Origin of the sequence: Hydrogenophaga sp. (assembly GCF_018780385.1) — a bacterium.
Lineage (GTDB): Bacteria > Pseudomonadota > Gammaproteobacteria > Burkholderiales > Burkholderiaceae_C > Hydrogenophaga.
Genome location: NZ_JADMJO010000022.1, coordinates 89,999 through 147,669 on the forward strand (window position 1 = coordinate 89,999; position 57,671 = coordinate 147,669).

At 65.0% G+C, this 57,671-nt stretch carries 44 protein-coding genes and 2 pseudogenes (2 of these 46 running past the window's edge); 27 read left to right on the plus strand and 19 right to left on the minus strand.

Features of this window, described 5'->3' with window-relative positions; translation table 11 throughout:
- A protein-coding gene (locus IV113_RS10000; RefSeq protein WP_291083877.1) for an AMP nucleosidase crosses the window boundary here: on the plus strand, positions 1-928 show its 3' portion. The gene continues 575 nt to the left of window position 1, outside the view; 928 of the gene's 1,503 nt are visible here — the last part of the coding sequence; its start codon lies off the left edge, out of view; the stop codon is at positions 926-928.
- A gap of 25 nt (positions 929-953) precedes the next feature.
- On the opposite strand, the gene IV113_RS10005 is transcribed toward IV113_RS10000, so the two are convergent.
- The 3 genes from IV113_RS10005 to IV113_RS10015 all read right to left on the minus strand — a co-directional run bounded on the left by IV113_RS10005 (position 954) and on the right by IV113_RS10015 (position 2,901).
- Positions 954-1,658 (minus strand): anti-sigma factor, encoded by a 705-nt coding sequence (locus IV113_RS10005; RefSeq protein ID WP_291083880.1) that lies wholly within the window; start codon positions 1,656-1,658, stop codon positions 954-956.
- Positions 1,655-2,221 carry a sigma-70 family RNA polymerase sigma factor gene (locus IV113_RS10010; protein WP_291083883.1) on the minus strand — a complete coding sequence of 189 codons (567 nt, stop codon included), beginning with the start codon at positions 2,219-2,221 and terminating at the stop codon, positions 1,655-1,657. Before IV113_RS10010 ends, IV113_RS10005 begins: the two co-directional genes overlap by 4 nt.
- A 137-nt stretch (positions 2,222-2,358) precedes the next feature.
- Complete coding sequence (locus IV113_RS10015) at positions 2,359-2,901, minus strand: DUF3455 domain-containing protein (RefSeq protein ID WP_291083886.1); 543 nt, start codon at positions 2,899-2,901, stop codon at positions 2,359-2,361.
- A gap of 175 nt (positions 2,902-3,076) precedes the next feature.
- Between IV113_RS10015 and IV113_RS10020 the strand changes: the two genes are divergently transcribed.
- Positions 3,077-3,832: an ABC transporter ATP-binding protein gene (locus IV113_RS10020; protein WP_291083889.1), complete on the plus strand. Its 756-nt coding sequence runs from the start codon at positions 3,077-3,079 to the stop codon at positions 3,830-3,832.
- A gap of 11 nt (positions 3,833-3,843) precedes the next feature.
- Here IV113_RS10020 and purT read toward each other — a convergent pair whose 3' ends face one another.
- Together purT and asd are read right to left on the minus strand one after the other, a co-directional pair.
- Positions 3,844-5,046, minus strand: coding sequence for a formate-dependent phosphoribosylglycinamide formyltransferase (purT, locus tag IV113_RS10025; protein WP_291083892.1), 1,203 nt, complete (start codon positions 5,044-5,046; stop codon positions 3,844-3,846).
- A 25-nt stretch (positions 5,047-5,071) separates the two neighbouring features.
- Positions 5,072-5,923 (minus strand): archaetidylserine decarboxylase, encoded by an 852-nt coding sequence (gene asd / locus IV113_RS10030; protein WP_291083895.1) that lies wholly within the window; start codon positions 5,921-5,923, stop codon positions 5,072-5,074.
- 96 nt (positions 5,924-6,019) lie between these two features.
- On the opposite strand from asd, the gene IV113_RS10035 reads away from it, so the two are divergent.
- Both IV113_RS10035 and IV113_RS10040 read left to right on the plus strand, forming a co-directional pair.
- Positions 6,020-6,955: an ATP-binding cassette domain-containing protein gene (locus IV113_RS10035; RefSeq protein WP_291083898.1), complete on the plus strand. Its 936-nt coding sequence runs from the start codon at positions 6,020-6,022 to the stop codon at positions 6,953-6,955.
- Positions 6,956-7,007: 52 nt separating this feature from the next.
- Entirely contained in the window at positions 7,008-7,841 is an 834-nt protein-coding gene (locus IV113_RS10040) for an ABC transporter permease (RefSeq protein ID WP_291083901.1), read from the plus strand.
- Positions 7,842-7,931: 90 nt separating this feature from the next.
- Here IV113_RS10040 and IV113_RS10045 read toward each other — a convergent pair whose 3' ends face one another.
- The 4 genes from IV113_RS10045 to IV113_RS10060 form a co-directional block, all read right to left on the minus strand.
- Positions 7,932-8,186, minus strand: coding sequence for a hypothetical protein (locus tag IV113_RS10045; protein WP_056270503.1), 255 nt, complete (start codon positions 8,184-8,186; stop codon positions 7,932-7,934).
- A gap of 163 nt (positions 8,187-8,349) precedes the next feature.
- Positions 8,350-9,474 carry a YbdK family carboxylate-amine ligase gene (locus IV113_RS10050; RefSeq protein ID WP_291083909.1) on the minus strand — a complete coding sequence of 375 codons (1,125 nt, stop codon included), beginning with the start codon at positions 9,472-9,474 and terminating at the stop codon, positions 8,350-8,352.
- A gap of 8 nt (positions 9,475-9,482) precedes the next feature.
- The gene (locus tag IV113_RS10055; RefSeq protein WP_291083912.1) at positions 9,483-10,670 is read right to left on the minus strand and encodes a cation:proton antiporter; all 1,188 of its coding nucleotides are present in this window, start codon (positions 10,668-10,670) and stop codon (positions 9,483-9,485) included.
- A 155-nt stretch (positions 10,671-10,825) separates the two neighbouring features.
- Positions 10,826-11,737, minus strand: coding sequence for an SAM-dependent methyltransferase (locus IV113_RS10060; RefSeq protein ID WP_291083915.1), 912 nt, complete (start codon positions 11,735-11,737; stop codon positions 10,826-10,828).
- A 54-nt stretch (positions 11,738-11,791) separates the two neighbouring features.
- Here IV113_RS10060 and IV113_RS10065 point away from each other — a divergent pair, with 54 nt between their 5' ends.
- From IV113_RS10065 to IV113_RS10075, 3 genes are all read left to right on the plus strand, one after another.
- Positions 11,792-12,850 (plus strand): serine/threonine protein kinase, encoded by a 1,059-nt coding sequence (locus tag IV113_RS10065; RefSeq protein ID WP_291083918.1) that lies wholly within the window; start codon positions 11,792-11,794, stop codon positions 12,848-12,850.
- A gap of 206 nt (positions 12,851-13,056) precedes the next feature.
- Entirely contained in the window at positions 13,057-13,506 is a 450-nt protein-coding gene (locus IV113_RS10070) for a MarR family transcriptional regulator (protein ID WP_291083921.1), read from the plus strand.
- Positions 13,507-13,573: 67 nt separating this feature from the next.
- On the plus strand, positions 13,574-14,002 hold the full coding sequence (locus IV113_RS10075; RefSeq protein WP_291083924.1) for an organic hydroperoxide resistance protein: 429 nt from the start codon (positions 13,574-13,576) through the stop codon (positions 14,000-14,002).
- An 87-nt stretch (positions 14,003-14,089) separates the two neighbouring features.
- On the opposite strand, the pseudogene IV113_RS10080 reads toward IV113_RS10075, so the two are convergent.
- The 6 genes and pseudogenes from IV113_RS10080 to htpG all read right to left on the minus strand — a co-directional run.
- A pseudogene (locus IV113_RS10080) lies at positions 14,090-14,419 on the minus strand (hypothetical protein); the annotation flags it as partial.
- A gap of 94 nt (positions 14,420-14,513) precedes the next feature.
- Positions 14,514-15,470 (minus strand): response regulator, encoded by a 957-nt coding sequence (locus tag IV113_RS10085; protein ID WP_291083927.1) that lies wholly within the window; start codon positions 15,468-15,470, stop codon positions 14,514-14,516.
- Positions 15,470-16,675, minus strand: coding sequence for a hybrid sensor histidine kinase/response regulator (locus IV113_RS10090; protein ID WP_291083930.1), 1,206 nt, complete (start codon positions 16,673-16,675; stop codon positions 15,470-15,472). The genes IV113_RS10085 and IV113_RS10090 overlap by 1 nt, the downstream gene beginning before the upstream one ends.
- Positions 16,672-17,997 carry an ATP-binding protein gene (locus IV113_RS10095; protein WP_291084178.1) on the minus strand — a complete coding sequence of 442 codons (1,326 nt, stop codon included), beginning with the start codon at positions 17,995-17,997 and terminating at the stop codon, positions 16,672-16,674. Before IV113_RS10095 ends, IV113_RS10090 begins: the two co-directional genes overlap by 4 nt.
- Entirely contained in the window at positions 17,990-19,420 is a 1,431-nt protein-coding gene (locus IV113_RS10100; RefSeq protein ID WP_291083933.1) for a class I SAM-dependent methyltransferase, read from the minus strand. Before IV113_RS10100 ends, IV113_RS10095 begins: the two co-directional genes overlap by 8 nt.
- Positions 19,421-19,534: 114 nt before the next feature.
- Positions 19,535-21,397: a molecular chaperone HtpG gene (gene htpG / locus IV113_RS10105; protein WP_291083936.1), complete on the minus strand. Its 1,863-nt coding sequence runs from the start codon at positions 21,395-21,397 to the stop codon at positions 19,535-19,537.
- Positions 21,398-21,636: 239 nt separating this feature from the next.
- On the opposite strand from htpG, the gene IV113_RS10110 reads away from it, so the two are divergent.
- The 5 genes from IV113_RS10110 (at position 21,637) to IV113_RS10130 (ending at position 35,826) form a co-directional block, all read left to right on the plus strand.
- The gene (locus IV113_RS10110; RefSeq protein ID WP_291083939.1) at positions 21,637-23,814 is read left to right on the plus strand and encodes a peptidase domain-containing ABC transporter; all 2,178 of its coding nucleotides are present in this window, start codon (positions 21,637-21,639) and stop codon (positions 23,812-23,814) included.
- Positions 23,815-24,314: 500 nt separating this feature from the next.
- On the plus strand, positions 24,315-25,574 hold the full coding sequence (locus IV113_RS10115; RefSeq protein ID WP_291083942.1) for a hypothetical protein: 1,260 nt from the start codon (positions 24,315-24,317) through the stop codon (positions 25,572-25,574).
- 96 nt (positions 25,575-25,670) lie between these two features.
- Positions 25,671-26,216: a hypothetical protein gene (locus tag IV113_RS10120; protein WP_291083945.1), complete on the plus strand. Its 546-nt coding sequence runs from the start codon at positions 25,671-25,673 to the stop codon at positions 26,214-26,216.
- 809 nt (positions 26,217-27,025) lie between these two features.
- Entirely contained in the window at positions 27,026-34,372 is a 7,347-nt protein-coding gene (locus IV113_RS10125; protein WP_291083948.1) for a calcium-binding protein, read from the plus strand.
- Between the two features lie 83 nt (positions 34,373-34,455).
- A complete protein-coding gene (locus IV113_RS10130; RefSeq protein WP_291083951.1) occupies positions 34,456-35,826 on the plus strand; it encodes an HlyD family type I secretion periplasmic adaptor subunit in 1,371 nt (456 codons plus the stop codon).
- Positions 35,827-35,832: 6 nt separating this feature from the next.
- Here IV113_RS10130 and IV113_RS10135 read toward each other — a convergent pair whose 3' ends face one another.
- The 3 genes and pseudogenes from IV113_RS10135 to IV113_RS10145 all read right to left on the minus strand — a co-directional run bounded on the left by IV113_RS10135 (position 35,833) and on the right by IV113_RS10145 (position 39,208).
- A complete protein-coding gene (locus IV113_RS10135; RefSeq protein WP_291083954.1) occupies positions 35,833-37,104 on the minus strand; it encodes an alpha/beta hydrolase in 1,272 nt (423 codons plus the stop codon).
- A gap of 147 nt (positions 37,105-37,251) precedes the next feature.
- A pseudogene (locus IV113_RS10140) lies at positions 37,252-38,040 on the minus strand (pseudouridine synthase); the annotation flags it as partial.
- Positions 38,041-38,473: 433 nt separating this feature from the next.
- Positions 38,474-39,208 (minus strand): Crp/Fnr family transcriptional regulator, encoded by a 735-nt coding sequence (locus tag IV113_RS10145; RefSeq protein ID WP_291083957.1) that lies wholly within the window; start codon positions 39,206-39,208, stop codon positions 38,474-38,476.
- Positions 39,209-39,379: 171 nt separating this feature from the next.
- Between IV113_RS10145 and IV113_RS10150 the strand changes: the two genes are divergently transcribed.
- The 10 genes from IV113_RS10150 (at position 39,380) to IV113_RS10195 (ending at position 50,575) form a co-directional block, all read left to right on the plus strand.
- Entirely contained in the window at positions 39,380-41,326 is a 1,947-nt protein-coding gene (locus tag IV113_RS10150) for an AMP-binding protein (RefSeq protein ID WP_291083960.1), read from the plus strand.
- Positions 41,327-41,333: 7 nt separating this feature from the next.
- Positions 41,334-42,128 carry an ABC transporter ATP-binding protein gene (locus IV113_RS10155; RefSeq protein ID WP_291083963.1) on the plus strand — a complete coding sequence of 265 codons (795 nt, stop codon included), beginning with the start codon at positions 41,334-41,336 and terminating at the stop codon, positions 42,126-42,128.
- A gap of 105 nt (positions 42,129-42,233) precedes the next feature.
- On the plus strand, positions 42,234-43,163 hold the full coding sequence (locus IV113_RS10160; protein ID WP_291083967.1) for a branched-chain amino acid ABC transporter permease: 930 nt from the start codon (positions 42,234-42,236) through the stop codon (positions 43,161-43,163).
- Between the two features lie 24 nt (positions 43,164-43,187).
- Positions 43,188-44,264 (plus strand): branched-chain amino acid ABC transporter permease, encoded by a 1,077-nt coding sequence (locus tag IV113_RS10165; RefSeq protein ID WP_291083969.1) that lies wholly within the window; start codon positions 43,188-43,190, stop codon positions 44,262-44,264.
- 88 nt (positions 44,265-44,352) lie between these two features.
- On the plus strand, positions 44,353-45,690 hold the full coding sequence (locus IV113_RS10170) for an ABC transporter substrate-binding protein (RefSeq protein ID WP_291083971.1): 1,338 nt from the start codon (positions 44,353-44,355) through the stop codon (positions 45,688-45,690).
- Between the two features lie 89 nt (positions 45,691-45,779).
- The gene (locus tag IV113_RS10175; protein WP_291083974.1) at positions 45,780-46,601 is read left to right on the plus strand and encodes an ABC transporter ATP-binding protein; all 822 of its coding nucleotides are present in this window, start codon (positions 45,780-45,782) and stop codon (positions 46,599-46,601) included.
- 126 nt (positions 46,602-46,727) lie between these two features.
- Positions 46,728-47,981 (plus strand): AMP-binding protein, encoded by a 1,254-nt coding sequence (locus IV113_RS10180; RefSeq protein WP_291083999.1) that lies wholly within the window; start codon positions 46,728-46,730, stop codon positions 47,979-47,981.
- A 148-nt stretch (positions 47,982-48,129) separates the two neighbouring features.
- A complete protein-coding gene (locus IV113_RS10185) occupies positions 48,130-49,113 on the plus strand; it encodes a tripartite tricarboxylate transporter substrate-binding protein (RefSeq protein ID WP_291084002.1) in 984 nt (327 codons plus the stop codon).
- Positions 49,114-49,214: 101 nt separating this feature from the next.
- On the plus strand, positions 49,215-49,586 hold the full coding sequence (locus IV113_RS10190) for a hypothetical protein (protein WP_291084005.1): 372 nt from the start codon (positions 49,215-49,217) through the stop codon (positions 49,584-49,586).
- Positions 49,583-50,575 (plus strand): tripartite tricarboxylate transporter substrate binding protein, encoded by a 993-nt coding sequence (locus tag IV113_RS10195; RefSeq protein ID WP_291084008.1) that lies wholly within the window; start codon positions 49,583-49,585, stop codon positions 50,573-50,575. The genes IV113_RS10190 and IV113_RS10195 overlap by 4 nt, the downstream gene beginning before the upstream one ends.
- A gap of 228 nt (positions 50,576-50,803) precedes the next feature.
- Here IV113_RS10195 and IV113_RS10200 read toward each other — a convergent pair whose 3' ends face one another.
- Entirely contained in the window at positions 50,804-51,130 is a 327-nt protein-coding gene (locus IV113_RS10200) for a DUF1840 domain-containing protein (RefSeq protein ID WP_291084011.1), read from the minus strand.
- A gap of 120 nt (positions 51,131-51,250) precedes the next feature.
- Between IV113_RS10200 and IV113_RS10205 the strand changes: the two genes are divergently transcribed.
- The 5 genes from IV113_RS10205 to IV113_RS10225 all read left to right on the plus strand — a co-directional run.
- Complete coding sequence (locus tag IV113_RS10205) at positions 51,251-53,665, plus strand: bifunctional salicylyl-CoA 5-hydroxylase/oxidoreductase (RefSeq protein WP_291084014.1); 2,415 nt, start codon at positions 51,251-51,253, stop codon at positions 53,663-53,665.
- A gap of 110 nt (positions 53,666-53,775) precedes the next feature.
- Positions 53,776-54,255: a MarR family transcriptional regulator gene (locus IV113_RS10210; protein WP_291084181.1), complete on the plus strand. Its 480-nt coding sequence runs from the start codon at positions 53,776-53,778 to the stop codon at positions 54,253-54,255.
- A complete protein-coding gene (locus IV113_RS10215; RefSeq protein WP_291084017.1) occupies positions 54,252-55,106 on the plus strand; it encodes an enoyl-CoA hydratase family protein in 855 nt (284 codons plus the stop codon). The genes IV113_RS10210 and IV113_RS10215 overlap by 4 nt, the downstream gene beginning before the upstream one ends.
- Position 55,107: 1 nt before the next feature.
- Positions 55,108-56,307: an acyl-CoA dehydrogenase family protein gene (locus IV113_RS10220; RefSeq protein WP_291084020.1), complete on the plus strand. Its 1,200-nt coding sequence runs from the start codon at positions 55,108-55,110 to the stop codon at positions 56,305-56,307.
- 13 nt (positions 56,308-56,320) lie between these two features.
- Positions 56,321-57,671 carry the 5' portion of an AMP-binding protein gene (locus tag IV113_RS10225; protein ID WP_291084023.1) on the plus strand. It continues 305 nt past the right edge of the window, so 1,351 of the gene's 1,656 nt are visible here — the first part of the coding sequence; its start codon is at positions 56,321-56,323; its stop codon lies beyond the right edge, outside the window.

Consider the following 57,671-nt stretch of genomic DNA (forward strand, 5'->3'; position numbering starts at 1 on the left):
CTATTCGCTGCAGCGCCTGCGCCACTACACCGGCACCGCGCCCGAGTGGTTCCAGAACTTCGTGCTGTTCACCAACTACCAGTTCTACATCGACGAATTCATCAAACTCGGCCACGCCGAGATGGCCAAACCCGACAGCGAGTACATCGCCTTCGTGGAGCCCGGCAACGTGGTGATGCGGCGCACCGGCCTGGCTGCCGAGGCCATTGACGAACTCGGTCACCCACCGCCGCGCCTGCCGCAGATGCCGGCCTACCACCTCATGCGCGCCGACCGCAGTGGCATCACCATGGTCAACATCGGTGTCGGCCCGGCCAACGCCAAGACCATCACCGACCACATCGCCGTGCTGCGCCCGCACGCCTGGCTCATGCTCGGCCACTGCGCCGGCCTGCGCACCAGCCAGCAACTGGGCGACTACGTGCTGGCCCACGCCTACGTGCGCGAAGACCACGTGCTCGACGAAGAACTGCCGCTGTGGGTGCCGATTCCCGCGCTGGCCGAGATCCAGCTCGCGCTGGAGGTGGCCGTGGCCGACGTGACCGGTGTGGCGCCGGAAGATGTCAAACGCATCATGCGCACCGGTACCGTGGCCAGCACCGACAACCGCAACTGGGAACTGCTGCCCGACAACAAACCGCAACGGCGGTTCTCACAATCGCGCGCCGTGGCGCTCGACATGGAGTCCGCCACCATCGCCGCCAACGGCTTTCGCTTCCGCGTGCCCTACGGCACCCTGCTGTGCGTGAGCGACAAACCCCTGCACGGCGAGATCAAGCTGCCCGGCATGGCCAACCATTTCTACCGCGAGCGGGTGGACCAACACCTGCGCATCGGCATCCGCGCCATCGACATCCTGCGCGAAGGCGGGCCGGACCAGTTGCACAGCCGCAAGCTGCGGAGCTTTGCCGAAGTGGCATTTCAGTGATGCCAAGGTGGCAGCTTGGCCAGGCTCAAAGCTGAACCGACCGCCCGATGAACTGGATCGGCCCGGTGGGCCGTCCTGTGGGCGAGCCGTTGTAAGGCTCGACTGTGATCTCGAACAGCTGGTTGGCTTCGATCGGGGGCAGCTTGTCGAGCGGGATCTCGATCGGTTTGCCCGGCTCCACCAGGCCCAGCGACACCGGTGCGCTCCAGCTGTCGGCCTTGGTCCAGAACTGCAGTGATCGTTGCGCGGGCACCGGCTCGGGCGCTACGGGAATCAGCTTCAGGCGCTGCGGGCTGCTGGTCTGCACCAGCCAGCCGGGCGCCGTGCCCTGGGGCGCCACCAGCACCACCATGAACTGCGGTCGCGCGGGCGCGAACAGGCCCACGGTGGGCGCGATGGCCATCACGCTGGCGGCGGCAAAGCCGGTGGCGGCGGCAAAGCGCCAGAACACCACGCTGTTCCACCATGAGCTCAGACCGCCCGGCTTCATGGCAGGGGCCGCACGGGGCTTGGCGGGCAGGCTGTTTTCGATGCGCTGCCACAGCGCGGGTGAAGGCTCCACCGGTTCCACGAGTTGGGTCAGGGGTTGCAGTTTTTCTTCCCACTGCTGCACGGCCGTGCGCAGCATGGCGTCTCTGGGCAGGCGCTCTTCCACCTCGATGCGCTGGCCGGCGGACAGCGTGCCGAGCACGTAGTCGGCGGCGAGTTGTTGCACGGGATCAAGGCTCATGCCAGACACTCCTTGAGCGAGGCCATCCCACGGCGGATCCAGGCCTTCACCGAGCCCAGCGGGGCGCTCAGGCGTTCGGCGATCTCGGCGTGGGTGCAGCCGTCGAGGTAAGCGAGCAGCACGCAGTTGCGCTTGGCCACGTCCAGCCGTTCGAGGCATTGGTCGAGCTGGCCCAGCGTGGAACGCAGGGAAAAGGCGTCGAGCATGTCGGGTGCGGCCTGCGGTTCTGCGTCTTGCAGATCGTCGAGGCGTTCTTCGTCCACCGACACGGTGCGGGCGCTGGCGCGCACCGCGTTGAGTGCGCCGTGGCGCACGATGCTGCACATCCAGCCTCGGCCTTCACCGCGGTTGGGGTCAAAGGTGGAGGCGCGGTTCCAGATCGCCATGAAGGCGTCGTGCAACACGTCTTCGGCGGCGGCGCGATCGCGCACGATGCGCAGGGCCACGCCCATGAGGAAACGGTTTTCGCGTTCGTAGAGGCGCTGCAAAGCACCCTGATCGCCCCGGGCGCAGGCTGCCAGCGCGGCGTTGTGGTCGAAAGGCGTGGGGTCGTTGGAAAGCACGGGCGACGGTCGGACCAGCGGATCGATCGGACGCCGGGCACCCCTTTGCAGAGATACCCGGCGGGGTTGCCATCGATCGTACCCGAGGGCCCGAGGCACACTCGTGGCCGGCGCCGCATGACGCCAGCCAGCGGCCATCAGACCGCCTTGTAGAAGATGTAGTCGGCTTGGTACTTCACGATCTGCTTGCTGCCCACGTTGGTGGCAGCGCAGGCCATGGCAGGCGCCACACCACCCACAGTGGCCACGCGCTGCACGTAGGTCACACCGGTCATGGCGCCGCTGCCCATGGCGGGGTTGGCTTTCACCAGTTGCAGCGGGATGCTGCCGGCGGCGGCGGGTGCCACGGCCACTTGGGTTCCGGTGAACTTCGAGCCGTCGTTGCTCTGCCAGGTGGCGGGTGGGCCGTAGTAGGTGCCCACTTGTTTGCCGGCGCGGTCCATCAGCTTGGCGTCGGGACCGACGAACACCCATTCGAACTGGTCGGCCATGTTGGCCTTGGCGCGGCATTCGTAGGTGATGTCACCAGCGCCGACGGTCTCCATCACCACCTTGTGGCCCATGGGCACCTGCACAGCGGCGGGCAGCATGGCCTGGGAATACATCATGGGCGCGGGGCCGGTGGCGCAGGCGGTCAGGACGAGGGCGGCCGCGGCGGCCAGGGTGGACTTGATCATCATGGGTAACTCCAGATTGAGGTTGGGGGAACTCGAACAGCGCAAAACGGGTTGCAGCTGTAAGTACTACGCCCGGAGGCCGCATCTGGATGCACCGCGCCAAAAAAAACTTTCTTTACCTTGCATGCGTACGGTTGCGAACGGTGCGCGGCCTGAGCGGTGCGTAAGCTGTGACCGCATGAACATTGATCACCACAGCCCCACCCGCCAGCGCCCGCCCGTCCACGCGCACAGCGCGCGCCGGCCATTGATGTGTTTAACGGGCGCCAGCAAGCTGTACGACAAGGGGAGCAGCGCGCGCGAGGCACTCCGCTCGGTTAACCTGGAAATTCACAAGGGGGAGTTGATCGCCATCGCCGGGCCTCGCGGTTCGGGCAAATCCGCGCTCATGAAGATGCTCGGGTTGCTGGAGGCTCCCACCAGCGGCGGATACCACTTCCTGGGCGTACCCGAACAATCGTTGTCTGAAGAACAGCGGCTGTGGTTTCGGAGGCGGTTTTTCGGCTTCGTGCCACAGGCGTTCAACATGCTGCAAACCACGTCGCTGCAAGGCAACGTGGCACTGCCATTGATCTATCGTGGGCTATCAGCTGAATGCTGCCAGACAGCGGCGATGCGTGCGCTGTCGGTGGTGGGTCTGGAGGATTGCGGCCACAGAATGCCCGCCGAATTGGACAGCACGCAGCAGGGGAAGGCCGCTATTGCCCGTGCCCTGGTGTGCAACCCCAGCGTGCTGCTGGTGGACGCGGCCCGCCAAGCGTCGGAAAAGCCCTTGTGCCCCGAGATCGAAACCTTGCTGCGCAAGCTCAACACCGAACACGAGCTCACCGTGGTGGTGGTCACGCAGTCAGACAGTGCTGCCCGTTGGGCCGGGCGCGTCATTCAGGTGAATGGCGGCGCGGTGGAGCACGACACCTCAGGCCTGCTCCACTGAGTGGGAGCGGCTCAGGCCGTGCGCGGCTTCACCAGCGCGGCGGCCTGTTTGGCGCGCGCGCGGGCCAACTCCACGTCGGCATCGAATGCCAGCGCCACGCCCATGCGGCGCTTGGTGAAACTCTCGGGTTTGCCAAACAGGCGCAGTTCGGTCTGCGGCACGCGCAGCGCTTCGTCCACGCCGTCGAAGGCGATGCCGCTGGCGTCCACCCCACCGTAAATGACGGCACTCGCCCCCGGGCTCTTGAGCGCCGTGCTCACCGGCAGACCCAGGATGGCGCGGGCGTGCAGTTCAAACTCGTTCTGCCACTGCGTGATCATGGTCACCATGCCGGTGTCGTGCGGGCGCGGGCTGACTTCGCTGAACCACACCTGATCGCCCTTGACGAACAGCTCCACACCGTAGAGCCCCTGGCCGCCGAGGTCGTCGGTGACGGCCTGGGCGATGCGGCGCGACTCTGCCTGTGCGGTCGGCGTCATGGGATGCGGCTGCCAGCTTTCCACGTAGTCGCCGCTCACCTGCACATGGCCGATCGGGTCGCAGAAGTGGGTCTCGATTTCACCGTCGGCGCCCACGGCGCGCACGGTGAGCTGGGTGATCTCGTAGTCGAAGGCTATGAAGCCTTCGACGATGATGCGGCCCGGCCCGACACGGCCGCCCGACATGGCGTAGTCCCAGGCCTTCTTCACGTCGGCCGGGCCGTCGATCTTGCTCTGGCCCTTGCCGCTGCTGCTCATCACGGGTTTGACGATACAGGGATAACCAATCCCGGCATCGATGGCGGCCTGCAGTTCCTCCAGCGAATCACAGAACTGGTACGGGCTGGTCGGCAGGCCCAGTGTCTCGGCGGCGAGGCGGCGGATGCCCTCGCGGTCCATGGTCAGGCGCGCGGCGCGCGCGGTGGGGATCACGCGCACCACACCGGCGGCTTCCAGCTCCTGCAGAACGGGCGTGGCGATCGCCTCGATCTCGGGCACCACCAAGTGCGGACGCTCGGCCTCGATCAGCGCTTTCAGCTGCGCCGGGTCGCTCATGGTGATGGTGCGCGCATGGTGTGCCACCTGCTGGCCGGGCGCGTTTTCATAGCGGTCGACCGCGATGGTCTCCACGCCCAGGCGCTGCAGCGCGATCAGCACTTCCTTGCCGAGTTCGCCCGAGCCGAGCAGCATGACCTTGGTGGCCGAGGGAGACAAAGGGGTGCCGAGCGTGGTCATGTGAGGGCTCCAGGGAACAAGGAATTCAGAGGGCGTCGCCCATGGCCTCGCCCAGGCGCACGCTGTTGCCGGGCGCCCAGTCGGGGTTGAAGGCGATGGTGTCGCGCGGCCAGAGCAGCACCACGGTGGAGCCGAGCAGGAAGCGGCCCATTTCTTCGCCGCGCTGCAGGCGCACCGGGCTGTCGTCGTAAGACCATTCGCGCACCGTGCCCGGGCGCGGCGGGTTCACCACGCCGTGCCAGGTGGTGGCCATGCTGCCCACGATGGTCGCGCCCACCAGCACCTGCACGAAGGGCACAGTGGTCTGGCCCAGCTGCAGGTCAAACACGCAGACCACACGCTCGTTGCGCGCAAACAGGCCGGGCACGCCCTGCGCCGTGGCCGGGTTGACCGAGAACAGATCGCCGGGTACATGGACCATGCGGCGCAGCGTGGCCGCTGCCGGCATGTGGATGCGGTGGTAATCCTTGGGGCTCAGGTAGATGGTGGCGAAGGCGCCGTCGTCGAACTGCGCGGCCAGCGCGACATCACCACCGACCAGCGCACGCGTGCTGTAGGTGTGGCCCTTGGCCTGGTAAATCTGGTCGCGGGTGATGGCGCCGAACTGGCTGATCGCGCCGTCGACCGGGCAGACGAAAGCCGCGTCGGCCAGCGGGCGGGCACCGGGCTTGAGCGCGCGGGTGAAAAACTCGTTGAAGCTGGCGTACACCGTCGGATCCGGGTTCGCGGCCTCGGCCATGTTGACGCCGTATTTGCGGATGAAGCGGCGAACGATCCACTGCGTGACGCCGCCCCAGCGGCCATTGGCCACCCAGCGGGCGAACTCGGTGAGCGCGCGCTTCGGGAACACGTATTGCAGGGAAACGGAGAGGGACATGAACGTGGAGCAGAAGGAGCAAGACCCTGGCGGGCGGCCCCGCATTGTAGGGGTCGACCCCAACAGCAGCGGCCCGGGCGGGCACAATCCCGCACCATGACGCAAGCCCTGTTTGAATGCCACCATCTCGTCAAACGCTACGGCGAGAGCACCGTGGTGAACGACCTGAGTTTTTCCATCCACCCCGGCGAGTGCCTGGGTGTGATCGGGCCCAACGGCGCGGGCAAGACCACCACCATCCGCATGTGCCTGGGCCTGACCGCACCCGACGCCGGCAGCATCACCGCCTTTGGCCTGGAGATGCCGCGCGACGCCCTCGCCATCAAGGCGCAGCTGGGTGTGGTGAGTCAGATGGACACGCTGGATCCGGACTTCGACTGCGCCGAGAACCTGCTGGTCTATGGCCGCTACTTCGGTTTGCCGGTGGCCCAGGTGCGCGCGCGCATCCCGCAACTGCTGGAGTTCGCCGCGCTCTCGCACAAGGCGCAGGCCAAGCCGGGCGAACTCTCTGGCGGCATGAAGCGGCGCCTGTCGCTGGCGCGTGCGCTGGTGAACGACCCTCGCCTTCTGATGCTCGACGAGCCCACCACCGGGCTGGACCCGCAAGCGCGCCACCTGATGTGGGAGCGCCTGCAAATGCTGCTGCAGCAGGGCAAGAGCATTTTGCTGACCACCCACTTCATGGACGAGGCCGAGCGCCTGTGCTCGCGCCTGCTGGTGTTGGACCACGGTCGCAAGATCGCCGAAGGCCGCCCGCGTGAGCTGATTGCACAGCACCTGGAGCCCGACGTGGTGGAGGTGTACGGCCAGGGGGCATTGGCCCTTGCGCAGGCCGAAGAGCACGCCGCGATCCGCGAGCTCGCAGCGCGCGTGGAAGTCAGTGGCGAAACCGTGTTCTTCTACACCGCGCAGGCGATGCCGCTGCTGGCGGCACTGGGCGCGCATCCCCAGTTGCGCACGCTGCACCGACCGGCCAACCTGGAAGACCTGTTCCTGAAATTGACCGGGAGACAGATTCGAGAAGACGGTTGATGGCGAGGGCTTCGACAAGCTCAGCCCGAACGGATACCTTGGCGCACCCATCATGAACACGACAACTCCCCTGCCCCGCAAGCTTTCTCACTGGTCACCTCCGCAGGTGTCGATGCGCTGGTGGCCGGTGTTTCTGCGCAACCTGCTGGTCTGGCGCAAGCTGGCCATCCCCAGCCTGGTGGGCAACATCGCCGAGCCGCTGATGTGGCTGGTCGCCTTCGGCTACGGCATGGGCGCACTGGTCGGGCAGGTGAACGTGGACACGGCCAATGGCAACGTGGCGGTGCCCTACATCCTGTTTCTCGCCAGCGGCAGCATCTGCATGAGCGCCATGAACGCGGCCAGCTTCGAGGCCTTGTACTCGGCCTTCTCGCGCATGCACGTGCAGAAAACCTGGGACGGCATCATGAACGCGCCGGTGAGCCTGGACGACGTGGTGCTGGCTGAAATGTTGTGGGCGGGCTTCAAGGCCCTGTTTTCGGTGACGGCCATCATGGGGGTGATGCTCGCGCTGGGCATCAGCCATTCACCCAAGCTGCTGCTGGCCTGGCCAGTGCTGCTGGGGGTGGGCATCACGTTCTCGTGCATTGCCCTGGTGTTCAACGCCCTGGCCCAGGGCTACGACTTCTTCACTTACTACTTCACGCTGTTCCTGACGCCGATGATGTTTCTCTCGGGCGTCTTCTTTCCGCGGGAACAACTGCCGGTGGTGGTGCGCCATCTCTCCGACTGGCTGCCATTGACCAACGCGGTGGAACTGGTGCGACCACTCTTCATGGATCAGTGGCCTCAGCAGGCCTGGCTGCATGCGGGCGTGCTGCTGGTCTACACCGTGGCAGCGTTCTGGCTGGCCCTCGCGCTCACGCGCAAAAGGTTCGCCAAATAACTTGAGCCCCCACGCTCCGCCGCTTCGCGGGTCGCTGCCCCCCGAGGGGGCTGGCCTTGCTTGGGGCGGCCCTGCGCTGCGGCCGTCGCTTCAATGCACCATCTGAAGGGCGGGTTGGGCTTCGCAATACAACTCGGCACCGGAGTCCATGAACTCTTCGGCTTCGATCACGGCGTCAAAATCTCGAGCGGTGTCGAAGATCTTGGGAATCAGTGGCTTGTCCAGCGGGCGGCAGATGCGCTGACGCAGGCCGCGCAGGTTGGCGCTGGTCTCCATGGCGTGGATCACGGCTTCCGGATCGAGCATGAGGACGAAGGGGTTGAGGCGGCTGGACGTGATGGACATGGGGGGCTCCTGGGGGAATGCGGTGGTTGTTTCAAATCGGCTGTCGATGAAACAAACTGTATCTGGCCACCTTCAGGGCGTTAAGTCGGCGCAGCCCCATTCCCTCTGTAAGAAGTTCCCTGACACGGCGTCCGGAACACCTACAAGCCAGGCGTGCGCGAAGTCACGGGCCGGTGCGCAGCGCCTCCACGCTGGCGCGCACCACCGACTGCACGCTGCCACTCTCCCTGTACTGGTTGCGCAGGTAGGTGGCGTGGTTGCCCACACGCCCCGCCGTGCGCTCGATCTCGTCGAGCGCGGCCAGTGAATTCAGCGCCAGCCCGTGCGGTGCCAGAAGGCGCAGCGTGGTCAGGATGTCCTCGCGGATGCTGATCTGCTCGCGCGTCTTGGGGTTGACCATCATCCCGTCCAACCCGAAGCGGCAGGCCTGGAAGCGGTTGTAGGTGTAGACGAGGTAATCGTCTTCTTCGGGTGGCAGCTCGCGGCGCACCAGCAGGTGGCGGCACAGCGCCTGCAAATAGCACGCCAGGCCGGCCGCGCGCTCCACCGTGAGGGGCGTGTCGCACACACGCAGTTCGATCGTGCCGTACTCGGGCTTGGGCCGGATGTCCCAGTAAAAATCCTTCATGGACTTGACCACGCCGGTGCTCTCCATCTTGGTGAAGTAGACGTTGGCAAACTCGTCCCAGCTCAGTGTGAACGGCGCACGGCCGCTGAGCGGAAACGCGAACACCGAGTTCAGGCGCGCCGAGTCGAACAGCGTGTCCACGCCTTGCGAAAACGGCGACGAAGCCGAGAGCGCGATGAAGTGCGGCACGTAGCGGTTGAGCGAGTGCAGCAGGAACAGCGCCTCGTCGGGCGAGCTGCAGCCCACGTGCACGTGCTGGCCGAACACGGTGAACTGCTTGGCGAGGTAGCCGTACAGGCCCGAGAGCTCCTGGAAACGCGGCTTGGAGAAAATGCGCTGCTCGAACCAGCGCTGAAACGGGTGCGTGCCACCGCCCGCGATCTCGATGTTGAGCCGGTCGCCCGCGCTCACCAGCGTGTCGCGGATCTGCTGCAGCTGGGCCAGCAGCGGGCCGTGCTCACGCTGGATGTCGGTGGCGATCTCGATCATGCTCTGCGTCATCTCGGGCGTGACCACCCCCGGAAACGGCTTGCGCCGCAACAGCTCCAGCAAGTCGTTGGCGCTGCTGGAGAGATCGAGGTCGTAGGTGTTGACGAGCTGCAGTTCCAGCTCCACGCCCATGGTCAGCGAATCGGACGATTTGAATGTTTCCAACGGCATGGGAGCTCCTATTCCTTGGTCACGTGGGTTTCTTGCGCGGTCATGAGCGCGCGCTGCGTGACCACCGGCCCCAGCAGTTCCTGCACCACCATCATCCCGGCCATGGCCGCCAGCACTTGCACCGCTGGCGCGAAGCCGTACAGACGGGTCTGCTCGAGCAGCAGGATCGCAAACGCCGACATGGGTGTGAGCGCCAGTCCGGTGAGCAGACCCTTGCGCTCGGTGATGCCCGAGAGGCGCGCGGCCACCAGGTTGCAGCCCACCTTGGAGGCTGTGCGCACGGCGATCAGCAACAAGCCCATGAGCATGCCGGCGCCCACGTCGGCCCAGTTCAACAACGACGCGATGTAGACGAACAGGAACACCGAGGCCATATCGCCCGCAGTACCGAAGTCGCGCTGGGCGTTGGTGAGGTGCACCCGCCGCTCGCGCGCCACGATGCCGAAGGAGAGTGCCGCCAGCAGCGGCGAGAGCTTGAGGCCGTAAGCGGCGGTGGTGAGCAGCAACACCGACAGCGCGAACACCACCGTGACGCCGCGCTCGTGCGTGCTGCGCTGGCGCAACAGCCAGGGCACCGCCACACCCAGCAGCGCACCCACCGCCACCGAGGTGGCCACCACATACATGCTGCCGAAGGCGGCCAGCACCAGATCACCCGAGGTGTTCAGGTACCAGTAACCCACCACCAGCTTGAGCGCCACCACCGACAAGATGCAGTTGATGGCGCACAGGTGCAGCACGCGTTCGGTCACCTGTCCTGCGCTGCGCAGCTCGTTGGCCACGCGCACCACGCCCGCGGGTGAGGCCGAGATGGACAGAGCGGCAATGATGAGGCGGTGGTCCACCGGCAGGTCGAACCAGCCACTCACCCAATAGATGACGCCAAAGGTGACGAAGGATTCGACCACGCCGAGCGCCAGCATCCAGGGGTTGTGGCGGAACCAGCGCAGGTTGATGCGATAGCCGAGTTCGAACAGCACCAGCGACAGCGCCACGTTGGCCAGGAACGGCAGGCCGGGTACATCGGTGGTGAGGCCGGGCAGGTTGATCAAGCCGCCGAACAGGCCCACCGCCACGTAGCTGGTGACGCGCGGAATGTTCCAGCGTTCGAACAGCAGCTCGGCCAGGAACCAGGCCAGCAGCAGCACCAGAGGCCAGGCAACGGACTGCAAGAGAAAAGCAAAATCGGTGACCATGGGCAGGCTTCTCCAGGGATGGGGGTCTGTGAGAGGGTGACATTCAAGGTGAAAAAATACCCTGAGTGCCACCCGGCAAACCGGCATCAGCGTGGGGCTGACTTGTACACCGGGGAACAGGGCAAACGAGGGGGCCGAAGGGCCGCGGCGGAGGATCAGACCACCACAGCGGGCGGCTCAGATCCGGAGGACTCGACCGCGAACCGCGTCTTGAGTTCAGGCAGGCCCAACTCATTGAGCACCTGCGTCAATCGCTGCCGGGCCCGCGCGCGGGCTCCGTGTCGGTCGTCGGCCATTCTACGGGCCAGAATCAGTTCGTTCTTCATGGAATGCTCCCATCCCACGAGCTCGGTCACCGTCACGCTGTAACCGTTTGCTTCCAGTTGCAAACAGCGCAGCACATTGGTGATCTGGCTGCCGAACTCGCGCGTGTGCAGTGGGTGGCGCCAGAGCTCGGCCAGCGGCGAGCGTGCCAGGCTCAGCGCCTTGTGCTGGCGCAGCACGCCGGCCACCTCGGCCTGGCAGCAAGGCACCAGCACCATGTGACTCGCCTGCTTGGCCAGGCCGAAGGCAATCGCATCGTCGGTGGCGGTGTCGCACGCGTGCAGCGCGGTCACCACGTCGATGCGCGGTGGCAAGCCCGGGTGCGTGAGCGCCTCCTGCACCGTGGTGGCCAGAAAGTCCATGCGCTCGAAGCCCAGCTTGCTGGCCAGGGCTTGCGACTTGTCCACCAGCTCGGCGCGCGTCTCCACGCCGGTCACACGGCCCACCGGCCTGGCTTTGAAGAACAGGTCGTACAGGATGAAACCCAGATAAGACTTGCCCGCGCCATGGTCGGCCAGGGTCACGTCGCCGCGCGCGGCCAGCACCTCGGCCAGCAGCGGCTCGATGAACTGCACGAGGTGGTAGACCTGCTTGAGCTTGCGCCGCGTGTCCTGGTTGAGCTTGCCCTCGCGGGTGAGGATGTGCAGCTCCTGCAGCAAGGCCACCGACTGGCCTTCGCGCAGCTCGGGCAGTTGCTCCTGCAGCGTGGGCACCGGGCGAGGTGAAGATGTGTTTTTGGCCATGGACCGATGATAGGTCGCACCCGGTGCCACGGTCTGCAACGGTGACAATCACCCATGACATTGCCCATGACGCCCGACTCCGTTGCTCCCACCGACCATCCCTACCGCGCCTTGACACCCGACGTGGTGCAGGACGCACTGGCCAGCATCGGCCTGTGGGGCGACGGGCGCATGGCCGCGCTCAACAGCTTCGAAAACCGCGTGTACCAGATCCACCTGGAGTCGCCAGTGGACGGCGTGGACCAGGTGGTGGCCAAGTTCTACCGGCCCGGGCGCTGGAGCGACGAGCAGATCGCCGAGGAACACGCGTTTGCCATGGAGCTGGTGCAGGCCGAGATTCCCGCGGTACCGCCGCTCGTGGTGAACGGCGCCACCCTGCACCATTTCGGCGGCTTCGCGTTTGCGGTGAGCCCGCGTCGCGGTGGTCGGCGGCCCGAGCTCGACGACTTCGACGTGCTCGAATGGATCGGGCGCTTTCTGGCGCGCATCCACAGCGTGGGCGCGACCCAGCCGTTCCTGGTGCGCCCGGCGCTGGACGCCACCAACTTCGCCCGCGAGCCGCGCGACTGGTTGATGGAACACGCCGCCGTGGCACCCGAGGTGCGCACCGCCTGGGCCGCCGCACTCGAAGAAGCGCTGGCCCTTGTTGAAGCCCATCCGGTGCTCAAGGCTGGCGCGACGCTGGCAGAAGACGGCATCCGCCGCATCCGCCTGCACGGCGACTGCCACCCCGGCAACATCCTCTGGACACCGGAAGGCCAGCCAGGCGCAGGACCGCATTTCGTGGACCTGGACGACGCGCGCACCGGACCTGCTGTGCAAGACCTCTGGATGCTGCTCAGTGGCGATCGGCGCCAGCAGACGCAACAGCTCGGCGCGCTGGTCGACGGCTACGAACAGTTCCGCCCTTTCGACCGGCGCGAGCTCGCTTTGATCGAGCCACTGCGCACGCTGCGGCTGATCCACTACAGCGCCTGGGTCGCACGCCGCTGGGACGACCCGGCCTTCCCGATCAACTTCCCCTGGTTCGGCAGCCGCGACTACTGGCAGGGCCAGGTCGACATGCTGGTGGAGCAGATCGAGGAAATGCAGGGTGCGCCTTTGATGGCTTGAGTTTTCTTGGGGGCTTCGTTCGGAGACCTCGCGCCAGGACGGTGGCGGTGCAGGCGATCCCGGGCAGACACCCGCGAGCAGGGCCGGAGAACGCGTACCCGCTCCAGCCGCCCTCCTGCACACAGCCGACCAAAAGACCCATCAACGATCATGGTTGCTCACAATTACATTGCACACAATCTAATTGCTCGTTACATTAACACCCCATGAACACCACGCGCCTCTCCAGCGACCAGGCCCTGCAGCTCGACCACCAGCTCTGCTTCGCGCTGTATTCGGCCTCGCTGACCATGACCAAGCTGTACAAGCCGCTGCTGGACGAGATCGGCCTGACCTACCCGCAGTACCTGGCCATGCTGGTGCTGTGGGAACACGACGGCGTGGCCGTCTCCGAACTTGGTGAACGCCTGCACCTCGACTCGGGCACCCTCACCCCGTTGCTCAAACGCCTGGAGGCCGCCGAGCTCGTGACCCGCCTGCGCGATGTGCAGGACGAGCGGCGCGTGCTGATCCGCCTGACTGCCGCCGGTCGCAAGCTCAAGGCCCGGGCCGCGCGCATTCCCGGCTGCGTGCTGCAGGCCACGCAGTGCGATGTGGCGGAAGTCCTTGCGCTCACCCGGCAGGTGCAGACCCTGCGCGATCGCCTCTCCGCCTGACCCCAGTTCCCTTTCCCCCGTTTCAACCACCGCTTCCCGCAAGCGATTCAACCCCAGGAGCCACACCATGCCCACTTCCCTCGACAAAGTCGTCTACACCGCCCGCGCCCACACCACCGGCGGCCGCGAAGGCACCTCACGCTCCGACGACGGCATGCTCGACGTCAAGCTCTCGCCTCCCAAAGCCATGGGCGGCTCGGGCGCAGCCACCAACCCCGAGCAGCTGTTCGCCGCTGGTTACTCCGCCTGTTTCATGGGCGCCATGAAACACGTGGCGGGCATGAAAAAACTGGTTGTGCCGGCCGACGCGTCGATCGACGCTGAAGTCGACATCGGCCCGATCCCCGCCGGTTTCGGCATCGCTGCCCGCCTGAACGTGAGCCTGCCCGGCATGGACCGCGCCGTGGCCCAAGACCTGGTGGACACCGCGCACCAGGTGTGCCCGTACTCCAATGCCACCCGCGGCAACATCAACGTGACCATCACGCTGGTCTGAGCGTCGGATCACGCAGCAAAAAGCCCGTCCGGCTCACGCCGGACGGGCTTTTTTGATGGAGGTCGCCCCCTGTCAGCGATACAGGTCGGGATCGTAGATGGTGGTGCTGGTGCCCACACCCACCCCGACGCGCGCATTGCTGTTGCCGATCCGGCTGCTCGTGCCCACGCCGGCACCGGCGCTCACCGCACCGCGCTGGTTCACCCCCACGCCCACACCCACCGGCCCCACGCCGGTGCTGACGCCGGCGTTCACGCCTCCGGAGCCCACGCCCACGCCGATGGAAAACGGGCCGACCGGAATGCCCACACCCACCCCCACAGAACAACCGGTGAGCAGGGCGCCAACAAAAAGCAAGGCGGCCAGGCGGGACGCGTGCCGGAGCCGCTGACGGGAAGAGTGGGCAAGGTTCGTCATGGGATTCCCCGAAGGTTCAAGAACAAGGGTACTTCAACCCTGCCTGAATGACCCACACCGTTCACCATGGTTCCGCGGTTCCGACGAACCGGTTTCAAACCGGGTTTTTCCCCAGCCGCTCCATCGCATCGGCGAGCCAGTCCTCGCGCAGCGCATCCGGCGCGGCGGGGCGCACCATCCAGCCGCCTTGCGCGGGTGTCACACGGGCATGGCCGCCCTGCCACAGCAACCAGGCCAGCCAGGCGCACTGGGGTGCGGTGGGCGTCTCGCCCGCGGGCGACACCAGCAGCGCGGTGAACACGGTGGCATTGGCCACCAACACCCCGTCACCACTGACCTCGCCACCGATCGAACGCGCCAGTGCCGACAGAGCGTCGCCCACCTCGCCCCGGGGGCCCAGCGCCTGCAAGGCATCGCGCAGGTGCGCCGCGATGGCCGCGCCTCGCTGGGCCTCGGCCTGCAGCAGATCGGCGTGGTCCCAGCGGTTCCAGTCCACCATGGGCTCGGCGCCACCCACCACCCGCGCCGCTTCGGCGTAGCGGTGGAGCGCCTGCTCATGGCCGTCGGCATACACCGCCGAACCCACCATGAGCAAGGCGGCCAGGCGATTGGCCAGCAGGCGGCTCTGCTGGGCCAGCAGCCTGTCGCGCATCAGGCTGTCGCGTTCGCTGCGCAGGACCGCCAGCTCCAGTGCGTTCTTCAGATCGGCGCGCAGACTTTCCAGCTCCCAGGGCTTGTTGATGTAGCGGTAAATCTCGCCGGTGTTGATCGCCTCGATGGCATCCCCCAGCTCCGAATAGGCGGTGGTCAACATGCGCACGATGCCGGGATAGTACTCGCGGGCATGGCGCAGCAGTTCGTTGCCACGCTCGCCGGGCATGCGCTGGTCGCACACCAGCACGGCCACGTCGGCACCGTGCGCGAGCAGCACCGCGCGGCCTTCTTCCACCGAGCCGGCGGTCAGCACCGGCGCCAACGGACTCACCAGACGCTCGAAATACTTCAGCGCCATGGCCTCGTCGTCCACATACAGAATTTTTGTTGGTGTCATCAGGTCTCCTCGACCGGGGTGTCGTCAGGCGACGGTGGGAAATAAAGGGTCACGGACGTGCCCTGGCCCAAGGTGGATTGCACGGCGATGTCACCGCCCAGGGTGGTCATCACGCGCTGGCAAAAGAGCAGACCCATGCCGCTGCCACCACTCTCGGCGCGGGTGGTCACGGGCTCCCGCGTGAGGCGATTGAGCACCTCGGGCGGGATGCCGGGGCCGTTGTCGGTCACGCGCAAAGCCGACTGCGGGCTCAGGCCAGGCAGCATGGCCACACGGACCAGTGCAATGCGCACTTCGGGGCGCTCCGGCGGCTGGGCGCGCAGGGCGATCAAGGCGTTCTTGACCAGGGTGCACAACACAAGGTAGAGCAGGTCGCGTCGACCGGGCAAGGTGAAATCGGGCGCCAGTTCTGCCGACAGCCAGTCGGCCTCGGCGGCTTCAAACGGGTACTCCTCCTGCACCGCACGCACGAGTTCGCTGGCGCGCAGGCTGGCCGAGGTATCGCCCCGGCTGGCATCGCGCGCGGTCTGCACGAAGGTGGACACCAGCGACTGCGCGTACTCTGCGCGCCGCTGCGCGGCCTCGATCATGAACAACACGTCGCCCGGCTTCTGCTGGGCGATGTAGGCCATGCCATCGGTGTTCCCGGGGCTGGCGCGGTGGTTCTCGCGCATGGCCGAGAGGTAGCCGCGCACCGTGGCCAGTGGCGAGGTGACCTCGTGGGCCAGAAAGCCCAAGGTCTCGCGCAAGGCCGACTCGCGCCGCGCGATGAGCAACTGGTCGCGCGTGCGGCGCACGCTGGACTCCAGCGCCTCGCGCAAGGCCTGGCGGGTGATCGCGTCGTCCAGGGGCTTCTCCAGGATCTTCTCCACATGGCCCTGGTTCACGGCCGACATGGCCACGTCCTTGTCGGCATAGGCGGACACCAGCAGGCGCGCCACGTGCGGATAGAGCCGCCGCACCTCGCTCAGCAATGCCACGCCGTCGCGCGTGGGCATCGCGTAGTCGGTGAGCAGCACCGCCACCTCGTGGCTGCGCTCAACGAGCAAGGCCAGCGCTTCGTCCACGCTGGCGGCGGTCAACACGGTGAATTCCGTGCCGTACAGGCGGGCAAACCATTTGCAGGCCTGCGGCTCGTCGTCCACCATCAGGATGGCGTGCGGTCCCTGGGGGCCTCGCACCGTACCGGGGTCTTGCATGTTCATGTGGGCCTCGGCAAATCAAAGGTGAATTCGGTCCAGGCGCCCAGCTCGCTCTCCACCGCCAGGGTGCCGCCGTGGCGCTGCACGATGCCGTAGCTCACGCTCAAGCCCAGTCCGAGGCCAGCGCCCACATCGCGCGTGGTGAAGAACGGCTCGAACACACGTCCCACGTTCTCGGGCGCGATGCCCGTCCCGTTGTCGCGCACCGAAACGAACAGGCGCAGCTCGCGCGCAACCACGGTCACCGCGATGCGTGGCTGTTCACGCCGCGCCGCCTGCAGGGCATGTGCGGCATTGCTCAGCAGGTTGATCAACACACCGATGATGGCGGGCTCGTCGCCCAGCACGTGCGTGTCCTGCGGCAACTCCACCGGCACGTCGATGCCCTTGAGCTCGTAGCCGGCCAGCCGCAGGGCCGAGCGCAACGCGTTGCCCAGCAGGAAGGGGCGCTGGGCGTCCTGACCCGGCTTCTGGTAGGCGAAGGTCTTGAGGTCGGAGACGATGTTCTGGATGCGCTGCATGCCCTCTCGCGCATCGCCCAGGCTCTCCTTGAGCATGGCGTCGCTCTCCACGCCCGGGCAGGTGAGACCCATGTCGATCGCCATCAGGCTGTAGTTCACCGGGTTGTTGAGCTCGTGCAGCAGGCCGGCCGAGAGCGTGCCGATGGCGGCCATCTTCTCGCGCTGGATCAGCTGGCCCTTGACTTCGGCCAACGTGGTGTTGATCTCGCGCAGCGAGGCGTTTTTTTCCGACACCTCGTGCTGAAGAGAGAACAAACGGATGCGAGCCTTCTCGTTGAACCAGGTGCAAACCGCGCTGGCGGCCGCAGAGAACAGGATGAACAGCGAGTTCGTCACCAACCGCGAGGAGTCCTCGCTGGCCTCGGGGTGCAGCACACAGGCCGCCACATACAGGCCCAGCGTGAGCGCTCCGAAGCCCACACCCTCAAAGAAGCTGATCGGCAGGATGATCCCCACCGCATAGAGCGCCAGATGCAGACCCACGAAATAGATCGACTGCGCGCCATCGGTGTCGAAGATCATGAAGGCGATCATGATCTGCGGCAGCAGCAGCCACAGCATGGTGAGGCCACGCACGTGTTTGCGTCCGAAAGGCGTGAACAGCACCCAGAACACACCCAGGGTGAGCACCGCCACCAGGACGCGCAGCAGCGAAAACTCCAGCAGCCGGTCCGGGTACGAAAAATAGTCGAGACCGAAGCCGGCCAGCACCAGCACGATGGAGGTGATGCTCCCCGCCTTGCTGTAGGTGAGCCGGAAGTCCGAGAGCTGCTGCTCGTAAGGCGAACTCGGCCGGCTAACCATTTTCAAGGGCCATCGCTTTCAGGCGCGCGTTGACCACCAGCTCCGCAAAGATGTTCACCCCGGTGGGATCGGTATAGAGCGTCACCGGTGCGTCGACCTCTTCCAGCACCACGCGCATCTGCGCCTCGTCGCGGTAGATCAGGTGCCACTCCAGCAGGTGCTCCATGCCAAAGCGCTCCGGGTTGTCCGAATGCACGTTGGTCACCAGCAGGTGGGCACCGGGGTTGCTGCGCGACATGAAGTAGCGGATCAGGCGCGTGCACACCTTGTCCGACAAATAGTCGAACAGGCCGGCGCAGTAGATGGTGTCGAAACCTTCGCCGTCCGAGGGGGCGGTGTCGCGCGTGGCGCGTTTCAGCAGTTCGTGCACCGACTCCTGCACATAGGTCACATCGACCTTCACCTTGTGCGTGGCCGCTGCCTCTTCGATCTTCTGCTGCGTGTACTTCAGCGTCTCCAGGCTGAAGTCGATCAGGGTGAACTTCAGGCGCGAGAGATCCACACCGCTGGCAATCAGCTTCTGGATTTCCACGCCGGGGCCGCAGCCCACATTGAGCACCCGGATGACGCGCTCCTGCGCGGCCGCGTTGTCCGCCGCCTTCTTCAGGAAATCCACCAGGATGTCGATGCGGTTGCGGTGCGCCACGGCCACCGCCGCCTTCAGAAACATCGCGTTGACCAGCTGGATGTAGGTGCTGCTGCCCTGTCGCGGGTCGCCCAGGATCTGGTTGACCATCTCGTAATCACCCGCGTAGCCGAGCGGCTTGGCGAAGGTGCGGTACACAAAGGGCGCGCGCAGCAACAGGGGGTGCAGCGCGGTCTGGGCATAGGCGCGGTGCAGCAGCGAGTCTTCGATGGGCAGTTGCGAGGCCTCGTCTTCCAGGCGCACGAGGAACTCCTTGCCCTTGATCATCAAGGGCTCGGCGATGGCCTCGAACACGTCGTCGGTCAGGCGCCCGCTGCTGTCGCGCGGGAGCGAGTCGACCATGTCGGCCTGGTCGATCCAGCGCGCGGTCTCCGCCAGGAAGGCCCGGAACTCGCTGATGGTGACCTGGTAACTCTGCTTGATTTTGAAGCGCGATTCCCAGTCGGCGACGAAGCGGCTCGCCTCGTCGCGCACCTGGCGCACATCGCCACGGATGGCGTTCAGATCGGACCACTCGTCAATCAGCGCCACCGACACCACCGCCATCAGACCGGTGTTGAGCAGGCTCACCACCACGGCCTTGCCCTTGTAGATGATGCGGTCGCCCGAGCGGATGGTCAGCTCGCTGAGCACCTCGCTGACCTGCACGATGGAGTACGGGTTGTAGATCTCCATCACCAGCGAACGGCGCTGCAGGCTGGTCAGGGTGCCGCGGGCACTCTCTCCCTGGCTGTTGCGAAAGGTGACGACGTGGTCGAATGGGCGCTGAAGGTACACGGTGTGAGTGTTTGAGTGCGTGGGGGAACAGGTGCATTGCCCTGTTCCCGAGGAAACCCCCCGGGGCACAGTGTAGTCAACCGCTTGCGTGACTTGCACGCCCCGTTATTTCAATCAGATCAACAGGGCATTCACGCGCTTGACATAAGCCGCCGGATCATCCGGCAGACCACCCTCGGCCAGCAGGGCCTGGTCAAACAGGATGTGGGCCAGGTCGTCGAAGTGTTCGCTGCTCTCCAGCTTCTTCACCAGGGCGTGTTCGGCGTTCACTTCCAGGATGGGTTTGACCTCGGGCGCGGGCTGGCCGGCCTGCTTGAGCATGCGGGCCAGCTGGGTCGACAGATCGCCGTCTTCCACCACCAGGCAGGCCGGTGAATCCACCAGGCGCGAGGTCACGCGCACGTCCTTGGCCTTGTCTTTCAGGCTTTCCTTCAGGCGCTCCAGCACCGGTTTGAACACCTCGGCCGCGGCCTCGGCGGCCTTCTTCTCTTCCTCGTCCTGCAGCGTGCCCAGGTCCACCGCGCCCTTGGCCACGCTTTGCAGCGGCACGCCGTCGAACTCGTTGAGGAAACTCAGTGCCCACTCGTCCACACGATCGGTCATGAGCAGCACCTCGATGCCCTTCTTGCGGAACACCTCCAGTTGTGGGCTGTTCTGGGCGGCGGCGCGGTTGTCGGCGGTGATGTAGTAGATCGCGGCCTGGCCTTCCTTCATGCGGGCCTTGTAGTCGGCCAATGACGTCAACTCGGTGCCTGCGGTGCTGGCAAAGCGAAGCAGCTTGGCGAGCTTGTCGCGGTTGGCAAAGTCTTCGCCAAGGCCTTCCTTGAGCACCGCGCCGAACTCGGCGTAGAAGCCGGTGTACTTCTCGACATCCTTGCTCATGTCATCCAGCATGGCCAGCACGCGGCGTGTGTTGCCCTCGCGGATCGCCTTCACGTCGCGACTCTCCTGCAGCAGTTCACGGCTCACGTTGAGCGGCAGGTCGGCCGAATCCACCACACCCTTGACCCAGCGCAGGTAGGCCGGCATGAGGGCCTCGGCCTCGTCCATGATGAAGACGCGTTTCACATACAGCTTGATGCCGGCCTTGCGGTCGCGGTTCCAGAGGTCTTGCGGCGCCTTGGCCGGGATGTAGAGCAGTTGCGTGTACTCGGTGCTGCCTTCCACGCGGTTGTGGCTCCAGGCCAGCGGGGCCTGGGTGTCGTAGCTCAGGTTCTTGTAAAACTCGGCGTACTGCTCGTCGCTGATGTCCTTCTTGCTGCGCGCCCACAGCGCGTTGGCCGAGTTCACCGCCTCCCATTCGTCCAGCTTCACGTGGGCGCTCTTCTCGGCATCCCACTCTTCCTTCTGCATCAGGATGGGCAGGCTGATGTGGTCGGAGTATTTGGCGATGATGGACTTGAGCTTCCAGCGATCGAGGTAGTCGCTCGCGTCATCGCGCAGGTGCAGCGTGACGCTGGTGCCGCGCGCGGCGCGCTCGATGGTCTCCACCTCGAATTCACCGGTGCCCGCGCTGACCCAGCGCACACCTTCCGATGCCGGCACGCCGGCACGGCGGCTTTCCACCGTGATCTTGTCGGCCACGATGAAGCCCGAATAGAAGCCCACGCCGAACTGGCCGATGAGCTGGGCGTCCTGCTTCTGGTCGCCACTGAGGTGGCTCATGAAGTCCTTGGTGCCGCTCTTGGCGATGGTGCCCAGGTGATCCACCGCTTCGGCCTGGCTCATGCCGATGCCGTTGTCGGTGATGGTGATCGTGCGGGCGTCGGTGTCGAAGGCCACGCGCACATCCAGGTTGGGCGCGTCTTCGAACAGAGCGGCGTTGTTCAGCCCTTCAAACCGCAGCTTGTCGCAGGCATCCGATGCGTTGGAAACCAGCTCGCGCAAAAAGATGTCGGGGTTGGAATACAGCGAATGGGTGACCAGGTGCAGCAGCTGTGCCACTTCGGCCTGGAACGACAGGGTTTGTTTGCTCATGGGAGTTCGTTGAAAAGAAGAGGAGGAAGCGCTCCCATGGCGGGAGCGTGTTCAAAGCGTGTGGAGCACGGAATTATGGGCGGGGTGGGTGATTTCAAGCCGCAGACCCTGCCGAGCCATTGAGCCAGCCCCCTTCAGCATCCTTCATTTACTGCCTTGGTGGTATTTCCCGCGTCCTCTCGCCCCCCTAGCCTCTTCGGGTCTTGCGCCCAGAACAAGCCACGAGGGAGGAAAACCATTTGTCATCGCACCACGATGTGGGGCTCACACACGCCCTGAGCACGGAAGAAGCCGTGTGGCTGCTGGGCAGCCTGGCGGGCCTGCACCGCAAGCCCTTTGATGCCGAACTGCTGATCAAGCGTTTCGCCCCGCCCTGGGACCTGCCCACGCTCATCGAGGCGCTGGCCGGCTTGGGACTCAAGGCACTACCGGTGCCCTGGCCCGACCCGGCGCACCCACCCCCACCCTTGCCCGCCGTGGCCTTTGCGCGCGGCACCGCGCCAGACACAGGCGGCCCACCCCTGCTGGTGGCCCGCCGCGGCGACGGGCAACTGGGCGTGTTCCGCCCGGGCGATCCCCCGGCTGAGCTGGATGATCTGCACACCCTGCGCGAAGCGGTGCAGCCCTGGCTGCTGCTCTGCGCCCCACAAGACCCCGCAGCCCCGGCCGGACCCGACGAAGACGGCGGCACGCAGGCCTCCAGCGCATCGGAGGGCGCCGCCGCTTCCAGCCAACGCCAGGGCTTTGGCTTCGCCTGGTTCATCCCCGAACTTTTGCGCCACCGCCAGCTGTGGCGCGACGTGCTGCTGGCCAGCCTGGCCATCCAGCTGGTGGGCCTGGCCACACCGCTGTTCACCCAGGTGATCATCGACAAGGTGATCGCTCACCACAGCGTGAGCACGCTGTGGGTGCTGGGTGTGGCGCTGGTGGTGTTCATGCTGTTCACCAGCGCCATGACCTGGCTGCGCCAATACCTGGTGCTGCACACCGGCAGCCGCATGGACGCCGTGCTGGGCGAGCAGGTGATGCGCCACCTGCTGCGCCTGCCCCTGCCCTACTTCGAAGCCCGCCCCACCGGCACCCTGGTGGCGCGGCTGCAGGGCGTGGAGACGCTGCGCGAGTTCGTCTCGGGCGCGGCCGTCACCCTGCTGCTGGACCTGCCGTTTCTCTTCATCTTTCTGGCGGTGATGTTCTGGTACAGCTGGGTGCTCTCGCTGGTGGCGGTGGGCCTGCTGCTGCTCATCGTGGGGGTGAGCCTGGTCATGGTGCCGGTGTTTCGCCAGCGGCTGGACCGCCAGTTTCTGCTGGGCGCACGCAACCAGGCGTTCTTGACCGAATACCTCTCGGGCATGGCCACGGTGAAGGCACTGCAGATGGAACCCGACGTGGACAAGCGCTACGGCACCTACCTGGCGCAGTACCTGCAGGCCGGTTTTGCCACGCGGCAGGTGGGCAATACCTACCAGGTGAGCGCGTCGGCGCTGGAGCAGACCATGACCCTGGCCATCCTGATCGTGGGCGCCTGGACCGTGATGCAGGACAGCAACTTCACCGTGGGCATGCTGGTGGCGTTCCAGATGTTCGCCAGCCGCCTGAGCCAGCCGCTGATGCGGCTGGTGGGCCTGTGGCAGGAGTTTCAGCAGGCCAGCATTGCCGTGAAACGCCTGGCCGACGTGCTGGACATGCCAACCGAACCGGTGAGCCTGGTGCCCCAGCGCGCGCCGGGCGGCACCGGCGCCATTGAAGTGCACGACCTGGGCTTTCGCTACAGCGAACGCCACCCCTGGCTGTACCAGGGCCTGAGCCTCACGCTGCCGCCCGGGCAACTTACCGTGCTCATGGGTCCCTCGGGCTGCGGCAAGAGCACCCTGGCCAAGCTGCTGCTGGGTTTTCATCTGCCCGAGCAAGGCCGCATCACCATCGACGGCCGCGACATCCGCCACCTGGCGGCCAACGAGCTGCGCGCGCACTTTGGCGTGGTGCCGCAAGAGACGGTGCTGTTCTCGGGCACGGTGCTCGACAACCTGCTGATGGCGCACCCCCACGCCCGCTTTGAAGACGCCGTGGCCGCCTGCCGCGCTGCCGAAATCCACGACGTCATCGAACAACTGCCCCAGGGCTACCAGACCGAGATCGGCGAACGGGGTACCGGTCTGTCAGGCGGGCAGCGCCAGCGCATCGCCATCGCCCGCGCCCTGCTCAAGCGGCCCAAGGTGCTGATTTTTGATGAAGCGGTGTCCAACCTCGATCAGGAAACGGCTGAGTTGTTTGCGCAAACGGTCAATCGGCTCAAGGGCAAGGCGACGATGGTTTTTATTACGCATCAGGTGCCGAGGGGGTTGGCGGTGGATGGGGTGGTGCGACTTGGAGACTCGATATGGCGCGAGACCAAAATCACCAATAGAGAACAACCTTGATCCATCGGAAACGGGAGCAATTGATAGCCTATTAGCCAAAAAAGAAAGGAGAAACAAGAGATTGAATTGGAAACCAGCACACCTCAACTTTGAACTCAATATTTTCAATATATGGAAAAGTTCCTAGTGTTTCTGGCACTCAGCTTTATATATTTAACCTTCCACATAAACGACCGGTTACTTCATTTGAACTCAGAAAATCGTTTATCTACATCTGTCTAGTCACAGCGATCATCTACACAATTACATAAGTGATTTTCATGAGAGGGAATACTCCTCTGCAATAATTCTGGACAAATGACATCCACCACAAGGCTGCATATGAAAACTATACTCTTTATAACCATATTTTTAGTGTTGTGGTTTCTATTTGGACTATTTTTACGACGTTATATTTATCGAAGGGAAATTAATGCACAGGATATGCGCGTAAGCGCAGTCTATCTTCTTTTAATTATTGCTGTAACTTTTGCAATCATTGAACAATTCTTGAATTAAAAATGAAAAAGACACTACAGGAACTCGCCATTAGCGGGGTAGATATACTTGCGCAGGGCTTCATCGGGATCGGAATCGACTGGCGACCGAAAGCGATTGTCACGGGATTCTTTTTTCAGGGGACTGACGCCCACGCCCCAACTCTTTATCAATACGACTCGCAAGGCTACATGCGGCCAGCGGAAGGTCGAAATCTGCCTATATCTGCGGAGGAAAAATCATGGATGGACGCATACAATCGACAACATACCATTACGATTCAAAACTGGAATAGCGCGCTCGACAAGTTCTTCTTGACCCCGCTTTACATGCCGGAGCATTTCCTCCCATTACTAACGTCCGGCAGTGATATCTGGCAATGCCTAAGGTTCATCGAACGTAAAACCCAAATCGCATCCACCATCCCTTCCCCCATCGTGCTCGACCTGGACGGCGATGGCGTGGAGACGATCTCCGAGGCCAACGGCGGCTGGTTCGACCACGCCGCCGATGGCCTCGCCGAACGCACCGGCTGGGCCGGCTCCGACGACGGACTGCTTGTGCGCGATCTGGATGGCAACGGCACCATCGATTCCGGCCGCGAACTCTTCGGCTCAGAAACCTTGCTGCCCAACGGCACCAAAGCCGCCAACGGCTTCGAGGCACTCAAAGCACTCGATGCCAACACCGATGGCGTGATTGACGCTCAGGATGTTGCCTTTGCCGAGTTGCGCATCTGGAAAGACACCAACGCCAACGGCCGCACCGATGCAGGCGAACTACTCACCCTGGCCGAGGCCGGTGTGAGCAGCATCAACGTGGCCTACGCGAACTCCAGCCACACCGACGCCCAGGGCAACGCACACCGGCAGGTGGGCAGCTACACGACCACCAGCGGTGAAACCCGCACCGCCACCGACATCTGGGTGCAGACCAATCCCACCCAGAGCCTGCCCACCGACTGGGTGATCGTGCCCGAGGACATTGCTGCCCTGCTCGATGCGCAGGGCTACGGATTGGTGCGCGATCTGCACCAGGCCATGGCGATGGATACCAGTGATCAACTGAAGGCCAAGGTCAGCGCTTTCACTCGGTTCAATCTTCGGCGCGACCGTTTTGCAATGATGCGCGCTCAGCTGACAGCCCATTCCCGCCTGTTGGACTTGCGCCATCAGATCGCTTTCACATGGGGTTTGGGGATGAAGGGCGTGGCTCCTCGCGCCTTTGGGCTGGAATGCAAGCGGCGCCCGACCTCAATTTCACATGCCAATGCCTTGCATTAAACGGCCGTCGTTCGTAACTGCAACATTGTCTGGCTGTACTGTTTAAAGATCGAGCAGCATACAGCTCCACTCTGTGCCTGCCTAGTATAGAAAATCATGAAGACCATCGCCGCACCCTTTAAGCGTCATCTACTAAAAATGACAGGCGCCACATTTCTTACCTCTTTATTAAATGGATGCAACATGACCGAAAAAACATGGATCGAAACAATGCTCTCTGAAATGGAAAATGCGTGGATTAGAGCTGACAACGCCCGGGAAGGTCACACTGGCCGCGATGAAGCGGTATCCATCGTTGCCCGGCAATACTTTCGCCCGGGCATGCCCAAGTCAGAAGCATTTAATCTGCTGCATGAACTGAAAAGTTTAGGTTTTGAAATACGCGAATATCGACATGAAGGAGTGAAAAATTGGCCAGAAGGGAAATTATTTGCGTGGGAGTCCGCACGACATCCCGATGCTGCGACGATAAAGAATTTGAAACTGAAATATCCAAAAGGCGAAAGTCGCTTTTCAAGCTGGAAAACATACGATATCAAGAATCTAATTGTCAAAAACAATGTTGCCATCGGATTTATTATAAAAGATGATTCCGAGGTCATTGATCGTGTAGAAGCCACTCTCTGGGCAGAATCAATTTAAGGGGGAAGAAAATGAAAGAAAAAATCGAGGTGGGATATGCTCCCGCCGCTTTTGTTGGTGAATTAGGGGTCTACCATAAATACATTCTATACACAGATAAAAATGGAAACATGTTCTTTGCTCGCGGAGGTCCTGGAAATTTTGGCCCTGGGGCTGCGGATGGGGGCCGTGATGAAGCTTCCGATTCCCCCTTTGGAAATATAAAAACGAGAGTTGGGGAGTATGTGGCAGATCGAGAAAGGAATCCCGATTGGGATCCTGCACGTGATCCAGCGAATACCGACCCAGGCTTACAGCCGCATCCTCGAGAAACAATCAGTGAAGGCGACGATCTATCTCAAGAATGGACAAAAATAAAAGGGATTGTTATAGAGATTGGAGAGAAAAAAATTCCCTACGACCCCAGATCGACGAACTCGAACTCAACAGTTGATGAAGCACTGCGCGAAGCAGGACTTCCCTCCCCAAAACTGGATGGCCCAAATGAATATTGGTCTCCTGGATCGGACTTCGATCTTCCCGGAGGAGATGCTCCTGGTTCTGCCGATGAACAGAAGTTTTTTGATGACTTTGATCGATGGATTCAAGAGAAAATTTCCGACAACTTTGACGAACTCTCAGAAGATTTCGGCTGGCTATGGGATTGGATGAAAGAACCCTCGCCAAACGATCAATTAGAAGATCAGAAACTGGTTGACGCGTTTCTTCGAGAAATTCTCCCCCTGACAATGTCGAGAAACGATATTTGGGAGCCTCTCGCATCCATCAAGCGCAAAACCCAAACCGCCTCCACCATCCCTTCCCCCATCGTGCTCGACTTGGACGGCGATGGCATCGAGACGATTTCAGTGGCCAACGGCGCTTGGTTCGACCACGCCGTCGATGGCTTCGCAGAATTGACCGCCTGGGCAGGCACCGACGACGGTCTGCTCGTGCACGACCTCGACGGCAACGGCAGCATCGATTCCGGCCGCGAACTCTTCGGCTCCGAGACCCTGCTGCCCAACGGCGCCAAAGCCGCCAACGGCTTCGAGGCACTCAAAGCACTCGATGCCAACACCGATGGCGTGATTGACGCTCAGGATGTTGCCTTTGCCGAGTTGCGCATCTGGAAAGACACCAACGCCAACGGCCGCACCGATGCAGGCGAACTACTCACCCTGGCCGAGGCCGGTGTGAGCAGCATCAACGTGGCCTACGCGAACTCCAGCCACACCGACGCCCAGGGCAACGCACACCGGCAGGTGGGCAGCTACACGACCACCAGCGGTGAAACCCGCACCGCCACCGACATCTGGGTGCAGACCAATCCCACCCAGAGCCTGCCCACCGACTGGGTGATCGTGCCCGAGGACATTGCTGCCCTGCCCGATGCGCAGGGCTACGGATTGGTGCGCGACCTGCACCAAGCCATGGCAATGGACGCCTCCGGCGAACTCAAGGGACTGGTGGAGGCGTTCACCCAGGCAACGACACCGCAGGACCGCGACCTGCTGGTGACCCGGCTCATCTACCACTGGACTGGCGTACAGGACGTGGATCCCTTCAGCCGCGCCTCGCGCTCCAGCTACGGAAACGTCATCGGCGACGCCCGCAAGCTCGAAGCCCTCGAAGCCTTCATGGGTGAAGAGTGGGTGGGCGTGTGGTGTTGGGGCACGCGCGATCCCAACCCTCACGGCCGGGCTGCTCCGGTGCTGCTCCAGGCCTGGGACGAACTCAAGGCGCTGGTGTACGGCCAGCTCATGGCACAGACCCATTTGCAGGGCCTGTTTCAGCAAATCACCTACCAATGGGACGAAGAAGTTGAAGCGGTGGTGGGCGATCTGACGGGTGTAGCCCATGCGCTGGCGCAGCGGATCGAAGCGGAGCGCGAGACAGGGCTCGATGCCCTGGGCGACTTCCTGTATTCGCTCAAGGGCATGGGCTTGCTCGGGAGCTTGAACGTTGAGGCTTTCAGGATGCAGCTCGGCGCATTGGGCAGCGACGTGGAGTCCACGATGGGCACCGCGCTGCAAGGCTGGGCGGGTGACAACACGCCCACAGAAGGCGCCGACGTGTTGCGCGGCACCGACTTTGACAACGTTATCGACGGGCGCGGCGGGAACGACCGCCTCGTGGCGCGCGGCGGCAACGACCTTCTCATCGGAGGTTTCGGCAACGACGTGCTGGATGGCGGCACCGGCAATGACGAGATGCGGGGCGGCGAGGGGGCAGATACCTACATCTATCGGCGCGGCGACGGACACGACACCATCGTCGATGACACCAGGATCGCGGGCGAGACCGACCGCATTGAACTCAAAGCCGGTCTGTCAGCTGACGATGTGCGCCTGCAGCGCGTGCGCACCGGCAGCGGCTGGCCCGTGCAGGACGACCTGCGTCTGATCGTTCGCGACACCGGCGAGACGATCACGGTGAAGAACCACTTTGGCGACGGCGAGCGCCATGCGATCGAAGAAATCGTCTTCGCTGACGGCACCGTGTGGGACGCCGAAGCCATCCGCTCCCAAGTGCTGCTGGGTGGGGCAGAAGACGAAGAGCTTCGGGGCTACGTCGGTCGGGACGACGTGATCGATGGCGGCGCCGGCAACGACCTACTGCGCGGAGGCGATGGCTCCGACACCTACCGGTATGGCCGGGGCGACGGGCACGACACCATCTCCGAGGACACCTGGACACCTGGAGAGACCGACCGCATTGAACTCAAGGCCGGTCTGTCAGCAGACGACGTGCGCCTGCAGCGCGTCCGCAACGTGAGCGTCTGGCTCACAACGGACGATCTGGTGCTCACCATCCGCGACACCGGTGAGACGCTGACGGTCAAAGGCCACTTCATCGAAGGCCAGCGCCATGCGGTGGAAGAAGTCGTCTTTGCCGATGGCACGGTGTGGGACGCGGAAGCCATCCGCAGCCGTGTGCTGCTGGGCGAAGCCGCTGCCGAGGTGTTGCGGGGCTTTGCCGACCGTGACGACGTGATCCAGGGTGGCGCGGGCAACGATCACTTGCAGGGCTTGTCGGGCAATGACACGCTCGACGGCGGCGCCGACAATGACGTGCTCGAAGGTGGGCGGGGTTCAGACACCTATCACTATCAGCTTGGTGAGGGCGTTGATGTGATCAATGAGCATCACGAACCCGATGCCACGGATGCGCTGACTCTCGGTGAAGGCATTTCCCCTGGCGATGTGACTCTGCGATGGAATCAGAGGGGCGACCTGCAGGTGCACCTGCCCGACGGCGGCCTTGTCACCGTGACGGGTCAGGCCAGCGGCAATGGCTGGACAGCGGGCACCGGCATTGAGTTCATCCGTTTTTCCGACGGCACCGAGTGGGACATCGATGAGATGTACCGCAGAACGGCGTTCGCCACCGACGGTGACGACGACTTGGTGCTGGGCGACCGAGACGACGTGGTGGATGGCGGCGCGGGCAACGACCAGCTCCACAACCTCGGGGGCAACGACACCTTCCTCTTTGGCGTTGGCGACGGGCACGACCTCATCCGGCCCACCGGTGGAGCGCTCCGGTTCAAGGAAGGCCTGGTCCAGGACGACGTGCGCTTCACCACCGAAGGCACCGACCTGGTCGCCACCCTGAAGAGCAGCGGCGACACCGTGAGACTGAAGAACTGGCACACCACCTGGAGCAGGATCGACCGCTTCGAATTTCACAACGGCACGGTCCTGGGTGTGGATGAGGTGCGCACCCTGTTGAACGCCGACGAGCAGGAGCAGGTGCTGTTTGGCTCACCGGGCGACGACGTGCTCACCACCTCCGGCGAAATCAGCCGTGTCTATGCGGGCGATGGCAACGATGTGCTGATGGGGCAGGCCAGCCAAAACGAGCTGAATGGCGAGGAGGGCGACGATGTGCTGCTGGGCGGTGATGGATCCGACCACCTGAGCGGGGGCGAAGGCGACGACACGCTGGACGGCGGGGCGGGCAGGGATGGCCTGGCAGGCGGAACCGGGCACAACACCTACCGCATGACGCGCGGCATGGGTCTGGACACGGTCATCGCCGAGCTGCACGCCAACGCCTGGGACACCGTGGAGCTCGCAGAAGGCATCACGCTGGCCGACGTGACCGTGGGGCTGGAGGCTGCAGAGTATTCGGGTGATCCGCAGCCGGGCGACACAGGCTTCCAGCGCATGGTGGTCGGCATCGGCGGCAACGACGCCCTGCTCATCGAACGGTTCGACCCGCTCACTTACTACAAGACAGACCTGGGACGGCTGTCGGTGCAGCGATTCGTGTTCGCCGATGGCACGGAGCTTTCCCTGTCCGACATCATGGCCCTGGCCGACCCCGGTGAGCTGGGCCTGCAGTTGATCGACCAGGACTCGCCCGCGCATCTGTGGGGCAGCGCCGGTGACGATGACATCGTCGACGAGACAGGCAACGCGGTGGCACGGCGCGTCGATGCTGGTGACAACAACGACCAGGTGGCGGTGAACTGGACCAACAACCACGTGGCGGGCGGAGCAGGTTCGGACCAACTCTTCTCCGGCAGTGGAGACGACATCGTGGCGGGAGGGGCCGGCGACGATCGCATCGACACCGAGGGCGAAGACGACGTGGTGGTGTTCAATCGGGGCGACGGCCACGACCACGTGACGTTCGGCGAGGGAATCGACACGCTGTCACTGGGAAGCATCGATCCTGCGTCGATCTCTTTCGTGTTGGGCCAGTACGGCGATCTGGTGGTGTTGGTGGACGGTGGCGAGAGTGGTTCGATCACCATCAGCGACTTCGAGTACTTCTCCGAAAAGCCCTCGTTTGTCGAACGCCTTCAGTTCATTGACGCGGCCGGTTCGGCTCGCGTGTTTGATTTCTCTGGATGGCTTGATCAGCACGGGCCGCACTTGCTGGCCGCCACGGCGGCAGCTCCCCTGCCTTTCAACGGCACGGGATTCGAGATGACGGGGTGGATCGCGCCAGCCGGTGGACTCGAAGCGGTAGCCTACGCGCAGACGGGCGATCTGTTTGTCAACGCAACGCTGGTCAACAACCACGCCAGCGACCTGAGCGATGTGTTGTACGGCACGGCAGCTGCCGAGAGCATCGACGCCGGTTTAGGCAATGACATCGTCATCGGATTGGAAGGCCACGATGTGCTGCACGGTCAATCGGGTAACGACGTTCTGGACGGGGGTGAAGGCGACGATGTCCTGCACGGCGGCGAGGGCGATGACGCCTTGCTCGGCAGCTGGGGGGCCGATGTGCTGCACGGCGGCGCCGGACGAGACCTGTTGAAAGGTGGCGCCGCAGGGGACACTTACCACTTCGCACGAGGTGATGGCCACGACACGATCCAAGACGGCCACAACGCATTGATGCAGTTATCCGGCTACTGGGAAAGACCACGGCGCAGTCCTCGACTGCCCGACGAAGCGCCCAACGTGCTGGTGTTCGGCGAAGGCCTCTCGCAGCAGGACTTGCGGCTGCGCGAGCAGGATGGTGACCTCGTGATCGAGTTCACTTCCAGCCCGGGCGATCGGTTGACCTTGAAGGATTTCGACCCCAGTCGTGCCACGCAGACCCGCTCCATCGACGTATTTCGCTTTGCCGATGGCACGGAGCTGATGGCCAGCGAGATCACCGTTGAAGGCTTCACGATTCAGGGAAGCGATGACGGTGCATGGCTCGAAGGCACACCGTTCGCCGACCAACTCATCGGTGGGGACGGTGACGATGTTCTGGAAGGCCAGGGAGGCGCGGACCGCCTCGCGGGCCGCATGGGCTCGGACACCTACTACGTGCGGGCCAGCACCACACCTGAGAAGCCCGCCCAGACCGTGATCGCCGAAGTCTGGCGCCCGCAAGACGTCAACGTGCTGGTCATCGACGGCGAGGTGAGCAGAGCTGACCTGTGGCTCGCGCTCGAAGGCGACGACCTGGTCTTGCGCATCGGCCAAGGCGGCGACAGCGTGCGCTTTGCCGGCTTTGATCCACGCGTGCCCGGCATGCCGGCGCCGGTGGAGCGCATTGAGTTGGCTGACACGGGCGAGGTGATTCGTTTCAACGACCTGTTGGCTCAGGGCGTTTACGACCCTGACGCACCGTTGCCAGACCTTCAGGTGAATGTGGGAGATGGCGCCGTCGATGTGGACGCCGCCAGCGCCGCGAACAGCTCGGGCACCCTGGCGTTTGGTGAAGGCATCGACGCGCAAGACATCCAGGGCAATCTGAGGTCCGAGGCAGATGGCAACGGGGGGCACTGGCTGGTGATTCACTACGGTGATGCCGGCGATGTGCTGCGCCTGGCCGGCTTCAATCCGTCGGACGTGCTGGGCGGTGATCATGCCGTGGACCGCTTCAGCTTCGCCGACGGCACAGCGTGGGACTACGCCACGCTCGTCTCGGAAGGTTTCGTGGTGGCAGGTGACGAACAGGCCAACGACCTGACCGGAACCAACCTCGCCGACCAACTCCACGGCGGCAGTGACAGCGACGTCCTGCGTGGCGGCGAAGGCGACGATTCGTACGTCTTCAACATCGGCGACGGTGTCGACACCATCGTGGACAGCGGCGCGACCGATTTCAACTTCATTCGCTTCGGCGCAGGCATCCGCCCGCAGGACATCCGCGAGGAGTGGGATGGCTCCACCTTGGTCGTGCACTACAGCGAGGGAGACGCGGTTCGGATCGCCGACTACCACGGCTCGGAGGGCAACCCGGTCGTCCTTGCCCTGGTGTTCGACGACGGCAGTGTGCTTTCGCTGACCGAGCGGATGAACCGGGCACCCGAGGTGGCGGCAGATTTGCAAGATGCCGCGGTCACGCAGGACGAAGACTTCCAGATGTTCCTTCCGGCCGATCTGTTCCACGATCCCGATGCGATGGACGAGCTTCGGCTGAGCATTCGCCTGGCCAATGGCGATGCGCTTCCGTCATGGCTGGCGTTCGATCCGGCACTGGGCTTGCTGCACGGGCGGCCCTCCGGCGGCGACGTTGGAACACTCTCTTTGCTGGTCGAGGCCAGGGACCATTTCGGCGCAACCGCAAGCCAGACGTTTGCGCTGGACGTACTCCCCGGCAACGAGAACCTGCCCCCGACCGTCAACCCCGACACCGCCACCCTGCCCGCCGACGCCACCGCACCCGTCAGCGGCAACGTGTTGCACAACGACACCGACCCCGACGGCGACGCGCTCAGCCTGCTGAGCAGCGGCGCGCAGCAGGGCATCTTCGGCGTGCTCACCTGGCACGCTGACGGCGCCTTCGCCTACGCGCTGAACAACACCTCCCCCGAACTCAAAGCCCTGGGCGCAGGCCAGAGCGCCACCGAGCACTTTGCCTACACCGCCACCGACAGCCACGCGCAGGCGCAGGGCGAGCTGGTGATCACGGTGAACGGTGTCAACGACGCGCCAGTGGTTCAACAGACCTTGAGCAACATGCTGGTGATCAAGAAGGAGACTGCCACCTGGCAGCTGCCGGCCGACGCCTTCGTCGACCCCGATCAGGGCGACAGCCTGAGTTATTCTGCAGCACTGGCCGATGGCGGTTCATTGCCCGCCTGGATGGTGTTCGACGCGGCCACGCGCAGCTTCGTTGCCGCGCCACCAGCCACCGCCGCAGCCAACCTGGCGGTGCAGGTCACGGCCACTGATGCGCACGGCGCCAGCGCATCGCAGGTGTTCCAGGTCAGGGTGGGCAATGCAGGCGACCAGCCCAAGGGCAACGAAGGCCTGGGCAACGGCGAGGACCCGCCCCCACCGGGGCACGACACCAACCAGAACGACGGCGCGCAGACCGGCTCTCTGCGCAGCAGCGACGAGCCGACCACCACGCAGACCACAACCGACGCCACCGGGCCGGCGCCCTCCCCGGCGCTGGTCGACTGGTCCGACTGGAACGCCCGCCAGGGCACATCGGCCACTCAGACAGAGTCGACGCCGGCGAACCCCGCGATCGAACGCCATTGGCAACAACTCCTCGCCACGCTGCAACGGCTGGACGCCGAGCGCAATGCCGGTGACTTGTGGAGCGACCCGGCCTGGGGCGCAGGCCATGGGCTGGCCGGCTTGAGCGCGGGCGGGTTGCAGGCGGGCGCCTCGGGTTCCAGCGCCGTGGGCCTGGGCGTGGGCTCGGGCACACACCTGGTCGGCTTCAACGGGCTGAAGGAAGGCGTGGCCAGCCTGGCCGCCTGATGAAGGCCACTGCGGCGACCCGGGCGCACCGTTCGGGCCGCCGCAGCTTTGCCTGCCTTGCGATCACACAACAAGAACAAGCCATGACAGAAACGCCCGCTGCCTCCAAATCCACATCCACCCACCCCACCCACCTCGCCTTCCACCCACCCCTGATCCGGCTGCAGCAGCAGGCCCCCTCGCCCATCGGCCGGCGCGTGCTGTGGTGCCTGCTGGCGTTGCTCGTGTTCCTGGTCGTCTGGGCCTCGCTGGGCCGGCTGGACATCGTGGCCGTGGCCGAAGGCAAGCTGGTGCCGCAGGACTACCTCAAGATCGTGCAGCCCTCCGAAGCCGGCATCGTCAGCGCCATCCTCGTGCGCGAAGGGCAAACCGTGCACCAGGACCAGGTGCTCATGCGCATGGACGCCCTGAGCGCCGAGGCCGATCTGAACGCCCTGGGCACCGAGCGCGGGCGCAAACGCCTGGCGCTGCGCCGCCTGGACGCCGAACTGGCCGAACAGGCCCTGCGCATCACCCCCGACGACCCACCACCCCTGGCGCAGGAAGCCACCGCACGACAGCAGGCCAACCAGGCGGCGCTGACCAGCGCCCTGGCCGAGGAGCGCAGCCGCATGCTCAAAGCGCAGCAGGAGCTGGCCGCCGCACAACAACAAAGCCAGCGGCTGCAGGCGGTGATGCCGCACTTCCAGGCCCAGGAAACGGCGTATGCCCAACTCGCCGACCAGGGCTTCACCGGCCAGCTCATGGTCAGCGACAAGCGCCGCGAACGCATCGAGAAGGAACAGGAACTTGCCACCCAGCAGCACGTGATTGCCTCGGCACGCGCGAGCACCGACCAGTCGGTGAAGAAGCTGGAGCAGATCCGGGCCGAACACCGCCAGCGCCTGCACAGCGAGCGCGCCGAAACACGATCGCAGCTCGAGCGGCTGGAGGCCGACTGGCAGAAACAACAACACCGCCACGCCCTCATGGAACTGCGCGCACCGCACGAGGGCATCGTGAAAGAGCTGGCCACCCACACCGTGGGCACGGTGGTGCAGCCCGGCACGGTGCTGGCCACGCTGGTGCCACAACAGGCGCCGCTGAAGGTGGAGGTGTGGGTGTCCAACGACGACATCGGCTTCGTCAGGCCGGGTCAGCCGGTCAAGCTCAAGTTCGCGGCCTATCCATTTCAGAAGTACGGCATGGCGCAAGGTGAGGTGCAATGGGTCAACGCCGATGCACAGACCGAAGAAGCCGCCCGCCAGAGCGCCGCCAACGGGAGCACCCCGACGCCTCGCTACAAGGCAACGGTCACGCTGCGTGAGGCCGACCTCGTGCGCGATGACAAGCGCCATGAGCTCACAGCGGGCATGCAGGCACAGGCTGAAATCCTGTTGGGCCAACGCACGGTGATGCAATACCTGCTTTCGCCCGTGCAGCGTGCGTGGCACGAGGCCGGACGCGAACGTTGAGGCTCCTCAGTCGACTTCCACGGCCACGGGCGCCAGCCACTGCACCAGCTGCTGCGCCACCACCGGGCTGGAGAGCAGCTCCAGGTGGCCGGTGCGGTAGACGGTGCGCTGGCTGTCTTTGGCAAACACCAGTCGGCGCGCGGCTTCATCGTGCTGGCCGAGCGCGCTGCGCAGGGGCACCAGACCATCGCCGGTGAGCCGGTCGGCCAGCAGGCCACGCTGGGGCGCGAGTGTGGCGGCCACGGTGAAGCAGGCCACGCCTTCGGGCAAGGGCAGTGGCGCGCGGTGGTCTTGGGCCGACTCGAATCGACCACGTCCCTGCCAGTCGACATCCACCACATGGCCGTGGCGCAGGTCGGTGATGCCGGCGCTGCGCAGCATGCCGAGCTGGGTGAACGGCAGGGTGAAGGGGGAGGCGGCGAGCAACACGTCGACCCCGTGACCGGCGCGCTCCAGCGGCGCGCCATGGTGCGGTGTGCCCAAAAAGATCAGGTGCTTGAGTTGCGCAGGCCAGTGGTGACCCATCTGTCGGCCATAGAACACGGCCGCGCGCGCCAGCAGCCCGCCCATGCTGTGGCCGAGCACGGTGATGGATTCGATCTTGGGCCATTGCGCCACCAGGCGCTCAAGCTGGCCGGCGAGCTCGCGGCCGTTGATGGAGGTGTGCAGGCCGCTGTTGTAGCGCACATAAACCGGTGTGCAGCCGATCGCCTGGGCCAAAAAGGCACCATGGTCGTGGCCACCGCGCAGCCACTGTGTGTCGTTCATGCACAGGCCGTGCACCAGCAGGAGCAGGTGGGCGGAGGCACCCGCCAGCCGCTCGCGCAGCTGTGTCGGGCGGTCCATCGGCAAGACCTGTGCGGCCAAGCGCAGCTCCATGCGCTGCACCAGCGGATTGGCCTGCTCCTGCAGGCGATCGCCCATCACACCGTTGAGCGCGGCCAGCACGGCTTCGCGACCGGGCGAAGGCTCGGGGTGGGTCGAGGGATCGTCCAATATGGGGAGCAGGGTTGAGAGGGCGCCGTCCAGCCCGTGACCGACCATCGCGGTGACGCCGCGGATGCCGCGGTAGATCTGACCCGTGAGGCCGCCGGTGCGGTCAAGCTCGGCGCCCGCCGACAAGCCCATCTTGCGGCGCACCGACTGGTGCACGCCCTCGGCAATGCCGATCACACCCGTGGTGGCCTGGGTGGCCAGCCGCACCGCGGCTTGCAGGTCACTGGGCCGCAGGTGGCGCAGCACGGCCAGACGGGTGGCGGAGGGTTTGGCGCGGGTCATGGGGCATTGTGGCGCCGGTGTCTGGGTTTTTGTGTGACGGGGATTGTTGCGGTCGGGGTTCGCGCTTGCTTTTTGGGTAGGGCGGACGGTACGGGTGCGCGTTCTCCGGCGCCGCCACCGTCCTGGCGCGAGGTCTCGGCAAGAAACTTAGAACTGCTCGTCGGCGCGCAAATACCGCCATTGCCCCACCGGCAGATTGCCCAGCACCACCTTGCCGATGCGCACGCGCTTGAGGCCCACCACATGCAGACCCACCTGCTCGCACATGCGGCGGATCTGGCGCTTCTTGCCTTCGACCAGCACGAAGCGCAACTGCTCCGGGTTCTGCCACTCCACCTGCGCGGGTTTGAGCGGCTGGTCGTCCAGGCTCAGGCCGTGGCGCAGCAGGGCCAGCTGTCTGGGAGGAAACACCGCTTGCACGTTCTCCGCGATCACACCCGCGCCCTGCGGGCCGTTGGGCGCGAACTGCACGCGCACCAGGTATTCCTTTTCCACACCACTGCTCTCGCCAATCAGCGTGCGCGCGACTCGCCCATCCTGCGTGAGCACGAGCAAGCCAGTGGAGTCGATGTCGAGCCGACCGGCCGGGGCCAGACCGCGCGTGTGCTCGGGTGCAAAGCGGCGGCCGTCGGCGGGCGTCTTGGCGTCGCCGCGCCACTGGCTTGGCGCACCGATCAGCGTGGCGGCGGCCTCGTGCCCGTCTTCAGGCTGTCCGCTCACGTAGCCCACCGGCTTGTTCAACAGAATCGTGACCTGCCCCGCCTGCTGGTGGCGCGCCTGGGGCAGCACCTCCACCTGGGCATCGGGCGCCACGGGCATGCCCATCACGGCGGGTTCGCCGTTGACCAGCACCCAGCCGCGCGCGATCCATTCATCGGCCTCGCGGCGCGAGCACAGGCCCAGGTCGGCCATGCGTTTGTTGAGGCGGACTTCACCGCGCACGTTGCCGACACGGGCAAGGTCTGGCCGGTGGGGCTGGGGCGGACGCGGTGCGGCGGACGGACCGCGCGGTGCTCGCTCGGCTGCCCCCGAGGGCGGATCGGCGCGGCGCGGCGCCGGGCGCTCGCTCCAGCCGCGGTCTTCGCCGCGCGGGGCGTTTGCGGGCCCTGAGCGTGGGCCGTCTGACCCATAGCGCGGGCGCTCGGTGCGCTCGGTGCGCTCGCCTTCGGGGCCGGCGCGCTTTGCGCCGTAGCCCGGTGACGGGTCACGCGGCGGCTTGGGTGCCGAGGCCGACACGGTCTTGGCGCGGGCCGGGCCGGGTGGGCGCACCGGCGCTCGGCGCGGCGCGCGGGGATCGGCGGGTGGTTTGTTGGCTGCGCCCGGATTGAGCTTGAGCGTGCGGGCGGGTTTGTCGGTCGTCATGGGTCGATCATCCTTCATCCAATTGCCCGGACCTGAGAGCGGCGAGATCGAGCACACGCAGGCCGCCGTATTCCACCCGGATCCAGCCCTTGGCCGCCAGCGTGGTCAGGGCTTCGTTGGTGCGTTGGCGCGACAGGCCCACCAGGTAGGCCAGCTCCTGCTGCGTGATGCGCAGAATGCCGCCCACGTTGGGCGAGAGCAGCGGGTGGAACAGCGCGGCCAGGTTGCGTGCCACGCGCAGGTCGGGACTGCCCAGGCGATCGATCTCGCGCGCGGCGATGAACTGCCCCAGGCGCTCGTTGAGCTGGTACATCACGAAACGGTTGAAGCCGATCGAGTGGTCGAGCAGCCAGTCAAACGTCTCCACCGGCAGACCGGCCACGCGGCTCTTGCGCAGCGCCTGGATGTTGTAGCGGTACTGCTCGTGCTTGAGCAACGTGCCCTCGCCAAACCAGCCACCGGGCGCCACACCGGTGAAGGTGACCACCGGACCTTGCGAATCGTCGTTGCTCATCTTGAGCAGGCCATCCACCAGACCAAACCAGTACGTCACCGGCCGGCCAAAGCGGCAGATGATGTCGCCCGTGTCGGCTTCACCCACCACCAGTGCATCCACGGCCCGCATCCGCTCGATCGGCGTCAAGCGCTCCAGCCAGGGAATTTCGGCCAGCTCCGCCTCGGTGGGCGCGCGCGCGCGATCGCGCAGATCGCTGCCGGAACGGTGGGGGGCGAAGGGGTTCATGGCGAGGTGAAAGGCGAAATCCCGTAGGGGAAAGTCCTAGGAGGGATGACCCGCAATTGTCGTCGTACCGACAACATGACGTCAAACGAAGTCATACGATCCGCTTCATCAATGAGTGTCCTTCGAGGGACATTCAAACGCCGGCGAACCGGATCGGCCCAGGAGACACACATGCAAACGACGTTCCCCCAGCTGCTGCTGGACCACGCCCAGCGCCGCCCCGCCGCGCCGGCGATGCGCGAGAAGGAATACGGCATCTGGCAGACCACGAGCTGGAGCAACATGGCCCGGCTGGTCGAGGCCCTGGCTTGCGGTTTGCACCAGGCCGGCCTGCAGCGCGGCGAACACATGGTCGTGATCGGTGCCAACCGCCCCCGGCTCTACGCCACCATGCTGGCCGCGCAGTCGCTCGGCGCGATCCCGATTCCGCTCTACCAGGACGCCGTGGGTGGTGAATGCGTCTTCCCGATCAACAACGCCGAGGTGCGCTTCTGCGTGGTGGAAGACCAGGAGCAAGTCGACAAGATGCTGGAGATCCGCGAGCAGTGCCCGCAGCTCTCTCACATCTACTACGACGACCCGCGCGGCCTGCGCAACTACGACCAGCCCGGCCTCGGTGGCATGGAAGCGCTGATCGCCGCCGGCCAGGCGCACGCCAAAGCCCACCCGCAGCTGTTCGGCGAACAGGTGGCCGCCTGCCGGCCCGACGACGTGGCCGCCATGTTCTTCACCAGCGGCACCACCGGCAATCCCAAGGGCGTGGTGCACACCCACCACACGCTGATCAACCGCGCCGACGTGGGCGCGCGCTTCGACAAACTCACCCCGGCCGACGAGGTGCTGGCCTACATGCCGCCGGCCTGGATCGGGCAGAACATCTTTTCCTACGCGCAGTGGCTGGTGGCCGGCTACGTGGTGAACTGCCCCGAATCCGGCGCCACAGTCACCATCGACCTGAAGGAAGTGGGCCCGACCTACTACTTCGCACCACCCCGCGTGTTTGAAGGCCTGCTCACCAGCGTGATGATCCGCATGGAAGACGCCGGCGCCTTGAAGCGCGGCATGTTCCATTACTTCATGGACGTGGCCCGTCGCGTGGGCCCTATCCGCATGGACGGCAAGTCCATCGGCCTCGTCGACGCCATCAAATACAAGCTGGGCGACTGGCTCGTCTACGGCCCGCTGAGGAACAACCTCGGCATGAGCCGCGTGCGCGTGGCCTACACCGCAGGCGAAGCCATCGGTCCCGACCTCTTTTCCTTCTACCGCTCCATCGGCATCAACCTCAAGCAGCTCTACGGCTCCACCGAGACCGCCGTCTTCGTCTGCCTGCAGCCCGATCACGAAGCCCGCGCCGACACCGTGGGCGTGCCCTGCGAGGGCGTGGAGATCAAGCTCTCGGACTCCGGCGAGATCCTGGTGAAGTCCCCCGGCCTCTTGAAGGGCTACTACAAGAACCCGACCGCCACGGCCGAGGTACTCACCGCAGACGGTTGGTACCACACGAGTGATGCCGGCTTCATCGACGCTTCCGGCCACCTGAAGATCATCGACCGTGTGAAAGACGTGGGCCGCATCCTGGGTGGGGATCACGACGGCGCCATGTTCGCGCCCAAGTACGTGGAGAACAAACTCAAGTTCTTCTCGTACATCAAGGAAGCCGTGGCGCTGGGCGACAAGCGCGACCGGGTGTGCGTGATGCTCAACATCGACTTCGAGGCGGTGGGCAACTGGGCCGAGCGGCGCAACCTCTCTTACGCCGGCTACACCGATCTCGCGCAAAAGCCCGAGGTGTACGAACTCATCCGCGACTGCGTGGAGAAGGTGAACGCCGACCTGAGCCGCGACGAATTGCTCGCGGGCAGTCAGATCAGCCGCTTCCTGGTGCTGCACAAGGAGCTGGACGCCGACGACGGTGAACTCACCCGCACGAACAAGGTGCGCCGCGGCTTCATCAGCGAACGTTATGCCGCGCTGGTGGACGCGCTCTACAGCGGGCGGACCGAGCAGTACATCGAAACCCAGGTGAAGTTTGAAGACGGGCGCAGCGGCTCGGTCAACGCCACGCTGAAGCTGGGTGACGCCAAGACCTTTGCCCCGGTGAAAGCCGCAGCCTGAACACCCCATGAGCAAAAAAATCGGCGACGTCATCCTCGACGTCCACAACATCAGCCTTCGCTTCGGTGGCGTCAAGGCGCTCACCGACATCAGTTTCAACGTGCGCGAACACGAGGTGCGCGCCATCATCGGGCCCAACGGCGCGGGCAAGAGCTCCATGCTCAACTGCATCAACGGCGTGTACCAGCCGCAGGAAGGCTCGATCAGCTTTCGGGGCCAGACCTTCAAGCACATGAACAGCCGCCAGGTGGCCGAGATGGGCATCGCGCGCACCTTCCAGAACCTCGCGCTGTTCAAGGGCATGAGCGTGATCGACAACATCATGACCGGGCGCAACCTGCGCATCAAAAGCAACATCTTTGCGCAGGCGTTCCGCAACCCCTTCGGCATTGGTGGGGCGCAGAAGGAAGAAGAAGCGCAGCGCGAGTTCGTCGAACACATCATCGACTTCCTGGAGATCCAGGCGCACCGCAAGACGCCGGTGGGGCAACTGCCCTACGGCCTGCAAAAGCGGGTGGACCTGGGCCGCGCCCTGGCCATGGAGCCGCAGGTGTTGCTGCTGGACGAACCCATGGCCGGCATGAACCTGGAGGAGAAGCAGGACATGAGCCGCTTCATCCTGGACGTGAACGACGAGTTCGGCACCACCATCGTGCTGATCGAGCACGACATGGGCGTGGTGATGGACATCTCCGACCGCGTGGTGGTGCTGGACTACGGCAAGAAGATCGGCGACGGCACACCCGAAGAGGTGCGCTCCAACGAAGAAGTCATCAGCGCCTACCTTGGAACTTCCCACTGAGATGAACCGAAACCCCGTTCGGGCTGAGCCTGTCGAAGCCCTCCACACCAACACCGCCAGAGCCCTTCGACAGGCTCAGGGCGAACGGCCGTAAAGGCACTTGATATGGCATTCTTTCTTGAAGCACTTCTCGGCGGCCTGATGGCCGGCATGCTGTATTCGTTGGTCGCGCTGGGCTTCGTGCTCATTTACAAGGCCTCGGGCGTCTTCAACTTCGCGCAAGGTGCCATGGTGCTGTTCGCAGCGCTGGCCATGGCGCGCTTCTCGGGCTGGGTGCCGGGCTGGCTCGGCATTGAAGACAAGTTCCTGGGCAACCTGATCGCCTTCGTCATGGCGGGTGCGCTCATGTTTGTATTGGCCTGGCTGATCGAGCGCCTGGTGCTGCGCCACCTGGTCAACCAGGAGGGTGTGACGCTCCTGATGGCCACGCTGGGCATCACCTACTTTCTCGACGGGCTGGGCCAGACCATCTTCGGCTCGGACATCTACCAGATCGACGTGGGCATGCCCAAGGACCCGGTCTTCCTGTTCGAAGGCACCTTTGAAGGCGGCGTGCTGGTCAACCTCGAAGACGTCTACGCCGCCTGTGTGGCCGCCCTGCTGGTGGCCGTGCTCTCGCTGTTCTTCCAGAAGACCTCCACCGGACGCGCGCTGCGCGCCGTGGCCGATGACCACCAGGCCGCTCAATCCATCGGCATTCCCTTGAACCGCATCTGGGTCATCGTCTGGTTCGTCGCCGGCATCACCGCGCTGGTGGCCGGGATCATCTGGGGCTCCAAGCTGGGTGTGCAGTTCTCGCTCACCACGGTGGCCCTGCGCGCCCTGCCCGTGATCATCCTGGGCGGCCTCACCTCGGTGCCCGGCGCCATCATCGGCGGCCTGATCATCGGCGTGGGCGAGAAGCTCTCCGAGGTGTATCTGGGCCCCTATGTGGGCGGGGGCATCGAGATCTGGTTTGCGTATGTGCTGGCGCTGGTGTTCCTGCTCTTCAGGCCGCAGGGCTTGTTCGGCGAAAAGATCATTGACCGCGTCTGAAACAGAACAAGAAGAAAGCCCACCATGTTCTATCGTGAAAACGGTCAATTCAAGACCTCCTACCGCGCCGACCAGCAGATCTTCCCGATCGCGCAGGACCGCTGGGTCATCCTGGCCTTCATCGCCTTTGCCTTCATCGGCGTGCCCATGCTGGTCGATGAATACATGTTCCGCGCCATCCTCATCCCCTTCCTGATCCTGGCGCTGGCCGCCCTGGGGGTGAACATCCTGGTGGGCTACTGCGGGCAGATCAGCCTGGGCTCGGGCGCCTTCATGGCCGTGGGTGCCTACATGGCCTACAACACCTACGTGCGCATCGACGGCATGCCCGTGATCATCGCCCTGCTCTCCGGGGGCTTCTTCGCCACGCTGGTGGGCATGTTCTTCGGCATCCCCAGCCTGCGTGTGAAAGGGCTCTATCTGGCCGTGGCCACGCTGGCCGCGCAGTTCTTCTGCGACTGGGCGTTCCTGCGCATCGGCTGGTTCACCAACAACACCGCCTCAGGCTCGGTCTCGATCTCCAACCTCGCCGTGCTGGGCTGGACCATCGACACCCCGATGGAGAAGTACCTCTTCTGTCTGGGCTTCCTGGTGGTCTTCGCCTTGCTGGCCAAGAACCTGGTGCGCTCGGCCATCGGGCGCGAGTGGATGGCCATCCGCGACATGGACGTGGCCGCCGCGGTGATCGGCATCCGCCCGATGTACGCCAAGCTCAGCGCCTTCGCGGTGAGCTCCTTCATCATCGGCGTGGCCGGGGGCCTGTGGGGCTTCGTGCACCTGGGCTCCTGGGAGCCCGCGGCCTTCTCCATCGACCGCAGCTTCCAGCTGCTCTTCATGGTGATCATCGGCGGCATGGGCTCCATCATGGGCAGCTTCTTTGGCGCGGCCTTCATCGTCGTGCTGCCCATCTTCCTCAACCAGTTCCTGCCCGCCCTGGGCTCCCTCTTCGGCGTGGAGATCTCCACCGCGGCCGTCTCCCACACCGAGTTCATGGTCTTCGGCGCGCTCATCGTCTGGTTCCTCATCGTCGAGCCCCACGGCCTGGCCAAGCTCTGGAGCATCGCCAAACAGAAGTTGCGGCTCTGGCCCTTTCCGCACTGAGTTCGGAACGGCGCGGGCCGTCCGACATCCAAGGGTCATGGTGTGTTGTGTTGATCTGTGTGTTTGATTCTTATTAGGAGACAACGAAATGAAGCTGCGAAAACTTGTGCTTTCCCTGTCCGTGGCCTGCGCCGGCCTGTCCTCCGCGCTGGTGGCGCCGAGCGCCATGGCGCAAGCCAAGGAACAGTTCTTCCCCGTGCTGGTGTACCGCACCGGCGCCTACGCACCCAACGGCGTGCCCTTCGCCAACGGCTACGTGGACTACCTCAAGCTGGTCAACGAGCGTGGCGGCATCAACGGTGTAAAGGTCTCGTTTGAGGAATGCGAAACCGGCTATGCAACCGACCGCGGCGTGGAGTGCTACGAGCGCCTCAAAGGCAAGAACGGTGGCGCCACGGTGTTCCAGCCGTTGTCCACCGGCATCACCTTCGCGCTGACGGAAAAGGCCCCCGGCGACAAGATCCCGCTGATCACCGCTGGCTATGGCCGCAGCGAATCGGCCGACGGCGGCGTGTTCAAGTGGAACTTCCCGCTCTCAGGCACCTACTGGGTGGCCGCCGACACGCTGATCCAGCACATCGCCAAAAAAGAAGGCGGCGTGGACAAGCTCAAGGGCAAGAAGATCACGCTGATCTACCACGACAGCCCGTTCGGCAAGGAACCCATTCCGCTGCTGCAGGAACGTGCGTCCATGCACGGCTTCACGCTCAGCCTGCTGCCCGTCACGCACCCTGGTGTGGAGCAGAAAGCCACCTGGCTGCAGATCCGCCAGAACCGTCCGGACTACGTGCTCAACTGGGGCTGGGGCGTGATGAACTCCACCGCCCTGAAGGAAGCCCAGGCCACCGGCTTCCCGCGCGAGAAGATGTACGGCGTGTGGTGGGCGGGAGCCGAGCCGGACGTGAAAGACGTGGGCATGGGTGCCAAGGGCTACAACGCCATCATGATGCAGCACGGTGCCGAACCCGAGGCGGCCGTGGTCAAGGAAATCCTGACCAAGGTGCACGGCAAGGGCCAGGGCACGGGACCGAAAGAGGAAGTCGGCCAGGTGCTGTACATGCGCGGCCTGCAGGCGGCCATGTTGGCGGTCGAAGGCGTGCGAGCCGCACAGGACCGCTACGGCAAGGGCAAGGTCATCACGGGTGAGCAGGCCCGCTGGGGTTACGAGAACCTGAACCTGACCCAGGCCAAGCTCGATGCGCTGGGCTTCAAGGGGGTGATGCGCCCGATCTCCACCAGCTGCCAAGACCACATGGGCGCTTCATGGGCCCGCGTGCACACCTGGAACGGCACCAAGTTCGAATGGACCTCCGACTGGCTGCAGGGCGACGAGCAGATCATCCGCCCGATGGTGAAGGCCGCGGCTGACAAGTACGCCGCCGAAAAGAAGCTCACACGCCGCACCGGCGCCGACTGCCAGAGCTGATGACTGGCTGAACCTGGCGGCTCGAAAGAGCCGCCAATTCAAAGACCTGCGCACAGCCGGTTTTTGAATTGGCCACACAGGACACTTCCATGACCACCCCAGAGAGCACCCCCAATATCGTCCTCAACGTCAACGGCATCGAGGTCATCTACAACCACGTGATCCTCGTGCTCAAGGGCGTCTCGCTCAACGTGCCCGAAGGCAAGATCGCGGCCGTTCTCGGGGGCAACGGCGCAGGCAAGACCACCACCTTGCGCGCCATCTCCAACCTCTTGAAGGCCGAGCGCGGCGAAGTCACCAAGGGCAGCATCGAGCTGCGCGGCGAGCGCATCGAGAACCTCAGCACCTCCGATCTGGTGCACCGCGGCGTGGTGCAGGTGATGGAAGGGCGGCACTGCTTCGCCCACCTGACCATCGAGGAAAACCTCATGACCGGCTCCTACACCCGCAAGGACAAGGGCGAGATCGCGCGCAACCTCGAAAAGGTCTACACCTACTTCCCGCGCCTGAAGACCCGGCGCACCAGCCAGGCCGCGTACACCTCGGGTGGCGAGCAGCAGATGTGCGCCATCGGCCGTGCCCTCATGACCAACCCCAGCGTGATGCTGCTCGACGAGCCCTCCATGGGCCTGGCGCCGCAGATCGTCGAAGAGGTGTTCGAGATCGTGAAAGACCTGAACCAGAAGGAGAAGGTCACCTTCCTGCTGGCGGAGCAGAACACCAACATGGCGCTGCAGTACGCCGACTACGGCTACATCATGGAGAGCGGGCGCATCGTGATGGACGGTCTGGCCAGCGATCTGCGCAACAACGAAGACGTGAAAGAGTTCTACCTCGGCATGGGCGGCGGCGAGCGCAAGAACTTCAAGGATGTGAAAAGCTACAAGCGCAGGAAAAGGTGGCTGGCCTGATGGCCCACCCCCGCGCCGCGCCGTCGGTGCGTCACCCCCCCGGGAGCGATGCCTGCGGCCCGGCGAAGCCGGTTCCGGCGTCATCCCCGAATCAACTTCCCCTCACTCCAACGCATCTGGATTGTCATGAACGAGTTTTTCGACGCTCTTGAAACGCGATCCTCCGATCAGCGCGGGGCTGAACAGATGGCGGCGCTGCCCTTGCAGGTCGCGCACGCACAACGCAACAGCCCGGCCTTTGCCGAGATCCTGCGCAGCATCGACGCAGCGGCCATCAACAGCCGTGCTGCGCTCGCCCGCCTGCCGGTCACGCGCAAGAGTGAACTGCTGGAGCGCCAGAAGGCTTCGCGCGCACAAGGTGGTGATGCCTTTGGCGGCTTTGCGGCATTGGTGCGTGGCCCGGCCATGTCGCGCGTGTTTGCGAGTCCCGGTCCGATCTACGAGCCCGAGGGCACGGGGCGCGACTACTGGCGCGCCGGTCGTGCGTTGTTCGCTGCTGGCTTTCGCGCTGGTGAGCTCGTTCACAACAGCTTCAGCTACCACATGACACCGGGTGCGTTCATCCTCGAATCGGGCGCACACGCCGTGGGTTGCACCGTGTTCCCTGCCGGCACCGGCCAGACCGAGCAGCAACTCGACGCCATGGTGGACCTCAAGCCCGCTGGCTACACCGGCACGCCGAGTTTCCTGCGCATCCTGCTGGAGAAAGCCCGGGATACCGGCGTCGACATCCGCAGCCTCACCAAGGCATCGGTCGGTGGTGAAGCCTGTCCGCCCAGCCTCACCGCCTGGTTCAAGGAACAGGGCCTGAGCGTGTACCAGACCTACGCCACGGCCGACCTGGGACTGGTGGCCTACGAGACGCAGGCCCGCCAGGGTCTGGTGCTCGACGAAGGGGTGATCGTCGAGATCGTTCGGCCCGGCACCGGCGACCCGGTGCCCGAAGGTGAAGTGGGTGAGCTCGTGGTGACCACGCTCAACACGGCTTACCCCCTGATCCGGTTCGGCACAGGCGATCTCTCCGCCATCCTGCCCGGCCAATGCCCCACGGGCCGCACCGCCCAACGCATCAAGGGCTGGATGGGCCGGGCCGACCAGACCACCAAGGTGCGGGGCATGTTCGTGCACGCCTCCCAGGTGGCCGACATCGCCCGGCGCTTTCCACAGGTGCACAAGGCGCGCCTGGTGATCAGCGGGGAGATGGCCAATGACCAGATGTGCCTGAAGGTCGAGGCCAGCGAGGCCGACGACACGCTGCGCGAGCTGATCGCGGTCGCGGTGCGCGATGTCACCAAACTGCGGGGCGATGTGCAGCTGGTGCCACCCGGCAGCCTGCCCAACGACGGCAAGGTGATCGAGGACGCGCGCAGCTACCAGTGATGCAGGAGGCCCGCTCGAACGCGACGTGACTCTGGCTGCAGCGCAGCAGAGGGTTTTCCCAGGCGGCCAGCTAAGTAATTTCCGCGATTTCCCGCTGTCACATGGGGGATACCATTTGAGCGTTCCCTAAACTCAGATGGAGATCTCCATGAAAAAACTGCTTGCTGTCGCTTTGGCGGCCACCGTTTCAGCCGGCGCATTTGCGCAGGCCTTCCCCGCGAAACCCATCACGTTCGTGGTGCCTTTCGCCGCCGGCGGCCCCACCGACCTGGTGGCTCGCCGTCTGGCCGAAGCCATGCGCAAGCCCCTGGGCGGCGCCAACATCGTGGTTGAAAACGCCGCCGGTGCTGGCGGCACCATCGCCGGCACCAAGGTGGCCCGTGCCAACCCCGACGGCTATACCCTGCTGGTCTGGCACATCGGCATGGCCGCCACCACCAGCCTGTACCGCAAACAGCAGTTCAAGCCGCTCGAAGACTTCGAGTACCTGGGCATGATCAACGATGTGCCCATGACCCTGCTGGGCACCAACAAGCTCAACGCCAACACCTACCGCGACTTCGAGGCCTACATCCGCGCCAACGGCGGCAAGCTCAATCTGGCCCACGCCGGCCTGGGATCGGCTTCGCACATCTGCGGCCTGATGTGGCAGTCGGCCGTGAAGCTCGACAAGTCCATGACCACCATCGCCTACCGCGGCACCGGCCCGGCCATGAACGACCTGATCGGCGGCCAGGTGGACGTGATGTGCGACCAGACCACCAACACCACCGCGCAGATCGAAGCCGGCCGCGTGAAGGCCTTCGCCGTGACGACCGCCAAACGACTGGACGGCCACAAGCTGCTCAAGGACTACCCGTCGCTGCAGGAAATGGGTCTCAAGGGTTTCAACCTGACCATCTGGCACGCCCTGTACGCGCCCAAGGGCACACCGGCCGACGTGACCAAGAAGCTCAACGACGCACTGCAGGTGGCCCTGAAGGACCCCGAGTTCATCAAGAGCCAGGAAGAACTGGGCGCCATCGTCGTGACCGACAACCGTGTCACCCCCGCAGGCCACAAGGCTTTCGTGGCCAACGAGATCACCAAGCTCAAGACCGCCATCGACGCTGCCGGCCAGTTCGCCGATTGACCTGTTGAACACCCCTGCGGCGCTCTGCGCCGTCCCCTCAAGGGGACGACACCTTGGGCCGGCGGAGCCGGACCCTTGGTGTCTCTGATCGGAGACACCTCGTGATCGCCATCCGCGTCATCGACTCCATCACCGAACTGCAGCCCGCTGATGCGGGCTGCATTGCTTTGAGCGGTTCGCACGGGGGTTTGAGTTCGGCGCGGTACGCGCTGGCGGTCCGGCCGCTGCTCTCGGTCTTCAACGACGCGGGTGTGGGTCTGGACGCTGCCGGCATCGCAGGCCTGGAATTTCTGCAAACCCAAAACCTCGCCGCCTGCGCGGTGTCGCACACGAGTGCGCGCATCGGGCAGGCAGCCAGTACATTGGCCCATGGTGTGGTCAGCCACGCCAACGCTGCGGCGCAGGCCCTGGGCATTCGCACCCAAGAGCGCCTGCAACCGCAAGTAGACAACCTGAGCCGGAGACAAACATGAATCTTTCCCGTCGCACCCTCGTCGCACTGGCCGTGGCCACCACCGCCCTCCCGGGTCTGGTGGCAGCCCAAGCCGCCTGGCCGAGCAAGCCGATCCGCATCGTGGTGCCCTTTGCACCGGGCGGCACCACCGACATCCTCGCGCGCACGCTGGCGCCCGAACTCACCAAGGCGCTCGGTCAACCGGTGGTGGTGGAAAACCGCGCCGGCGCCGGCGGCAACATTGGCGCTGAGCTGGTGGCCAAGGCACCCAACGACGGCTACACCCTGCTCATGGGCACGGTGGGCACGCACGGCATCAACAAATCACTCTATTCAAAACTGCCCTACGACCCGCAGAAAGACTTTGCACCCATCACGCTGGTGGCCGGCGTGCCCAACGTGATGGTGATGAACACCAAGCGCGCGCAGGAGCTGGGCATCAACAACGTGGCCGACTTCATCAAGTACGCCAAGTCCCGCCCCGGCAAACTCAACATGGCGTCCAGCGGCAACGGCACCTCGATCCACCTGGCGGGCGAACTGTTCAAGTCGCGCACAGGCATTTTCATGACGCACATCCCCTACCGCGGATCGGGTCCGGCCATGACCGACATGCTCGGCGGCGCCATGGACGTGATGTTCGACAACCTGCCCTCCGCCATGCCGCACATTCAGGCCGGCGGCTTGAAGGCCTTTGCCGTGACCAGCGCGGTGCGCTCCAGCGCGCTGCCCGACACGCCCACGGTGGCCGAAGCCGGCGCACTTGCCGGTTTTGAAGCGAGTTCGTGGTTCGGTCTGCTGGCACCCGCAGGCACCCCGCCCGAGGTGGTGAACCGCCTGCAACAGGAAACCGCGAAGGCGCTGGGCCTGCCCGCGGTGAAAGAGCGGCTCGTGGCACAAGGCGCCATTCCCAGCGGCAACACCCCGGCAGAGTTCGGCAAGCTGATCGAAGCCGAGATCGCGAAGTGGGCGCCGGTGGTGAAGGCCTCTGGCGCCAGAGTTGATTGACCCCCGCCGCGCTGCGCGCGACCCCCTGAAAGGGGGCGATGCCTACGGCCCGGCGGAGCCGGTTCCGTGGCATCTCTGGGTTCGGGCATTGCGCTCCGGAGCGTGTTCCCGCTTCCAGCGCCAACCAAGGCAGCCGGAGAGATCCGATCCGCCGCCGGGCCGCCCCAAGGCGGATCAGCCCCCTCGGGGGGCAGCGGACCTCGCGCAGCGGGGGAGCGTGGGGGCCGTTCAGACCCCCCAGACGATGTCGACTGCTGCTTTTTCGCAGCGCTGCATCATTTCGATGAATGGCGCACTGCGCATGCGCAGACTGACCTGATCGAACTCCGGCGGTACATCCCCTCGCGCAGAGGCTTCTTCACGAAGCCTCTTCTGTTCGGCTTCTTCAAGCACGATGGCATCGCGGATGGCCTGGACGGCGGCCGGCATCTGCTGATGCATCACGACCCCCGGCCCTGAGGGATCTTTGCCGAGAATTTCCAACAGGCGCTTGCCGTGCTGTTTCAGCATCACCAGGTCGCCGGTTTCGCGGGATTTGAATCGGTACACGGACATAGAGACCTCCTTGAGCTGCATTTCATTGTTGCACCAAAGTACTCCATGGGGGCACGGGTACAGGCAAGATTCGGGTAAACCCGATTGAAGCTGAATAATTCAAGTCTAAACTAATTAGACATGAACACTCCAGACTCGGCTCTTCAACGCATCCTGTGCATCGGTGGCGGCCCGGCTGGCCTGTATTTCGCCTTGCTGATGAAGCGGCGTGATCCTTCGCTCACCGTGACGGTGGTCGAACGCAACCGGCCGTTCGACACCTTCGGCTGGGGCGTGGTGCTGTCGGATCAGACGCTGGGCAATCTGCGCGCGGCCGATCCTGAATCGGCCACGCTCATTGGCGAAGCCTTCAACCACTGGGACGACATCGAGGTCTTCTACAAGGGTGGTCGCGTGCGTTCGGGCGGCCACGGGTTCTGCGGCATCGGGCGCAAGAAGCTGCTCAACATCCTGCAAGACCGTTGCCTCGCATTGGGTGTCAACCTGGTGTTCGAGACCGACGTGACCGACGACCAGGCGCTGGCCGCCCAGTACAACGCCGATCTGGTGATCGCCAGCGACGGCCTCAACAGCCGCATCCGCACCCGCTACGCCGACACCTTCCAGCCCGACATCGACACGCGCGAATGCCGCTTCGTGTGGCTCGGCACCAAGAAAACCTTCGACGCCTTCACCTTCGATTTCGTGCAGACCGAGCACGGCTGGTTTCAGGCGCACGCCTACAAGTTCGACGGCGAAACCTCGACCTTCATCGTGGAAACACCCGAGGCGGTATGGAAGGCGCACGGCATCGACCAGATGGAGCAGGCCGAAGGTGTGGCGTTCTGCGAGCGCCTCTTCGCCGATCGGCTGGAAGGTCATGTGCTCATCAGCAACGCGCAGCACCTGCGCGGCTCGGCCAACTGGATCCGCTTCCCGCGTGTGATCTGCAAGACCTGGGTACACCGGGTTGAGGTGGCCGGTCGCCAGATACCCATCGTGCTCATGGGCGACTCTGCCCACACCGCCCACTTCTCCATCGGCAGCGGCACCAAGCTCGCACTCGAAGACGCGATCGACCTGGCCAACGAATTCACGCGCCACGCCAACGCCGATGTGTCCGAGGTGTTGCAGGGCTACGAGGCACGGCGCAGCGTGGAGGTGCTCAAGATCCAGAACGCTGCGCGCAACTCGACCGAGTGGTTCGAGAACGTGGACCGCTACACCGGCATGGAGGTGGAGCAGTTCGCCTACTCGCTGCTCACGCGCAGCCAGCGCATCAGCCACGAGAATTTGCGCCTGCGCGATGCAACCTGGCTCGAAGGCTACGAGTCGTGGCTTGAAGCGCAGGCCGATCCGGCGCCGGGCCGCCCCAAGCCGGATCAGCCCCCTCGGGGGGCAGCGACCCGCGCAGCGGCGGAGCGTGGGGGCTCACATCCGACACCGCCCATGCTGCTGCCGCTCACCGTGCGCGGGCTCACGCTGAAGAACCGCATCGTCGTCTCGCCCATGGCCCAGTACAGCGCGGTGGACGGCGCGGTGGGCGACTACCACTTGGTGCACCTGGGCGCGCGTGCGCTCGGTGGCGCGGCACTGGTGATGGTGGAGATGACCAGCCCCACGCCCGAGGGCCGCATCACGCCTGGCTGCCCCGGTCTGTGGAACGACGCGCAGCAGGCCGCCTTCGAGCGCATCGTGCACTTCACCCACGGCAGCCACGCGCACATCGGCATCCAGTTGGGCCACAGCGGCCCGAAGGGCTCCACGCAGCTGGGGTGGGAGCGCATCGACGAACCGCTGGAGTCCGGCAACTGGCCTGTGATCTCGGCCAGCGCCGTGCCCTACGGTCCGCAGAACCAGACACCGCGCGCCATGACCCGTGACGACATGGACGTGCTCACCGCCGCCTTCGTCGAGTCCACCCAACGTGCCGCAGCCGCCGGCTTCGACTGGCTCGAACTGCACGCAGCGCACGGCTACCTGCTCTCGGCCTTCATCTGCCCGCTGACCAACCTGCGCACCGACGAGTACGGCGGCACGCTGGAGAACCGCTGCCGCTACCCCCTGGAGGTGTTCACCGCCATGCGCGCCGTGTGGCCACAGGACCGACCCATGAGCGTGCGCATCTCCGCGCACGACTGGGCGCCCGGCGGCAACACGCCGGACGACGCGGTCGAGATCGCGCGGATGTTCAAGGCCGCCGGTTGCGACGTGATCGACGTGTCCTCAGGCCAGACCACGCGTGCGGCCAAGCCCATCTACGGCCGCATGTACCAGACACCGTTTGCCGACCGCGTGCGCAACGAGGCCGGCATCCTGACGATGGCGGTGGGCGCGATCAGCGAAGCCGACCACGCCAACAGCATCATCGCCGCCGGCCGCGCCGACCTTTGCGCCGTGGCTCGACCCCACCTGGCCGACCCGGCCTGGACCTTGCACGAGGCCGCCAAGCTGCAGACCCGCGCCCTGCAATGGCCACGCCAATACGACAGCGGCCGTGACCAGCTGTACCGCGAAACCGCGCGTCAGCAAGCCTTGAAAGAGGCGCAGCCATGACCATCAACGGGGAAGGCAAGAACCCGAGCCAGCCGCCGGGCCGCCCCAAGGCAGGCTCAGCCCCCTCGGGGGGCAGCGGACCTCGCGCAGCGGGGGAGCGTGGGGGTCTTCTGGATCTGGAAGCGCGTGCCCACAGCGAACATGCGCACGAGTTGCGTTTGTGGCTGCGTCTGCTCACCTGCTCACAACTGATCGAAAAGCGCGTGCGCGCCGGCCTGCGCGAGCAGTTCGACACCACGCTGCCGCGCTTTGACCTCATGGCCCAGCTGGAGCGCAACCCGGAGGGTTTGAAGATGAAAGAGCTCTCGCACCGGCTCATGGTCACCGGCGGCAATGTCACCGGCATCACCGACCAGCTGGTCAACGAAGGCCTGGTGGAGCGGCTGGGTGTGGACGGCGATCGCCGCGCGTTTCGGGTGGCGCTCACCGACCTCGGCCGCGCCACCTTCACCGAGATGGCACGCCAGCACGAGGAGTGGATAGTGGACGCCTTCGAAGGCCTGAGCCCGCGCGATCTGGAGAGCCTGCACAAGCTGCTGGGCAAGGTGAAGGCGCATCAACTCGACATCAACCAACGCATCGACGAATGAAACACCCCATCCCCGACCACAACCCCATGCGAGGCCAATACACCGCGATGGCCGATGCACGCCCCAGCCACTTCGCGCTCAGCGTGAACGAGGGTGTGGCCACCGTCACGCTCAACCGGCCCGAGCGCAAGAACCCGCTGACCTTCGAGTCGTATGCCGAGCTGCGCGACTGGTTCCTCGCCCTGCAGAAAAGCACCGACATCAAAGCCGTGGTACTCACTGGCGCGGGCGACAACTTCTGCTCGGGCGGCGATGTGCACGAGATCATTGGCCCGCTCACGAAGATGACCATGCCCGAGCTGCTGGCCTTCACCCGCATGACCGGTGCGCTGGTGAGCGCCATGCGGGCCTGTCCGCAACCCATCGTGGCCGCACTCGACGGCGTGTGTGCCGGGGCTGGCGCCATGATGGCTTTGGCCTCGGACCTGCGGCTGGGCACGCCAGCGGCCACGGTGGCCTTCCTGTTCACGCGTGTGGGTCTGGCCGGTGCCGACATGGGTGCCTGCGCGCTGTTGCCTCGCATGATCGGCCAGGGCCGCGCGAGCGAACTGCTGTTCACCGGCCGCGCGATGACCTCGGCCGAAGGCCATGCCTGGGGTTTCTACAACGCGCTGCACGAGAGCGCCGCGCTGCTCCCCGCTGCGCACAAGCTCGCCGCGCAACTCGCACAGGGCCCCACCTTCGCGCACGGCATGACCAAGACCATGCTGCATCAGGAGTGGGCCATGACGCTGGACCAGGCGATCGAGGCCGAGGCGCAGGCGCAGGCGATCTGCATGCAGACGCAGGACTTCCGGCGCGCGTACGAAGCATTCGCGGCCAAGCAGCGCCCGGTCTTTGAAGGGGATTGACATGGTCGCCTTCGAACACCCGCACGGCATGCATCCACCGCAAGCGCAGTGGGAACTGCCCTTCTTCGACGCGCACCACCGCGAGATGGCGCCGCGCCTGGCCGACTGGGCCGCGCTGCAGCACGTTGACGAAGCCGACGACCGCGCCGCGTGCAAGGACTGGGTGGCGCGCCTGGGCGAAGCTGGCTGGCTGCGCTATTGCGTGCCGGCCGCGCACGGCGGCGCCCTGCCCGCACTCGATTCGCGTTCGCTGGTGATCCTGCGCGAGACGCTCGCTTTCCACTCCCCGCTGGCCGACTTTGCGTTTGCCATGCAGGGGCTGGGCAGCGGTGTCATCACGCTCGCCGGCACGCCCGCGCAACAAGCGAGCTACCTGAGCGCGGTGGCCAGTGGCCAGAAGATCGCGGCCTTCGCGCTCAGCGAGCCCGAGGCCGGCTCCGACGTGGCGGCCATGGCCACGATGGCGGTACCGACCACCAGCGGCTGGACGATCGACGGCACCAAGACCTGGATCAGCAACGGCGACCTGGCCGACTTCTACGTGGTGTTCGCCAAGACCGACCCCGGGGCGGGCGCGCGTGGCATCAGCGCCTTCATCGTCGACGCACAGCACCAGGGCCTGGACAGCAGCGAACACCTCCACGTGATGGCGCCGCACCCACTGGCCACGCTGCGGTTCAACGGCTGCGCCATCGGCAGCGACGCGATGGTCGGCTCCTTGCACGGAGGCTTCAAGCTCGCCATGCAGACACTGGACATCTTCCGCGCCTCGGTGGCTGCGGCCGCGCTCGGCATGGCGCGCCGTGCGTTCGCCGAAGCGGTGGCGCAGGCCAAGCACCGCAAGATGTTTGGCCAGACGCTGGCCGATTTCCAGCTCACGCAGGCGCGCCTGGGCGAGATGAGCGCACTCATCGACGCCGCCGCCCTGCTCACCTACCGCGCCGCCTGGCAGCGCGACTGCAGCGCCACCCAGGGCGCAGGCACGCCGGCCTACACCACGGCCGCGGCCACCGCCAAGCTCACCGCCACTGAGAACGCGCAGCGCGTGATCGACATGGCGCTGCAGATGTTCGGTGGGCGCGGCGTGCAGGTGGGCCAGAAGATCGAGAGCCTGTACCGCGACATCCGATCGCTGCGCATCTACGAAGGCGCGAGCGAAGTGCAACTGCTCATCCTCGGTAAAGCCGCGCTGCGCGCCTGAACACACCACCACCATGTCCACACGCCTCGTTCCCAGCGCGCAAGCCGACCACTTCGTGCACGACCACCTGCCCCCGCCCGAGCAGTGGCCCGAGCTGCGCTTCGACCGGCCCGAGTTGCAACTGCCCGCACAGGTCAACGCGGTGCAAGCGCTGTTCGAGCGGGCCATCGCCGCCGGCCATGCCGACCGCCCGCTGTTCCGCAGCGACGAGCGCACGCTGAGCTACGCACAGGCGCAGACCGAAGTGAACCGCATCGCCAACGCGCTCACGGTGGAGCTGGGTCTGGTGCCGGGCAATCGCGTGCTGCTGCGCGGCGGCAACTCGGTGGCCATGGCGCTGGCCTGGCTGGCCACGGTGCAGGCCGGGCTGGTCGCGGTGGCCACCATGCCGTTGCTGCGCGCCAAAGAGCTCGGCGCCATCATCGCCAAGGCACAGCCCGTGCTGGCGCTGTGCGACGTCAAGCTGCAGGACGAGCTCAAGACCGCGCTCGCCGCCGACCCCACCACCGCCGGCATGACGCTGCTGGTGTTCAACACCGATGGCGCGGAAGTGCCGCATTCGCTTGAAGCCATGGCGGGGCGCCAGTGCGTGCACAGTACACCCTGCCCTACGGCCGCCACCGACATCGCCCTGCTCGCTTTCACCTCGGGCACGACCGGCACGCCCAAGGCGGCGGTGCACACCCACCGCGACGTGCTCGCCGCCTGCGAAACCTGGCCGCGCCACGTGCTGCGCGCCACACCCGACGACATCGTCATGGGCTCGCCACCGCTGGCCTTCACCTTTGGCCTCGGGGGATTGCTGGTGTTTCCGATGTGGGCCGGCGCCTCGGTGTACTTCCCGTCCATTCCGTACACGCCCGAGGCCATGGTGCAACTCATCGGCCGCGTGGGCGCCACCATCTGCTACACCGCGCCCACCTTCTACCGCCAGATGGCCGCGTTCGCGCAGCGGCACGGAATCGGCCAACTGCGCATCAGCGTGAGCGCGGGCGAAGGCCTGCCCGACGCCACGCGCCAGCTCTGGAAGGAAGCCACCGGGCTGGAGATGCTCGACGGCATTGGCGCCACCGAGATGTTCCACATCTTCATCTCCTCACCGCCCGAGTCGGTGCGCCGCGGCGCGATCGGCCAGGTGGTGCCGGGCTACGAAGCACGCGTGGTGAACGACGCCGGTGAGCCGCTGTCCGTCGGTGAAGTCGGCAAGCTCGCGGTGATCGGCCCCACCGGTTGCCGCTACCTGGGCGATGCGCGTCAGGCGCAGTACGTCAAGGACGGCTGGAACCATCCCGGCGACGCCTTCCGCATGGACGCCGATGGCTACTTCTTCTACCAGGCGCGCACCGACGACATGATCATCACCG

Bases quoted from the DNA above. Each gene is read 5' to 3' on its own strand.
- IV113_RS10205 (WP_291084014.1), top strand. From the start codon at position 51,251: ATGAACACTCCAGACTCGGCTCTTCAACGCATCCTGTGCATCGGTGGC.
- IV113_RS10070 (WP_291083921.1), top strand. From the start codon at position 13,057: ATGAACACCACGCGCCTCTCCAGCGACCAGGCCCTGCAGCTCGACCAC.
- IV113_RS10065 (WP_291083918.1), top strand. From the start codon at position 11,792: ATGACATTGCCCATGACGCCCGACTCCGTTGCTCCCACCGACCATCCC.
- IV113_RS10120 (WP_291083945.1), top strand. From the start codon at position 25,671: ATGAAGACCATCGCCGCACCCTTTAAGCGTCATCTACTAAAAATGACA.
- IV113_RS10055 (WP_291083912.1), bottom strand. From the start codon at position 10,670: ATGGTCACCGATTTTGCTTTTCTCTTGCAGTCCGTTGCCTGGCCTCTG.
- IV113_RS10085 (WP_291083927.1), bottom strand. From the start codon at position 15,470: ATGACACCAACAAAAATTCTGTATGTGGACGACGAGGCCATGGCGCTG.
- purT (WP_291083892.1), bottom strand. From the start codon at position 5,046: ATGACCACGCTCGGCACCCCTTTGTCTCCCTCGGCCACCAAGGTCATG.
- IV113_RS10060 (WP_291083915.1), bottom strand. From the start codon at position 11,737: ATGGCCAAAAACACATCTTCACCTCGCCCGGTGCCCACGCTGCAGGAG.
- IV113_RS10115 (WP_291083942.1), top strand. From the start codon at position 24,315: ATGAAAAAGACACTACAGGAACTCGCCATTAGCGGGGTAGATATACTT.
- IV113_RS10075 (WP_291083924.1), top strand. From the start codon at position 13,574: ATGCCCACTTCCCTCGACAAAGTCGTCTACACCGCCCGCGCCCACACC.
- IV113_RS10155 (WP_291083963.1), top strand. From the start codon at position 41,334: ATGAGCAAAAAAATCGGCGACGTCATCCTCGACGTCCACAACATCAGC.
- IV113_RS10195 (WP_291084008.1), top strand. From the start codon at position 49,583: ATGAATCTTTCCCGTCGCACCCTCGTCGCACTGGCCGTGGCCACCACC.
- IV113_RS10215 (WP_291084017.1), top strand. From the start codon at position 54,252: ATGAAACACCCCATCCCCGACCACAACCCCATGCGAGGCCAATACACC.
- IV113_RS10050 (WP_291083909.1), bottom strand. From the start codon at position 9,474: ATGCCGTTGGAAACATTCAAATCGTCCGATTCGCTGACCATGGGCGTG.
- IV113_RS10130 (WP_291083951.1), top strand. From the start codon at position 34,456: ATGACAGAAACGCCCGCTGCCTCCAAATCCACATCCACCCACCCCACC.
- IV113_RS10170 (WP_291083971.1), top strand. From the start codon at position 44,353: ATGAAGCTGCGAAAACTTGTGCTTTCCCTGTCCGTGGCCTGCGCCGGC.
- IV113_RS10135 (WP_291083954.1), bottom strand. From the start codon at position 37,104: ATGACCCGCGCCAAACCCTCCGCCACCCGTCTGGCCGTGCTGCGCCAC.
- asd (WP_291083895.1), bottom strand. From the start codon at position 5,923: ATGTCCCTCTCCGTTTCCCTGCAATACGTGTTCCCGAAGCGCGCGCTC.
- IV113_RS10160 (WP_291083967.1), top strand. From the start codon at position 42,234: ATGGCATTCTTTCTTGAAGCACTTCTCGGCGGCCTGATGGCCGGCATG.
- IV113_RS10015 (WP_291083886.1), bottom strand. From the start codon at position 2,901: ATGATGATCAAGTCCACCCTGGCCGCCGCGGCCGCCCTCGTCCTGACC.
- IV113_RS10165 (WP_291083969.1), top strand. From the start codon at position 43,188: ATGTTCTATCGTGAAAACGGTCAATTCAAGACCTCCTACCGCGCCGAC.
- IV113_RS10040 (WP_291083901.1), top strand. From the start codon at position 7,008: ATGAACACGACAACTCCCCTGCCCCGCAAGCTTTCTCACTGGTCACCT.
- IV113_RS10005 (WP_291083880.1), bottom strand. From the start codon at position 1,658: ATGAGCCTTGATCCCGTGCAACAACTCGCCGCCGACTACGTGCTCGGC.
- IV113_RS10145 (WP_291083957.1), bottom strand. From the start codon at position 39,208: ATGAACCCCTTCGCCCCCCACCGTTCCGGCAGCGATCTGCGCGATCGC.
- IV113_RS10220 (WP_291084020.1), top strand. From the start codon at position 55,108: ATGGTCGCCTTCGAACACCCGCACGGCATGCATCCACCGCAAGCGCAG.
- IV113_RS10045 (WP_056270503.1), bottom strand. From the start codon at position 8,186: ATGTCCATCACGTCCAGCCGCCTCAACCCCTTCGTCCTCATGCTCGAT.
- IV113_RS10180 (WP_291083999.1), top strand. From the start codon at position 46,728: ATGAACGAGTTTTTCGACGCTCTTGAAACGCGATCCTCCGATCAGCGC.
- IV113_RS10150 (WP_291083960.1), top strand. From the start codon at position 39,380: ATGCAAACGACGTTCCCCCAGCTGCTGCTGGACCACGCCCAGCGCCGC.
- IV113_RS10200 (WP_291084011.1), bottom strand. From the start codon at position 51,130: ATGTCCGTGTACCGATTCAAATCCCGCGAAACCGGCGACCTGGTGATG.
- htpG (WP_291083936.1), bottom strand. From the start codon at position 21,397: ATGAGCAAACAAACCCTGTCGTTCCAGGCCGAAGTGGCACAGCTGCTG.
- IV113_RS10095 (WP_291084178.1), bottom strand. From the start codon at position 17,997: ATGGTTAGCCGGCCGAGTTCGCCTTACGAGCAGCAGCTCTCGGACTTC.
- IV113_RS10090 (WP_291083930.1), bottom strand. From the start codon at position 16,675: ATGAACATGCAAGACCCCGGTACGGTGCGAGGCCCCCAGGGACCGCAC.
- IV113_RS10185 (WP_291084002.1), top strand. From the start codon at position 48,130: ATGAAAAAACTGCTTGCTGTCGCTTTGGCGGCCACCGTTTCAGCCGGC.
- IV113_RS10020 (WP_291083889.1), top strand. From the start codon at position 3,077: ATGAACATTGATCACCACAGCCCCACCCGCCAGCGCCCGCCCGTCCAC.
- IV113_RS10035 (WP_291083898.1), top strand. From the start codon at position 6,020: ATGACGCAAGCCCTGTTTGAATGCCACCATCTCGTCAAACGCTACGGC.
- IV113_RS10175 (WP_291083974.1), top strand. From the start codon at position 45,780: ATGACCACCCCAGAGAGCACCCCCAATATCGTCCTCAACGTCAACGGC.